Source organism: Allofournierella sp. (genome assembly GCF_048388525.1).
Lineage (GTDB): Bacteria > Bacillota > Clostridia > Oscillospirales > Ruminococcaceae > BQOK01.
The window spans coordinates 1-54,913 of the sequence record NZ_DBGCTQ010000107.1; the positions used below are offsets into that span (position 1 = coordinate 1).

At 62.1% G+C, this 54,913-nt stretch carries 57 protein-coding genes and 1 pseudogene; 42 read left to right on the top strand and 16 right to left on the bottom strand.

What is annotated here, in order from left to right:
- Positions 1-252: pseudogene (locus tag ACMLHZ_RS12765) on the top strand (phosphohydrolase); the annotation flags it as partial.
- A gap of 68 nt (positions 253-320) precedes the next feature.
- On the opposite strand, the gene ACMLHZ_RS12770 reads toward ACMLHZ_RS12765, so the two are convergent.
- Positions 321-536, bottom strand: coding sequence for a DUF378 domain-containing protein (locus tag ACMLHZ_RS12770; RefSeq protein ID WP_177563028.1), 216 nt, complete (start codon positions 534-536; stop codon positions 321-323).
- A 179-nt stretch (positions 537-715) separates the two neighbouring features.
- Between ACMLHZ_RS12770 and ACMLHZ_RS12775 the strand changes: the two genes are divergently transcribed.
- Genes ACMLHZ_RS12775 through ACMLHZ_RS12785 form a run of 3 tightly spaced genes read left to right on the top strand, consistent with a single transcriptional unit; the run spans position 716 to position 2,617 of the window.
- Positions 716-1,489, top strand: a complete 774-nt coding sequence (locus tag ACMLHZ_RS12775) for a nitroreductase family protein (RefSeq protein ID WP_418668072.1) — start codon at positions 716-718, stop codon at positions 1,487-1,489.
- Positions 1,490-1,501: 12 nt separating this feature from the next.
- Positions 1,502-1,852, top strand: a complete 351-nt coding sequence (locus ACMLHZ_RS12780; protein WP_418668073.1) for an ArsR/SmtB family transcription factor — start codon at positions 1,502-1,504, stop codon at positions 1,850-1,852.
- 12 nt (positions 1,853-1,864) lie between these two features.
- Positions 1,865-2,617 carry an EFR1 family ferrodoxin gene (locus ACMLHZ_RS12785; protein WP_418668074.1) on the top strand — a complete coding sequence of 251 codons (753 nt, stop codon included), beginning with the start codon at positions 1,865-1,867 and terminating at the stop codon, positions 2,615-2,617.
- A 72-nt stretch (positions 2,618-2,689) separates the two neighbouring features.
- On the opposite strand, the gene ACMLHZ_RS12790 is transcribed toward ACMLHZ_RS12785, so the two are convergent.
- The 6 genes from ACMLHZ_RS12790 to ACMLHZ_RS12815 form a co-directional block, all read right to left on the bottom strand.
- A complete protein-coding gene (locus ACMLHZ_RS12790; RefSeq protein ID WP_418668075.1) occupies positions 2,690-4,111 on the bottom strand; it encodes a Na+/H+ antiporter NhaC family protein in 1,422 nt (473 codons plus the stop codon).
- 31 nt (positions 4,112-4,142) lie between these two features.
- Complete coding sequence (locus ACMLHZ_RS12795) at positions 4,143-5,366, bottom strand: pyridoxal phosphate-dependent aminotransferase (RefSeq protein WP_418668076.1); 1,224 nt, start codon at positions 5,364-5,366, stop codon at positions 4,143-4,145.
- Positions 5,367-5,401: 35 nt separating this feature from the next.
- Entirely contained in the window at positions 5,402-5,779 is a 378-nt protein-coding gene (locus ACMLHZ_RS12800; protein ID WP_177563023.1) for a Rid family detoxifying hydrolase, read from the bottom strand.
- 281 nt (positions 5,780-6,060) lie between these two features.
- Positions 6,061-6,744, bottom strand: coding sequence for a helix-turn-helix transcriptional regulator (locus ACMLHZ_RS12805; RefSeq protein WP_418668077.1), 684 nt, complete (start codon positions 6,742-6,744; stop codon positions 6,061-6,063).
- An 18-nt stretch (positions 6,745-6,762) separates the two neighbouring features.
- Positions 6,763-8,124 (bottom strand): PFL family protein, encoded by a 1,362-nt coding sequence (locus tag ACMLHZ_RS12810; protein WP_418668145.1) that lies wholly within the window; start codon positions 8,122-8,124, stop codon positions 6,763-6,765.
- A gap of 19 nt (positions 8,125-8,143) precedes the next feature.
- Positions 8,144-8,413 carry an ACT domain-containing protein gene (locus ACMLHZ_RS12815; protein ID WP_177563021.1) on the bottom strand — a complete coding sequence of 90 codons (270 nt, stop codon included), beginning with the start codon at positions 8,411-8,413 and terminating at the stop codon, positions 8,144-8,146.
- Between the two features lie 158 nt (positions 8,414-8,571).
- Here ACMLHZ_RS12815 and ACMLHZ_RS12820 point away from each other — a divergent pair, with 158 nt between their 5' ends.
- The 5 genes from ACMLHZ_RS12820 to ACMLHZ_RS12840 all read left to right on the top strand — a co-directional run bounded on the left by ACMLHZ_RS12820 (position 8,572) and on the right by ACMLHZ_RS12840 (position 12,985).
- Positions 8,572-9,051: an Lrp/AsnC family transcriptional regulator gene (locus ACMLHZ_RS12820; protein WP_177563020.1), complete on the top strand. Its 480-nt coding sequence runs from the start codon at positions 8,572-8,574 to the stop codon at positions 9,049-9,051.
- Entirely contained in the window at positions 9,051-10,238 is a 1,188-nt protein-coding gene (locus ACMLHZ_RS12825; protein WP_418668146.1) for an aminotransferase class I/II-fold pyridoxal phosphate-dependent enzyme, read from the top strand. Before ACMLHZ_RS12820 ends, ACMLHZ_RS12825 begins: the two co-directional genes overlap by 1 nt.
- Entirely contained in the window at positions 10,231-11,382 is a 1,152-nt protein-coding gene (locus tag ACMLHZ_RS12830; RefSeq protein WP_418668078.1) for a DUF362 domain-containing protein, read from the top strand. The genes ACMLHZ_RS12825 and ACMLHZ_RS12830 overlap by 8 nt, the downstream gene beginning before the upstream one ends.
- Positions 11,383-11,392: 10 nt before the next feature.
- Positions 11,393-12,280 carry a 4-(cytidine 5'-diphospho)-2-C-methyl-D-erythritol kinase gene (gene ispE / locus ACMLHZ_RS12835; RefSeq protein ID WP_418668079.1) on the top strand — a complete coding sequence of 296 codons (888 nt, stop codon included), beginning with the start codon at positions 11,393-11,395 and terminating at the stop codon, positions 12,278-12,280.
- 81 nt (positions 12,281-12,361) lie between these two features.
- On the top strand, positions 12,362-12,985 hold the full coding sequence (locus ACMLHZ_RS12840; protein ID WP_418668080.1) for a stage II sporulation protein R: 624 nt from the start codon (positions 12,362-12,364) through the stop codon (positions 12,983-12,985).
- A 31-nt stretch (positions 12,986-13,016) separates the two neighbouring features.
- Here the strand turns inward: ACMLHZ_RS12840 and ACMLHZ_RS12845 are convergent, their stop codons facing one another.
- Together ACMLHZ_RS12845 and ACMLHZ_RS12850 are read right to left on the bottom strand one after the other, a co-directional pair.
- Positions 13,017-13,358 (bottom strand): hypothetical protein, encoded by a 342-nt coding sequence (locus tag ACMLHZ_RS12845; protein WP_418668081.1) that lies wholly within the window; start codon positions 13,356-13,358, stop codon positions 13,017-13,019.
- Positions 13,359-13,464: 106 nt separating this feature from the next.
- The gene (locus ACMLHZ_RS12850; RefSeq protein ID WP_418668082.1) at positions 13,465-14,118 is read right to left on the bottom strand and encodes a hypothetical protein; all 654 of its coding nucleotides are present in this window, start codon (positions 14,116-14,118) and stop codon (positions 13,465-13,467) included.
- A gap of 124 nt (positions 14,119-14,242) precedes the next feature.
- On the opposite strand from ACMLHZ_RS12850, the gene ACMLHZ_RS12855 reads away from it, so the two are divergent.
- Entirely contained in the window at positions 14,243-14,455 is a 213-nt protein-coding gene (locus tag ACMLHZ_RS12855) for a helix-turn-helix domain-containing protein (protein ID WP_418668083.1), read from the top strand.
- Between the two features lie 35 nt (positions 14,456-14,490).
- Here ACMLHZ_RS12855 and ACMLHZ_RS12860 read toward each other — a convergent pair whose 3' ends face one another.
- A complete protein-coding gene (locus ACMLHZ_RS12860) occupies positions 14,491-15,468 on the bottom strand; it encodes a helix-turn-helix domain-containing protein (protein WP_418668084.1) in 978 nt (325 codons plus the stop codon).
- Between the two features lie 212 nt (positions 15,469-15,680).
- Between ACMLHZ_RS12860 and ACMLHZ_RS12865 the strand changes: the two genes are divergently transcribed.
- A complete protein-coding gene (locus ACMLHZ_RS12865) occupies positions 15,681-16,478 on the top strand; it encodes a peptidoglycan-binding domain-containing protein (protein ID WP_418668085.1) in 798 nt (265 codons plus the stop codon).
- Between the two features lie 124 nt (positions 16,479-16,602).
- A complete protein-coding gene (locus ACMLHZ_RS12870) occupies positions 16,603-17,175 on the top strand; it encodes a TetR/AcrR family transcriptional regulator C-terminal domain-containing protein (RefSeq protein WP_418668086.1) in 573 nt (190 codons plus the stop codon).
- 65 nt (positions 17,176-17,240) lie between these two features.
- Here ACMLHZ_RS12870 and ACMLHZ_RS12875 read toward each other — a convergent pair whose 3' ends face one another.
- Both ACMLHZ_RS12875 and ACMLHZ_RS12880 read right to left on the bottom strand, forming a co-directional pair.
- Positions 17,241-17,810, bottom strand: a complete 570-nt coding sequence (locus ACMLHZ_RS12875) for an HDIG domain-containing metalloprotein (RefSeq protein WP_418668087.1) — start codon at positions 17,808-17,810, stop codon at positions 17,241-17,243.
- A 57-nt stretch (positions 17,811-17,867) separates the two neighbouring features.
- The gene (locus ACMLHZ_RS12880; RefSeq protein ID WP_418668088.1) at positions 17,868-18,107 is read right to left on the bottom strand and encodes a hypothetical protein; all 240 of its coding nucleotides are present in this window, start codon (positions 18,105-18,107) and stop codon (positions 17,868-17,870) included.
- A gap of 340 nt (positions 18,108-18,447) precedes the next feature.
- On the opposite strand from ACMLHZ_RS12880, the gene ACMLHZ_RS12885 reads away from it, so the two are divergent.
- The 3 genes from ACMLHZ_RS12885 (at position 18,448) to ACMLHZ_RS12895 (ending at position 26,052) form a co-directional block, all read left to right on the top strand.
- Positions 18,448-21,672 carry a PD-(D/E)XK nuclease family protein gene (locus ACMLHZ_RS12885; protein ID WP_418668089.1) on the top strand — a complete coding sequence of 1,075 codons (3,225 nt, stop codon included), beginning with the start codon at positions 18,448-18,450 and terminating at the stop codon, positions 21,670-21,672.
- A 52-nt stretch (positions 21,673-21,724) separates the two neighbouring features.
- The gene (gene addA / locus ACMLHZ_RS12890) at positions 21,725-25,201 is read left to right on the top strand and encodes a helicase-exonuclease AddAB subunit AddA (RefSeq protein ID WP_418668090.1); all 3,477 of its coding nucleotides are present in this window, start codon (positions 21,725-21,727) and stop codon (positions 25,199-25,201) included.
- Positions 25,202-25,575: 374 nt separating this feature from the next.
- Positions 25,576-26,052 carry a hypothetical protein gene (locus ACMLHZ_RS12895; protein WP_418668091.1) on the top strand — a complete coding sequence of 159 codons (477 nt, stop codon included), beginning with the start codon at positions 25,576-25,578 and terminating at the stop codon, positions 26,050-26,052.
- Between the two features lie 363 nt (positions 26,053-26,415).
- On the opposite strand, the gene ACMLHZ_RS12900 is transcribed toward ACMLHZ_RS12895, so the two are convergent.
- Positions 26,416-27,192 (bottom strand): hypothetical protein, encoded by a 777-nt coding sequence (locus ACMLHZ_RS12900; protein ID WP_418668092.1) that lies wholly within the window; start codon positions 27,190-27,192, stop codon positions 26,416-26,418.
- Positions 27,193-27,307: 115 nt separating this feature from the next.
- Positions 27,308-27,799 carry a hypothetical protein gene (locus ACMLHZ_RS12905; protein WP_418668093.1) on the bottom strand — a complete coding sequence of 164 codons (492 nt, stop codon included), beginning with the start codon at positions 27,797-27,799 and terminating at the stop codon, positions 27,308-27,310.
- A gap of 467 nt (positions 27,800-28,266) precedes the next feature.
- Between ACMLHZ_RS12905 and ACMLHZ_RS12910 the strand changes: the two genes are divergently transcribed.
- Complete coding sequence (locus ACMLHZ_RS12910; RefSeq protein ID WP_418668094.1) at positions 28,267-28,968, top strand: hypothetical protein; 702 nt, start codon at positions 28,267-28,269, stop codon at positions 28,966-28,968.
- A gap of 204 nt (positions 28,969-29,172) precedes the next feature.
- Here ACMLHZ_RS12910 and ACMLHZ_RS12915 read toward each other — a convergent pair whose 3' ends face one another.
- Positions 29,173-29,799: a hypothetical protein gene (locus ACMLHZ_RS12915; protein ID WP_418668095.1), complete on the bottom strand. Its 627-nt coding sequence runs from the start codon at positions 29,797-29,799 to the stop codon at positions 29,173-29,175.
- 293 nt (positions 29,800-30,092) lie between these two features.
- Here ACMLHZ_RS12915 and ACMLHZ_RS12920 point away from each other — a divergent pair, with 293 nt between their 5' ends.
- From ACMLHZ_RS12920 to ACMLHZ_RS13045, 26 genes are all read left to right on the top strand, one after another.
- Positions 30,093-30,494 carry a PadR family transcriptional regulator gene (locus ACMLHZ_RS12920; protein WP_418668096.1) on the top strand — a complete coding sequence of 134 codons (402 nt, stop codon included), beginning with the start codon at positions 30,093-30,095 and terminating at the stop codon, positions 30,492-30,494.
- Positions 30,487-30,921 carry a hypothetical protein gene (locus ACMLHZ_RS12925; RefSeq protein WP_418668097.1) on the top strand — a complete coding sequence of 145 codons (435 nt, stop codon included), beginning with the start codon at positions 30,487-30,489 and terminating at the stop codon, positions 30,919-30,921. The genes ACMLHZ_RS12920 and ACMLHZ_RS12925 overlap by 8 nt, the downstream gene beginning before the upstream one ends.
- Before the next feature lie 273 nt (positions 30,922-31,194).
- Positions 31,195-31,344 (top strand): hypothetical protein, encoded by a 150-nt coding sequence (locus tag ACMLHZ_RS12930; protein WP_418668098.1) that lies wholly within the window; start codon positions 31,195-31,197, stop codon positions 31,342-31,344.
- Between the two features lie 272 nt (positions 31,345-31,616).
- Positions 31,617-32,123 carry a translation initiation factor IF-3 gene (infC, locus tag ACMLHZ_RS12935; RefSeq protein ID WP_418668147.1) on the top strand — a complete coding sequence of 169 codons (507 nt, stop codon included), beginning with the start codon at positions 31,617-31,619 and terminating at the stop codon, positions 32,121-32,123.
- A 28-nt stretch (positions 32,124-32,151) separates the two neighbouring features.
- Entirely contained in the window at positions 32,152-32,355 is a 204-nt protein-coding gene (rpmI, locus tag ACMLHZ_RS12940) for a 50S ribosomal protein L35 (RefSeq protein ID WP_418668099.1), read from the top strand.
- Positions 32,356-32,410: 55 nt separating this feature from the next.
- Complete coding sequence (gene rplT, locus ACMLHZ_RS12945; protein WP_177563007.1) at positions 32,411-32,764, top strand: 50S ribosomal protein L20; 354 nt, start codon at positions 32,411-32,413, stop codon at positions 32,762-32,764.
- A 169-nt stretch (positions 32,765-32,933) separates the two neighbouring features.
- Entirely contained in the window at positions 32,934-33,716 is a 783-nt protein-coding gene (locus ACMLHZ_RS12950; protein ID WP_418668100.1) for a TrmH family RNA methyltransferase, read from the top strand.
- Positions 33,713-34,804 (top strand): DNA-processing protein DprA, encoded by a 1,092-nt coding sequence (gene dprA, locus ACMLHZ_RS12955; protein ID WP_418668101.1) that lies wholly within the window; start codon positions 33,713-33,715, stop codon positions 34,802-34,804. The genes ACMLHZ_RS12950 and dprA overlap by 4 nt, the downstream gene beginning before the upstream one ends.
- Before the next feature lie 17 nt (positions 34,805-34,821).
- A complete protein-coding gene (gene topA, locus ACMLHZ_RS12960; RefSeq protein WP_418668102.1) occupies positions 34,822-36,903 on the top strand; it encodes a type I DNA topoisomerase in 2,082 nt (693 codons plus the stop codon).
- A complete protein-coding gene (trmFO, locus tag ACMLHZ_RS12965; protein WP_418668103.1) occupies positions 36,900-38,210 on the top strand; it encodes a methylenetetrahydrofolate--tRNA-(uracil(54)-C(5))-methyltransferase (FADH(2)-oxidizing) TrmFO in 1,311 nt (436 codons plus the stop codon). Before topA ends, trmFO begins: the two co-directional genes overlap by 4 nt.
- Positions 38,211-38,266: 56 nt before the next feature.
- Positions 38,267-39,283, top strand: coding sequence for a phosphate acyltransferase PlsX (plsX, locus tag ACMLHZ_RS12970; RefSeq protein ID WP_418668104.1), 1,017 nt, complete (start codon positions 38,267-38,269; stop codon positions 39,281-39,283).
- A 61-nt stretch (positions 39,284-39,344) separates the two neighbouring features.
- Complete coding sequence (rnc, locus tag ACMLHZ_RS12975; RefSeq protein ID WP_418668105.1) at positions 39,345-40,010, top strand: ribonuclease III; 666 nt, start codon at positions 39,345-39,347, stop codon at positions 40,008-40,010.
- A 92-nt stretch (positions 40,011-40,102) separates the two neighbouring features.
- Positions 40,103-43,663, top strand: coding sequence for a chromosome segregation protein SMC (gene smc, locus ACMLHZ_RS12980; protein WP_418668106.1), 3,561 nt, complete (start codon positions 40,103-40,105; stop codon positions 43,661-43,663).
- A 51-nt stretch (positions 43,664-43,714) separates the two neighbouring features.
- Positions 43,715-44,632: a signal recognition particle-docking protein FtsY gene (ftsY, locus tag ACMLHZ_RS12985; RefSeq protein WP_418668107.1), complete on the top strand. Its 918-nt coding sequence runs from the start codon at positions 43,715-43,717 to the stop codon at positions 44,630-44,632.
- Positions 44,633-44,669: 37 nt separating this feature from the next.
- The gene (rdgB, locus tag ACMLHZ_RS12990; RefSeq protein ID WP_418668108.1) at positions 44,670-45,428 is read left to right on the top strand and encodes an RdgB/HAM1 family non-canonical purine NTP pyrophosphatase; all 759 of its coding nucleotides are present in this window, start codon (positions 44,670-44,672) and stop codon (positions 45,426-45,428) included.
- Positions 45,429-45,469: 41 nt separating this feature from the next.
- A complete protein-coding gene (locus tag ACMLHZ_RS12995) occupies positions 45,470-45,763 on the top strand; it encodes a YhbY family RNA-binding protein (RefSeq protein ID WP_418668109.1) in 294 nt (97 codons plus the stop codon).
- A 106-nt stretch (positions 45,764-45,869) separates the two neighbouring features.
- Positions 45,870-46,454, top strand: coding sequence for a nicotinate (nicotinamide) nucleotide adenylyltransferase (gene nadD, locus ACMLHZ_RS13000; protein ID WP_418668110.1), 585 nt, complete (start codon positions 45,870-45,872; stop codon positions 46,452-46,454).
- A 4-nt stretch (positions 46,455-46,458) separates the two neighbouring features.
- Entirely contained in the window at positions 46,459-47,046 is a 588-nt protein-coding gene (yqeK, locus tag ACMLHZ_RS13005) for a bis(5'-nucleosyl)-tetraphosphatase (symmetrical) YqeK (RefSeq protein WP_418668111.1), read from the top strand.
- A gap of 3 nt (positions 47,047-47,049) precedes the next feature.
- The gene (locus ACMLHZ_RS13010) at positions 47,050-48,333 is read left to right on the top strand and encodes an LCP family protein (RefSeq protein ID WP_418668112.1); all 1,284 of its coding nucleotides are present in this window, start codon (positions 47,050-47,052) and stop codon (positions 48,331-48,333) included.
- Positions 48,334-48,366: 33 nt separating this feature from the next.
- Positions 48,367-48,741 (top strand): ribosome silencing factor, encoded by a 375-nt coding sequence (gene rsfS / locus ACMLHZ_RS13015; protein WP_418668148.1) that lies wholly within the window; start codon positions 48,367-48,369, stop codon positions 48,739-48,741.
- Between the two features lie 136 nt (positions 48,742-48,877).
- Positions 48,878-51,406: a leucine--tRNA ligase gene (gene leuS, locus ACMLHZ_RS13020; protein WP_418668113.1), complete on the top strand. Its 2,529-nt coding sequence runs from the start codon at positions 48,878-48,880 to the stop codon at positions 51,404-51,406.
- A gap of 156 nt (positions 51,407-51,562) precedes the next feature.
- Positions 51,563-51,739, top strand: a complete 177-nt coding sequence (gene rpsU / locus ACMLHZ_RS13025; RefSeq protein WP_177521317.1) for a 30S ribosomal protein S21 — start codon at positions 51,563-51,565, stop codon at positions 51,737-51,739.
- 116 nt (positions 51,740-51,855) lie between these two features.
- Positions 51,856-52,359, top strand: a complete 504-nt coding sequence (locus ACMLHZ_RS13030) for a YqeG family HAD IIIA-type phosphatase (protein ID WP_418668114.1) — start codon at positions 51,856-51,858, stop codon at positions 52,357-52,359.
- Positions 52,356-53,207: a TIM barrel protein gene (locus tag ACMLHZ_RS13035; protein ID WP_418668115.1), complete on the top strand. Its 852-nt coding sequence runs from the start codon at positions 52,356-52,358 to the stop codon at positions 53,205-53,207. Before ACMLHZ_RS13030 ends, ACMLHZ_RS13035 begins: the two co-directional genes overlap by 4 nt.
- Before the next feature lie 140 nt (positions 53,208-53,347).
- The gene (gene efp, locus ACMLHZ_RS13040) at positions 53,348-53,905 is read left to right on the top strand and encodes an elongation factor P (RefSeq protein ID WP_177562991.1); all 558 of its coding nucleotides are present in this window, start codon (positions 53,348-53,350) and stop codon (positions 53,903-53,905) included.
- Positions 53,906-54,025: 120 nt separating this feature from the next.
- On the top strand, positions 54,026-54,484 hold the full coding sequence (locus ACMLHZ_RS13045; protein WP_418668116.1) for a CD1247 N-terminal domain-containing protein: 459 nt from the start codon (positions 54,026-54,028) through the stop codon (positions 54,482-54,484).
- An 83-nt stretch (positions 54,485-54,567) separates the two neighbouring features.
- On the opposite strand, the gene ACMLHZ_RS13050 is transcribed toward ACMLHZ_RS13045, so the two are convergent.
- Positions 54,568-54,867, bottom strand: a complete 300-nt coding sequence (locus tag ACMLHZ_RS13050; RefSeq protein ID WP_177562989.1) for a hypothetical protein — start codon at positions 54,865-54,867, stop codon at positions 54,568-54,570.
- Between the last annotated feature and the right edge of the window lie 46 nt (positions 54,868-54,913).

Consider the following 54,913-nt stretch of genomic DNA (forward strand, 5'->3'; position numbering starts at 1 on the left):
GATATTGTGAGCGCCCTTGCGGGCACCCGCAGCTACAAAAAAGCCTTTGGGAAGGAGCGCATCTGCGCCATTATTACCGGGATGCGGGAGGATGGGCTGATGGACCCCGCACTGGTGGAGTGCATGCTGGCGCATTACGACGGGATCATGGAAAAAACGCGGGTGCGCTGCCAGCCTGTGCTGGAGATCTATCAAAAATTGCAGGCGGACTACAACGCCATTTACGCGCAGTATGCGCCGGTGCGAGCCTGAATCAAAAGAAGCGTTTCCCATTCCTTGCGGAGCGGGAAACGCTTCTTTTTTGCGGAATTTGCAAAGAGTTACTGCTCGCTGCCGGAGCCAGACGCAGAGGAGAACAGGCTGGGGATGGCGCAGATGGCAGCGACGCCGACAATCACAAAAATGATTCGGCTCAGCACGCTGGCGACGCCGCCGAATAGCCAGCCCACCAGGTTAAAGCTGAACAGGCCCACGAGGCCCCAGTTCAGGCCGCCGATGATGAGCAGGACCAAGCAAATTTTATAAAGAGTCTGCATTTACAAATTCCTCCCTTCCTGGCGATAGTTTTTCCAGGCACGGGCGGGAATATACAGCCCGCCAAAAGGCGGCCCCAAAGGGCGGATTCCGGATGGTAACCAATTTCTTTACCAATGTTGTTTCCTGGGCGGGGGATCGGTATAATGGTTAAAGAACTTTAACGAAAGGGTTGGAGAATATGAAACAGGGCAAGGTAATGGTGGATACGGGCAAGTGTATTGGGTGCGGGCTGTGCGGCAGGATCTGCCCGGCGCACAACCTGGAGATAAAAAACAAAAAAGCAGGCACGGTGCTGGAACGCTGCATCCTGTGCGGGCAATGTTCGGCGGTCTGCCCGAAAAAAGCAATTTCAATCGCCGGCCGTGAGAACGATCAGATCGAGAAACCGGGGGAGGTGCGCCTTGACCCCGGTGCGGTGCTGAATGCGATCCGCTTCCGCAGGAGCATCCGCGATTTCCGGGAAACAGAGGTTCCCCGGGAGGTGATCGAACAGATCCTGGAAGCGGGCAGGCTGACCCACACCGCCAAGAACCTGCAGGATGTATCGTTTGTGGTGCTGCAGAGGGAAAAGGACCGAATTGAGGAAATGGCGGTAAGGGTGTTCAAGGCCGTTAAGCCGGCCGCCGATCTGTTCAGCCCCATGGCAAGGAAAAACAAGATCACCGAGCACTTTTTCTTTTTCAACGCGCCCCTTGCGATCGTTGTTTTGGCCAAGGACAAAACGAACGGGATTCTTGCCGCGCAGAACATGGAATTTGTGGCAGAAGCCAATGGGCTGGGCGTGCTGTACAGCGGCTTTTTCACAATGGCAGCCAACGCCTCGCGCAGGATCAGAAAGGCGCTCGGCGTTGCGAAGGGGAAAAAGGCTGCGATGACGCTGGTGCTGGGGTACCCGAATGTTGAATTCCTGCGCTCTGCGCCCCACAAGGAGCTGAGCGTGCGCTATATGTGAGGAGGCTTTGCAGTGAAACGGGAATGCGAGGAAAGGCTGGCGCAGATCGCCAGCGGTTTTCGGGAGTGCCGAAACGCGTTTACAGCCATTGGCGACGAGACCAGGCAGCTCATTTTGCTTGCGCTGCTGGAGAGCGATCTGGCCGGCATCCGGGTGGGGGAGATCGCGCAGAAAACCCACCTGACGCGGCCCTCCGTATCCCATCATCTTCAGATTTTGAAGGAGGCGGGCATCGTTGCCATGCGCCCGGAAGGAACAAAAAATTACTATTATTTAAGCGCGGACGAAACCCAGTGGAAAGAGATGAAAGAGCTGATCGGGCTTATTTACACAAGCATTCAGCATATGGGCGCGAAAGAATAAAAGGAGGCAGCTATGATCTTGTATTTTTCCGGAACAGGAAACAGCGAATACGCCGCAAAACGGATCGGCAGAGAACTCGGCGATGAGGCCATCGACCTTTTTGAGAAGATCAAAACCGGCGATTGCCGGGAAATGCACTCGGAACGCCCATGGGTCGTGGTGGCGCCCACCTATGCCTGGAGGATCCCGCGCATTGTGCACAAGTGGCTGGAAGCCGTGAAGCTTACGGGAAACAGGGACATGTATTTTGTGATGACCTGCGGCGGGGATATTGGAAACGCGGGAAGCCACCTCAAACCGCTTTGCGCCGGAAAAGGAATGAATTACCGCGGCTGCACCGGGATCAGGATGCCTGAAAATTACATTGCGCTGTTCAAAACGCCAGGAGAAGAAGAGGCCGCCCAGATCATCGGGCAGGCGGAAGGCCTGATCGACCGTGCGGCGGAGATGATCGGAAAGGGGGAACGCTTGCCTGAGCCGGAGCTTTCGCTGGGGGATAAGCTGAACAGCGGGATCGTGAATGCTGTTTTTTACCCGCTGTTTGTGCACGCAAAGAAGTTTTACGCCACCGGGGCCTGTATCTCCTGCGGCAAATGCGCTGCCGTTTGCCCCCTGGACAATGTTCGGCTGAAGGATGGAAGGCCGGTGTGGGGCGACCGATGCACCCACTGCATGGCGTGCATCTGCCGCTGCCCGGCACAGGCGATTGAATACGGCAAGCACAGCCAGGGCCTGCCGCGTTACACCTGCCCGAAAAAGGTATAACAAAGCCCATGAAAAAGGGAGAGGGCGCCGCACCGGCACCCTCTCCCTTTTTTGCTGCTTTTTAAGAAAAAATCATTTTGCCTGGGCGGGTTCCTCTTTTTCGGCTTCGCCCTTGGGGCCCTCGTAGCGGCGGCCCCAGCCGGTGATGATGGACACCAGCAGGGTGGCGAACAGCGCGAAGGCATAGATGGTTCCGCCCGCCACCGCCAGGGGGGACAGGCCGGTGCAGGCCACGCCGATGAACACGAACACGCTCATGAAGGGAACGATGGCCGGCAGGCTGTTGGCAATGCCGTCCAGGATATTGGCGCGGCGGTAGGGGTGGATGCCCTTGGCCGTGCCGATCTTGTTGAGCACCGGGCCAAAGGTGAGGATGGAGGCGCTGGTCACGCCGCCGAAGATGACCGTGGTGGCCGACACGCCCAGCAGGCAGGCAAGCTCGGCCCCGCGGGCGGTGCGGGCCATGCGGCTGCCCAGGATGCGGTCCACCAGGTATTCCAGCATGCCTGCGTCAGCCAATACGCCCATGATGCCGAAGACCGAGATCACCAGGCCCACCGTGCCCAGCATGTTGGCCACGCCCGTGACCAGAAAGCCGGTGGCAACGCTGTTGGCAGCGTCGTTGGAGAACACGTCCGCCGGGGTGAACAGGCCCAGCGCAAGACCGGTGGCCGTGCCCAGCACAAGGCCGACCAGAATGCCCTGGAAGATGTTGCGGGTTTTGGTGGCCACAATGAGCATGACCGCCACGGGGATGAGCATCACAAGGCTCTTGGGGTCCGCCGCGGCCTCGATGGCGCCGCCCTGGTAGACACCGCCCATGCCGCCCAAAACAGCGAACAGCACCAGCGAGATGGCGCCCGCCACGGCCGAGTATTTGAGCCGGCTGCTGACAACGCCGCCGATATCGGCCACGCGGCCGTCGCGGAACTGCTGGGTGGAGGCCGAGGCGATGGTGGTGTCGGAGATGGGAGCCAGGTTATCGCCGAAGATGGCGCCGGACACGATGGCCCCCGCCAGGAACATGGGGCTGCAGCCCAGCAGGAGGCCCGCCGGGTAGAAGATGGGGAAGGCGGTGAACATGGTGCCGATGGAGGAGCCGGTGGCGGTGGACACCACGCAGGTGGCAAAGAACACGAATGCCACAAACGCGCCGCCCTTGAGGCCCACGCTGTTGGCCAGCCACACAAAGCCGCCGGACAGGCCGCTCTGCTTCATCAGGCCGGAAAACATGCCGATGACAAAGAAGATCACAATTACGCTCACCGAGGTGACCGAGGAGATGCCGCGGATGGCGGAATCCCAGAATTTGGAGTAGCTTTTGCAGAACAGGCCGCCGATGAGCAGGGCGATGAAGCCGCCTGCCGCCAGCGCCTCCATATTGAAGGCCTTGAACACGACGAACAGAACGATACAGAAGCCAAAGAAGATGCCCACAGGGATGAGGGACAGGAACATGCTGCCCCGGAAGGTAAGGCGGTTTTTGTCTTCCATGATATTTCTCCTCTCTTATGTTACCAAAGGGTCAAACGATCCCCTTTTGCTTGGCAAGCTCGGTGAGGGCAGCCTTGATGCGCTCGAAACGCAGGGCTGCGTCCTCGTCGCGGGCAAAGCAGGCGGTGACGATGCGGATCCACCCAGCGCCCTGGCTGCCGTAGGGCACGCCCTGGTTTACCATGACGTTGGCGTGCTGCATCAGGTAATCCGCCACCTCTTCCGAGGTGCCGAGGCGGTGCACGTCCAGCCAGGAAAGGATGCCGCTCTCGCTTTTGCGCATGGAAACGCCGGGGGTGGTGCTGAGAATATCGTAGGCGAGGGTGCGCCGGCGGTCCAGCCGCTCGCGGTATTCGGGCAGGATGGTGTCGTCGTTCAAAGCGGCCACCGCGCCCAGGGTGGTGACGGTGCAGGCCGCGCCCAGCACGTTCACCGCGCCGCCGTACAGCACGTCCATGATGTGGTCGTCGGCATAGATGTAGCCGATGCGGAAGCCGCTGAGGCCGTAGCCCTTGGACATGGAGCAAACGGTGAGGGTGCGCTCCCACATGCCGGGCAGGGTGCAGGGGGCCACGAATTCAATGCCGTCGAAGATGTGGTCCTCGAAGGCCTGGTCGCACACCAGGATCAGGTCGTGCTCCACGATAAAGCGGCACAGCGCCTCGAGGCTCTCGCGGCGGAACACGGTGGTGGTGGGGTTGTTGGGGTGGCTGATGAGCACCATTTTGGTGCGGGGGGTAAGCCGCTTTTCAAATTCCTCGATGCGGAACTGCCAGTTGTCCTCGGCATACAGGGGAACGGGCACGGTGACTGCGTCCAGGAGCTTGGGGTTCAAAAAGTTGCTGGGATAGCTGGGATCCGGCACCAGCACCTCGTCGCCCTCGCACAAAAACGGCATCATGGCATAGAGCAGGCCGCTGTCCGACCCGGGGGTGACGATGACGTTGCGGCTGGGGTCCAGCGTGCGGCCGATGCGCCCCGAAACCCGCTTTGCCAGGGCCTCGCGCAGCTCGTAGGCGCCGATGGGCATGCTGTAGTGGGAGGGCAGGCCGCTTTGAACGGCATCCAGCATGGCCTTTTGCACCGAGGCGGGGATGGAGGGGTCCGGGAAGAACGGGTCGGCCCAGGCCATTACGTCGCCGCCGGCCTTTTGAAAGTTGCCCGCGCCCTCGCCCACGTCGGCCTTGGTGACGCTGAGAAACAGGCCGCCCTGGAGATCGCGGAATTTGCGGTTCATTTTTGCCTTGATATCCACAGTGAAAACCTCCTTATGTTAAAAGATGCGGCATATTATTCGGAGAGGGCGGCCACGGCCTCGACCTCCACCAGCAGACCCTTGGGCAGGGTCTTTACGGCTACACAGCTGCGGGCCGGGCAGGGCGCGCGGAAGTATTCCGCATAGACCTGGTTGAAGACAGCGAAATCGCCCATATCGGCCAGAAAGCAGGTGGTCTTGACCACCCGGTCGAGGCCTGCGCCCGCGGCGGCGAGCACCGCGGCCAGGTTTTCCAGCGCCTGGCGGCTCTGCGCCTCGACCCCCTCGGGCGCGGCGCCGGTGGCGGGGTCCAACGGGATCTGGCCGGAGGTATATACCATTCCCCCGGTGCAAATTGCCTGGGAATAAGGTCCGATGGCGGCGGGCGCGCGGTCGGTCTGTATGATCTGCATAGCAAAAACTCCCTTTCATTCAAGCCTTTTCAGGATGTGCGGGGCGTGGCCTGCCGGGGGATCCGGGGGCTGCGCCGATTTTCTGGCTTCATTATAACAATAAAAAAGATTTTATTCTATTCGTAATATTGATGAAATAAATTTTATTATTTAGTCAATTCATCCAAAGCGGGCGGCAAAGGGAACGGTAAAAGCATCCAAACCCAATAAAAGGCAGGGTCCGGGCGGCAAATGCTGCCCGGACCCTGCCGAAGAAGGATAAAAATGGGGCGCTGGATCTTTTACTGGCCCTTACTGTGGCGCAAATGCAGGTAGACCGTGTTGACCGAAATGCCCAGCAGCTCGGCCGTGAGGGGAACCGCGTCCTTCATATTGAAGATACCCTGGGCGTGCAGCAGGGCCACGATCTCCCGGTTGCGCAGGGCGGGGCGGATGGTGGGGTCGCTTTTGACCTGCTGGCCCGCCTGCTCGACCGCCTTGGCCACCAGCTCGCGGGTATTGCCCGCGAAATTTTCGGGCGGGAGGCCCGGGTAAGAGGTGGGGGCCGGAGCCGGGCCCAGCGGCACGCCCAGCGCCTCGAGGCAGTGGGAGAGGGGAGTGTCGAGATAAAAATTGATGCACAGCAGGCCGATGACCTTGCCCCCCTGGCCCTGGATGGAGATGGTGGTGCTGCGCAGCGGCGCGCCGAATTTGTTCTTTGCATTGTAGCACACATAGCCCAGGCTGTCCTTTTCGGTGAGGCGGCTGAGCATGGAGAGGGCGAGGTCGGTGATGGGAGCGCCCTCCCGGCGGCCGGTGTGGTGGCCGTTCGCCACCTTGACGGCCGAGTGCTCCAGGTTTTCGAGGCTGTGGAGCACGATCTCGTACCCGTCGCCCAGATAGCCGGCCAGCCCCTCGACCAGGGTTTTGTACGACTCGAGAACGGCCCGGTCGGCGGGGGTGAAGCTAACCTGTGGGTCATGCATAAAACGCACCTCGCCTTGTTAGTTTTTCAGCGCCTGGAGGGGGGCGGGGATGCGCCCGCCCCGCCGGATGAAGACCGAGGGGCTGTAGGTGCTGATGGGCATGATGGGCGCGTAGCCCAAAAGGCCCCCAAAGTCCAGCTCTTCGCCCGCCTTGCGGCCGATGGCGGGGATGACCCGCACGGCGGTGGTCTTGGAGTTGACCATGCCGATGGCCGCTTCGTCGGCAATGAGGGCGCTGATGACCTGGGCCGGGGTGTCGCCGGGGATGACCACCATGTCGATGCCCACGCTGCACACAGCGGTCATGGCCTCGAGCTTTTCCAGGGTGAGGCTGCCGCAGCGGGCAGCCTGGATCATGCCGTCGTCCTCGCTGACCGGGATGAAGGCGCCGGAGAGGCCGCCCACGTGGTTCGAGGCCATGACGCCGCCCTTTTTGACCGCGTCGTTCAGCAGGGCCAGAGCCGCGGTGGTGCCGCAGCAGCCGCAGCTTTCGAGACCCATTTCTTCCAGGATGTTGGCCACGCTGTCGCCGATGGCGGGGGTGGGCGCAAGCGAGAGGTCCACGATGCCGAAGGGCACGCCCAGCTCTGTGGCGGCCAGGTTGCCCACCAGCTGGCCCATGCGGGTGATTTTGAAGGCGGTGCGTTTGACCAGTTCGGCCACCTGGTCCAGAGGCGCGTCCTTGGGCAGCTTTGCCAGCGCCGCGCGCACCGCGCCCGGGCCGGAAACGCCCACATGCACCACACAGTCCGGTTCGCCGGGGCCGTGGAAAGCGCCCGCCATGAAAGGATTGTCCTCGGGCGCGTTGCAGAACACCACCAGCTTTGCGGCGCCCATGCACTGATTGTGGGCGGTGGCCTCGGCCGCGGCGCGCACCACTTCGCCCATGCGGGCCACGGCGTCCATGTTGATGCCGGTCTTGGTGGAGCCGATGTTCACGCTGCTGCACACCACATCGGTTTCGGCCAAAGCGCGGGGGATGGAGTCGATGAGGCGCTCGTCGCCCGCGGAAAAGCCCTTGTGCACCAGCGCGCCGAAGCCGCCGATGAAATTGACGCCCACGGCCTTGGCCGCAGAGTCGAGCGCCTTGGCGTAATCGACCGGGTCGGCCGAGGGGGCCGAGGCCAGCAGCATGGCGATGGGGGTGACGCTGATGCGCTTGTTGATGATGGGAACCCCGTAATCGGTGCTGATCTTTTCCACCACCGGCACCAGGCGCGCGGCCCGGGAGGTGATCTTGTTATAAATTTTTTCGCAGGCTTTGGCGGGGTCGGGATCCGCGCAGTCCAGCAGGCTGATGCCCATGGTGACGGTGCGCACGTCCAGGCTTTCGCTGTTCATCATGTTGATGGTTTCCATGATGTCGTGGGTGTTGATCATGCTCATGCGGCCTGCCCCCTTAAATATGATGCATCGCGTCGAATACTTCTTCGCGGGTGAGGTGCAGCTCCATCTTCATCTGGGCGGCAATTTCGTCCAGCCTGGTGCGCACGGTTTGGGCAGGTTCGGCACAGCCGGACAGGTCCACCAGCATGATCATGCAGAACATATCCTGCATGATGCTTTGGCTCACATCCTGGATATTGATGTTCAGCTCGGCGCAGACCCGGCTCACGCCGGCCACCACGCCAACGGTGTCCTTCCCGACCACAGTGATGACAGCTCGCATAAAACAGTTCCTCGCTTTCCCATAGTAAACTAGAGCCATTATAACAGATTTTGCCTGTATTTTGTTTACTTTGCCCGCATTTTTTTTTATAATGGATGAAAGCCTTTTACAGCGCCGGGCATGCCCGGCACAAACACACAGATGAAGAGGGATGCTTTATGGAACGTTTGCTCAAGCTGCTGGAAGAGAACGCGCGCCTGCCGGTGGAGGACCTGGCCGCGATGCTGGATATCGCCCCCGCCGAGGCCGCCGCACAGATGGACGCCTATGCCCGGGAGGGCGTGATCCGGGGCTACAGGGCCCTGGTGGACTGGGAGAAGGCCGGGGCTGACCTGGTGCAGGCCGTGATCGAGCTGCGGGTGCGGCCCAAAAAGAGCATGGGGTTTGACGAGATCGCCGCGGCCGTGGCGGGCTTTGAAGAGGTGCAGAGCGTGCTGCTGATGAGCGGCGCGTATGACCTGCAGCTGATCGTGAACGGGCACAGCTTCCAGGAGATCGCGCTGTTTGTGGCAAAGCGCCTTTCGCCGCTGGACGACGTGCTTTCGACAGCGACCCACTTTGTGCTGCGCACCTATAAAAAGGACGGCGTCGTGTATGGCGGCGAGGAGCCGGATGAGAGGGAGTGGGCCACACAGTGATGGAATACGAGCGCATTGTTGCCCCTGCCGCTGCGGCCATGCGGCCCTCGGGCATCCGCAAATTTTTTGACATTGCCGCCGAGCTGGAGGGCTGCATCAGCCTGGGCGTGGGCGAGCCGGACTTCAAAACCCCCTGGCGCATCCGGGACGCGGGCATCCGCAGCCTGGAAAAGGGAAAGACCACCTACACCGCCAACGCGGGCCTGAAAGAGCTGCGGCAGGAGATCGCGGCTTACATGCAGCGCCGGTTTGGCCTTCGCTACGAGCCGCTGAAAGAGGTGCTGGTGACGGTGGGTGGCAGCGAGGCCATTGACATGTGCATCCGCAGCCTGGTGGCCCCCGGCGACGAGGTAATCATTCCCGAGCCCTGTTTTGTGTGCTACCAGCCCATTACCACCCTGACCGGCGGCGTGCCGGTGCCGGTGCCCCTGAAGGCCGAGAACGAGTTCCGGCTGACCGCGGCCGAGCTGAAAGCAGCCATTACCCCCCGCACAAAGCTGCTGGTGCTGCCCTTCCCCTGCAACCCCACCGGCGCGGTGATGGAAAGGGAGCATCTGGAGGAGATCGCAGAGGTTTTGCGGGGCACGGACATCGTGGTGCTTTCGGACGAGATCTACGCCGAGCTGACCTACGGTGACAAGCACCACGTGAGCATTGCCAGCCTGCCGGGCATGGCCGAGCGCACGGTGGTGGTGAACGGCTTCTCCAAGGCGTTTGCCATGACCGGCTGGCGGCTGGGCTATGCCTGCGGCCCGGCGCCCATCATCAGCGTGATGACAAAGCTGCACCAGAACTGCATCATGTGCGCGCCCACCACCAGCCAGTACGCGGCGGTGGTGGCCATGCGGGAGTGCGACGACGAGATTGAGCGCATGCGCCGCGAGTACGACATGCGCCGCCGCCTGCTGGTGAAACGGCTGAACGAAATGGGCCTTGCCTGCTTTGAGCCGAAGGGCGCGTTTTACGTGTTCCCCAGCGTGCAGGCGACCGGCCTTTCCAGCGGGGCGTTCTGCGAGGCGCTGCTGTACGCCCAGAAGGTGGCGGTGGTACCCGGCACCGCGTTCGGCGATTCGGGCGAGGGGTTTGTGCGCATCAGCTACGCCTATTCGGTGAACCATTTGACCGAGGCGCTGGACCGCATCCAGGCGTTTTTGCAGGAGCGGGAGGCAAGCGCCGCCCATGGATGACAAGGTGTATTTTGCCGCCGCCGGCAGCTATGACCCGGCGGCGGTGGAAGCGGCGGTGGAGCGGCTGTTTTGCCAGCTGCCCGCCGCCGCGGCCATTGGGCCGGGCAAAAAGGTGCTGCTGAAGCCGAACCTTTTGGCAAAGCACGGCCCGGGTAAGGCCGTGACCACCCACCCGGAGGTGCTGCGGGCGGTGATCCGGGCGGTGAAGCGCCGGGGGGCGGACGATCTGCTGGTGGCCGACTCGCCCGGGGGGCCTTACACCCCGGCCCTGGTGAAAAGCATTTATAAGGCCAGCGGCCTGGCGGCGGTGTGCCAGGAGGAACAGGTGCCCCTGTACACCGCCTGCGAGAGCGCTGCGGCGCCCGCCGCCGGGGGAGCCGCGGCCAAGGAATTCACCCTGCTGCGCCCGGTGCTGGAGGCGGACCTGCTGATTGACCTGCCCAAGCTAAAGACCCACATGATGACCGGCCTTTCGGCCGCCACAAAAAATTTGTTCGGGTGCATCCCCGGCTTGCAGAAGGCCGAGTGGCACATGCGCCTGCCGGAGAAAGAGCGCTTTGGCGAGATGCTGGTGGATCTGCTGGAAACCGTGAAGCCCGCCTTTGCGGTGCTGGACGCGGTGGTGGCCCACGAGGGCGACGGGCCCAGCGGCGGCACGCCGCGCCCGGTGGGGTTTGTGGCGGCGGCCGGGGACCTTTTGCAGATGGATCTTGCCCTGTGCGCCATGGTGGGGCTGGACCCGGCCCAGGTGCCCTATCTTTCCGCCGCGATGCGGCGGGGCCTGTGCGCGGACCGGTTCGAGGCGGCCAAGGCGGCGGGCGAGACCGGGCTGTTTGCGCCGATCGACGGGTTTAAGCTGCCCTCCAGCTGGGGCAGCGTGGATTTTGCGGACAACGCGCCCCGCCCCATCCGCTGGGCGGTGCCCGCGGTGCAGCGGGCCATCGCGCCCCGCCCGGTGATCGACAAAGAAAGCTGCATCGGCTGCGGCCAGTGTGCCACGATCTGCCCGCAGAAGACCATCCGGCTGGAGGAGGGCAGGGCGCGGATCCTGCCGGGGCGGTGCATCCGGTGCTTTTGCTGCCACGAGATCTGCCCGGTGCAGGCCATCCGCACCAAGCGCTTTTTCATCTTTCAAAAACTGTGAGGTGTTTTGCATGAAGCAGGTCACGGTGCTGGCCCCGGCAAAGCTGAACCTGACCCTGGACGTGACCGGCCTTTTGCCGGGCGGCTACCACGCGCTGGATATGCTAATGCAGACCATCACCCTGCACGAGCGGGTGATCCTGCGCAAAAGCCAGGGGCTCTTGCTGCGGCTGCCGGGCAGCCGCGTGCCCCCGAACGATAAAAACACCGCCATCAAGGCGGCGCTGGCGTTTTTTCATTACACCGGCCTTTTGGCCGGGGCGGATATGGAAGTACATAAGGCGACCCCAGTGCGGGCGGGCATGGCGGGCGGCTCGGCCGACGCCGCGGCCGTGCTGGTGGGGCTGAACGAACTGTACGCGGCGCGGCTTTCCATGAGCGAGCTGTGCGCGCTGGGGGCAGGGATCGGGGCGGATGTGCCCTTTGCGCTGCTGGGCGGCACCTGCCGTGTGCAGGGCAAGGGGGATATGCTGAAGCCCCTGCCCCCCTGCCCGGACTGCTGGTTCACAGTGGCGATGCCCAGCGTGGGGGTTTCGACCCCGGAGGCTTTTGCCGCTTACGATGAGGTGGGCAGCACGGCGCACCCCAGCGCGGACGCCGCCGAGGCGGCGGTGGAGGCGGGCGATCTGCGCGCCCTGTGCGGGGCGATGGGCAACGCGCTGGAGGAGTGCAGCGGCGCCGCCGAAACGCCCCACATCAAAAGACTGCTCAACGAACACGGCGCCCTGGCCAGCCTGATGACCGGCAGCGGCGCGGCGGTGTTCGGGGTGTTTGACCGGCAGCAGGCCGCCGCTGCCGCCGCCTCGGCGCTGCGGCGGGAGTACCGCCAGGTATACCTGGCGCAGCCGGACCGGGGCGGCGCGCGGGTGATCCATCCACCCCGAAAATCAAAAGCCTGAATAAAACAAAACAAGCACGCCTATACTTTTGGCAGATGTTACCATTGGCAACGGATGACCAAAAGAGAGGACGTGCTTTTTATGTTTTTGAAAAAATTTGCCCCATCGCGCCGGGCGGTGCTGGAGGCCAGCGTGGGCCTGGGGCTTTTGCTTGCCGTGTTACTTACCTGCCGCTTTTCCAGCTTTGCCGCCGTGGCCGCCAGCGTGCGGGCCAACACCCTGCGCCTGCACGTGCAGGCGAACTCGAACGGGCCGGATGATCAGCTGCTGAAATTCCGGGTGCGGGACGCGGTATTGGAAACGGCGGGGCGCCTGTTCGGCGGCGAGGCGGACAAGGCAGCCGCACTGGAAGTGGCCCGGGCCAGCCTGCCCCAGATTCAGATGGCAGCGGAAAAAGCGGTGGCCGAGGCGGGCAGCCGGCTGCCGGTGCGGGTATACATCACCAACATGTACTTTGACACCACGGGCTACGCGGACTTTACCCTGCCGGCGGGGCGGTACGACGCGGTGCGGGTGGAGCTGGGCGCGCACGCGGGCAAAAACTGGTTCTGCGTGCTGTACCCCGGCCTGTGCCTGCCCGCCGCCGGGGGCGAGGCGGCCTACCCCACCCCGGCCGAGCAGCAGCTTATAAAAGAGGGCAGCCCCTATGAGATCCGCTTTGCGGCGCTGGAGTGGTGGGAACGGGTGAGCGGCCGGGCGGAGTGAAAAGGGTGTGATGGAATGCGGCGGGAGATTTTTATTTTTTCTGTAATTCTATGAGGATGCGTGTGGAATTACTGGTAAGGCGCATCAGGTTTTTGGCAGCATCCAGCAGGATCATGGACACGGAAACAGAAAAAAGAGCCGTCAACGGAAATACGACAAGCCCAAACAGGAAAAAGGGCATGATGCTGCCTTCCTGTGAGCTGAGCATACCGCCCAGTACCAGGCCCAGCAGAATGATCGCAAAGAACATAACCCAGGCAACCACGCGCAAAAGTGCGATCCAGAAGCCGCCTTTTTCGGAAACGCGGCAAGAGGGCGAGGGAGCAGAGGGCTCGTTTGTTTGGGACAGGCCGAGAGGATCGGTATACTCCATCACGTACACTCCTTTAAAATGATTGAAATTGGGCAACGCCCATATGCACAGGCTACGGCTACGAGCTTAAAACAGTAAAATGCCTGTAGGGTGAAGACATCCCACATTAGATGCCTCGATTTTGGCGCAGCAGTGAGACAGATAAGGCAACCCAAAAGACAAGCTGCAAAAGGCTAAAAAGCATAGAGAAGCAATAGTTGTAAAAAGGAATATAAAAGGGAGAGAGGATATTTCTTAGGATAGGCAAAGCCAACGTGTTTACAATGACGGAGACAAATGACAGGCAATAGCCTGCCAGAGAGCACATGGCGCCGACACGCACACTTTTTTTTGGATGCTTTATAAATGCCAAAAGGAAGAAAGCGATACTGCAAGCGATCAAAAATGAAAACAGAAGAGAAACGGCGGGGCTTGTGAAGAAAGCGGCGGAAACATCCTTCTTTACAGTCAGCACCAAAGAGCAGATAGATCGTATACCGGAAAGAAGCCGCATAACAAGATAAAACAGGAGCGGCACGAAAAGCCTTTTATTACCACGCAAAAGCCGACTTAACATTCCGAAGGTCACAATGTCCAAAGTTATAAACAAAGCGTCCACGACCGCTGTGATAACATAATAGGTCTCGCCATAAATCTTGAATGCCTTCACAATAGAGGGAAAAAAGAGTGGATACAAAATACGCAGTACAAGCACGATGCCAATGGAGATAACCGTGTAGGCCATAGGGACCAATCTCTTTTTTTGCGGATCTTGCGGCATACCGTTGCCACCTTTCACAGAAGAACTGATAGAGCGATGTCATTCAAGTTTATTCTATGCGAAAAATGCATAAATGTCAATATGCGATTTTCGTATAATTTACAATGGCTTACGGTGAGTAACAATGTATGAAAGACTGCGCGATCTGCGGGAAGATAAAGACTTGAGCCAGACGGCTCTGGCTCAGATACTGCATGTAAGCCAGGCGACTTACTCCCGCTATGAAAGCGGAGCGCTGGATATTCCTTCACAGACGCTGATTCGTTTGGCGTCGTTTTATGGCACAAGCATCGATTATCTGGTGGGGCTTACAAACACGCAAAAGCCTTACAGATAAAAAGGCACGGCCCGCGGGGGCCGTGCCTTCCCTGTTTATTTGCGGCGGTTTTGAAAAAAGGCGTCGATCACCAGCACCGCCGCGCCGCAGGCGATGCCGCCCACCGCGAACAGCCACCAGAGCTGCCGCCAGGCGTAGGGGCTGCCGTCGATGGCGGCGAGGCCCACGTAGAGCGCGGTGGCCAGCAGCATGATGCTGCCGCAGACCGCGCCGGTGAGCGCTTCCTTCTTTTTTTCGGCGGGGGTGGGGGAGTTTTCGCGGTTGTAGGCCTCGAGATCGTATTTGGACTTTTGGATGCCCGCCCAGGCCAGCACCGCGGCGCAGCCGCCCACAATGAGCAAAAACAGGGCGACCAGCCAGCAGAGGTAGCTAAGGCCCAGGCCCCGGCTTTCGAACAGGGAGCCGACCACCACCAGCAGGACCACGCCCGCCAGAATGAGCGCCACCGGCCCGGCGATGAGCCAGACGAATTTTTGATTGTAGCGCTCGATCTGCGCGGGGGTGTAAAAGGGCTCGAGACGGGGGTGCTTTTTGCAGAAGTCCGCGTGCTGGATGCCGTGGACGATGAAGAGCACGGCCGCCAGCAGCACGAACAGCAGAAAGCCGCCCACGCCGAGCCCCTCAAGGGAGCTGTCCCACACGAAGTAGAGCCGCAGGCCCTCGAAGGCCATCAGGAACGCGGCGCCGCCCAGTACAAGAGCAATGCCCAGCGCGATAGCCCTTGCAAAGGCGTTCATGTGGGCGTCGTAGCCGGCGGTGTCGGCGGCGAAAGAGCGCTCGGCACTGCCCCGCAGCAGGGTGTCGAGGCTGACGCCAAACACCTCGCAGAGGGTGAGCAGGGTATTCATTTCGGGCCAGGCGGCGCCGCTTTCCCACTTGCTGATGCTCTGGCGGCTGACGCCCAGCTGTTCGGCAAGGGCCTCCTGGCTGAGGTCTTTTTGTTTGCGCAGAAATTGAAGATTGCGGGCGAGCGCGCCGCCCATGTTTTGATTTGCCATTGCAGTTTCATCCATTTTCAGTTCCTCCCCGGTAGTTTGTGCCTTTATTTTACCGAAGCACGCCGCCGCCTGCTACCGATTTGAGGTTGCTTTTTGAGAGAAACGCCGCCCGTTTGGGTTGCGGAGCGGCAATTTGGGCGGCTTTATTGGTATTATACCACAGAGGGGCGGGTTTTCACTCCCTCTGCCGGCAGCGCATACATTGGGGGCAAGGAGGGATGCTGTTTATGGCAACCATTGATGTAATCGCAGCCGCCTTGCCCCCTTATTACGGCACGGCGCTTAGAAGCGGCAGCAGCGGCCCGGACGTGGCGCAGCTGCAAACCTGGCTGAACGGGGTGCGCAGCCGCTGGCCCCAGCTGCCGCTGCTCACGGTAGACGGTAAATACGGCAGCGCCACGGCCAAGGCGGTGGCCGAGTTCCAGACCCTGACCGGCCTCTCGGTGGATGGTGTTGCCGGCGCCAATACCTGGAACATGGCTTACAACCAGTACGCGGCCCTGCACGGCGCGGGCGAGATCTACCCGGGCATGGTGACCCGCCAGGGCACACGGGGCGCGGTGGTGAAAAGCCTGCAGCAAAAACTGAATCTGCTGCGGCAGCTTTACCCCGCGATCCAATCCATTTCCAACGACGGCATTTTCGGTTCCGGCACGGCGGAGGCGCTGCGCCGCTTCCAGGCGCAGTTCGGCCTTTCCGCCGACGCGGCCATGGGCCCCGCGACGTATGAAAAGCTGAGAGATGTGATCGTGGGGATCGGCTCGAGGCAGCCCGTGCACGTGGACCCGCGCTACCCGGGCTATGTGCTGCAGCGGGGGTCTTCGGGTGACCCGGTGCGCTTTGTGCAGAGCTACCTTTCGGCCCTGGGCGGAAGCATCCCCAAGCTCACCATCGACGGCAAGTTCGGCGCGGCCACCCAGAACGCGGTGAGCGTGTTCCAGGCACAGCATGGCCTGAAGGTGGACGGCAAGGTGGGCCCCGCCACCTGGAGCGCCCTGGTGGTCGCCTTCAACGCGACCCTGTAACAGACCCAGCCCCTGCAGAGGGGGCGCGGCGGGTGTTTTGCCCGCCGCGCCCTTTTGTTTTGCTTGAAGGACCCGGCAAAATACAGTATAATGGGGGCAGAAAAGCGGCGGGGAGGCGAAGCGCTTGGCGGATTCGCAGATCACCAAAAAGGCGTTGGGCGACGGGCTCAAGGAATTGGTGCGGAAAAAGGGTTTTGACAAGGTTTCGATCGGGGACATCACGGGCGCCTGCGGAATGGGCCGCCAGAGCTTTTATTACCACTTTCAGGACAAGTTCGAGCTGCTGGAATGGGTGTATTATCAGGACGCCTTCGCGCCCCTGTGCGAGGGCATTACCCTGCAGAACTGGCCCATGAAGCTGCGGGCTATGCTGGACCGGATGTACGACGAGCGCAAATTTTATGTGGCGGCCATCAAGGCGCAGCCGGGGCATTTTTCCGAGAGCCTGTCCCGCATTTTGGAGGCGCTGTTTTTGCAGGTGACCGAGCGGCTGGACGAGGAAAACGACGTGGGCGAGGAGCGCAGAAAATTCGGCGCCTCGTTTTATGCGCTGGGCTGCTGCGCCGTGGTGGTGCGCTGGGCGCAGGGAGGCATGCGCGTTGCGCCCGATACCCTTGCGCGGGACATTTACTGCCTTGCAAAGGACAGCGAACGGGCGGCCATCCGGCTGGCCGAGGAGGCCGGGCCGCAAAAATGAACATGCAAAAACGCCCGCCGCCGGAATACTTCCGGCGGCGGGCGTTTTTGCGTTTTGGCGGCGCGTCAGGCCTTGGGGCCGAGGCCCAGGGCAGCCATTTCTTCGCGCATGCCCTCGATGCACAGAGCGATGACCTGGGTGAGGTCGAGCCCCAGCAGGTCGCAGCCCTTTTGGATGACCGACCGGTCGATCTTGGCGGCGAACTTTTTATCCTTGAACTTTTTCTTGACGCTGGAGGGCTCCAGATCCGACAGGCCGCCCGGCCGCATGCGGGCGTTGGCGGCGATGAGGCCGGTGAGCTCGTCCACCGTGAAAAGGCTTTTTTCCAGATTGGTTTGAGGCTCCACCTCGCTGCACAGGCCCCACCCGTGGGACAGGATGGCGCGGATGCTCTCTTCGTCGACCCCGGCCTCGCGCAAGGGGGCCTCGGTGTGGTGCAGATGCTCCTCGGGGAACTGCTGGTAATCGTAGTCGTGCAGGTAGCCCACGGCTTTCCAGTAGGCTTCGTCGGCGCCGAAGTGGCGGGCCATGGCGCCCATGGCGGCGCTCACGCCCAGGGCGTGTTCAAACAGATGGGGCTCGGTGGTGGTGGTGTGCAGCAGCTCGCTGGCACGTTCAAAGGTAAGGCCGGGCATGGAAAAAACCTCTTTTCTGGCGTTTTTCCTTATTATAGCGCGCCCGGCGCAAAAAAGCTATCGCCAGAACTCAGCTTTGAGCAGAATGAGCGCGCCGTCCTCGTCTTTGCCGGTGAGCGCGGCGGCGAGCTGCTGCAAAAAAGGGGAGTCTTTGGGCGGGGGCGGAGCGTGCTGCAGCGCGGCGGCAAGGTCCGCCAGGTTGCGGGCCGCGCGGGCGGGGTTGCGGCGCTCGCGCCGCAGGCTGTGGGCGACGGCCGCTTCCAGTGCGGCCTGTTTGGCGAGATCTTCAAGCTTCATGGGGCGCGCCTCCTTTGGGGAAGGTTGTTCTTCCCCTTTAGCATACCCCAGCGCGGGGCCCGGGCCAATAGACGATTTGGGGCAGCTGTCGCAATTGGGGGCGGCGAAGCGCGGCAAAAGGGGGGCGGCCATTTTTGTTTGGGGGAGGGCCGGCTGAAAAGGAGAAGCCCACAAAGGGCCCCGCTGCGTTTTTTGAAGGTTTTATGATATAATAGCAATGTTACGATTCGGATGTTTTTTGCAGCCGCCGCCGCGCGCGGCCCCGCCAAACGCGGGGCACCCGGACGCAGGGGGCGATGCTGCCACAGGGAAAGCAGAAAGCAGAAAGGGGAGCGGGGCTATGCTGCAGCTGGTGTTGGGGCCTTCGGGCACGGGGAAGTCGAGCTGGCTGTTCGAGCGGGTGCGCGAGCGGGCCGTGCGGGGCGAAAAGAGCCTGGTGCTGGTGCCGGAGCAATTTACCTCGTCTACCGAGAGCCGCATTTACAACACGCTGGGGGATGAACTGTCCGGCTTTGCGGCCAGCTACAGCTTTTCCAGCCTGGCGGAAAAGATTTTGGCCACCTATGGCGGCGCAGCGGTGCGCACCCTGACCGACGCAGGCCGGGCGGTGCTGGTGCGCCGCGCGCTGGAGGCCATGGGGGACAGGCTGGTGTATTACAGCCGCCACCGGCGCAGCACCGCCTTTTGCGAAAAGTGCGCCGAGACCCTGGACGAGTTGAAAAGCGCGGGCCTGACCGCGGCCGAGCTGGAGCGGCTGGCCCGCGCCGCCGGGCCGGGCCGGGAAAAGCTGGCCGAGCTGGCGGGGGTGTTCGCCGCTTACGAGGCACTGTTGGAGGGCGCGGCCATGGACCCCTCGGACCGGGTGCTGAGCGCCGCCGAGGTGTTGGAGCCGGGCTTTTTGGAGGGCCGGGCCGTGTTCATTGACGAGTTTGACACCTTTAACGCGCCCAAGCGCCGTTTGCTAGAGCGCATTCTGCAGTTTGCCCCCGAGACCACCGTGGCGCTTTGCTGCGACGGGCTGGACGACGCAGAGGGGGGGCTGGGGCTTTTCAGCGGCGCAAAAAAGATGGCGCTGGCCCTGCGGCAGAGCGCCCGCAAGAACGGGGTGGCCGTGGCTTCGCCCGTGGTGCTGACCACCGACTGGCGGCACAGCGGCGCGCCGGACCTTGCCCGCCTGGCGCTGCTGCTGGAGGGCGGCAGCCCCGCACCAGGCGCGGCCAGCCCGGCCCAGCTGACCCTGAGCCAGGCCGAGACCCGCGCGGGCGAGGCAAAGCGGGTGGCCGCGGCCATTGACCGGCTGGCGCGGCAGGGGGTTGCCTATGGGAAAATGGCGGTGATCTGCCGCGAGAGCGAGGCGTACCTTACGCCGCTGCGGTATGAGTTCCGGCTGGCGGGCATCCCGTTTTTCTTCGACGAGCCCACCACCGCCGAGCACGCGGCCCCCATCCGGCTGGTACGGGCGCTGCTGGACCTGGTGCGCCGTGGGCTTTCCAGCGAGAGGCTGCTTGCGGTGGCCAAGACCGGCCTGACACAGCTGCCGGAGGAGCAGCTGTGCGCACTGGAAAACTACGCCTACACCTGGCAGCTTTCGGCCGCCCAGTGGCGCGAGCCCTTTACCCTTTCGCCCGCGGGCTTTGGGGCGGAGATGCGCCCGGAGGACGCCCGGCAGCTGGAGCTGGCCGAAGAGGCGAGGGCGTGGCTGGTGCCGATTCTGGACCGGTACGCGAAGGCGGGGCGTGAAAAGCCCGCCGAGGCGCTGTGCGCGCTGACCTACCGCACCATGCAGGCGCTGGGCGGGGAAGACCAGGTGGGCGCGGCGGCCGAGCGGCTGAAGCAGGCCGAGGGCATCCCCGCGGCCGAGGAGGCCATTCGGGTGTGGAACCTGGCCAGCGAGCTGCTGGATCAGATGGCCCTGTTGCTGGGGGAAGAAACGCTGCCCGCCGCCGAGTGCGGCGAGCTGTTCGAGCTGCTGGCCCGCACCACCGACCTGGGGCACATCCCCCAGAGCCTGGACGCGGTGATCCTGACCACGGCGGGCCGGATGCGGCTGGACAACCCCGAGTGGTGCTTTGTGCTGGGGCTGGGCGAGGGCGAGTTCCCCAAGGCGCCCGGCGAGAGCGGCCTGCTGACCCACACCGAGCGGGACAGCCTGATCCGCCAGGGGGTGGACATGCCCGACTGCTTTGAAAACCGGACGGTGCGCGAGCAGGTGTGCTTTTACAAAGCGCTCACCGCGCCCTCGAAAGGGCTGTGGCTGAGCTGGGCGGCCGGACCGGGGGCCCTGCCGGTGACCAGCGCGCTGGCGCCGGTGGTGGAGCTGCTGGCCCCTGGGCGCCCCGACCTGAGCATTGCCGATTTGACCGGCACCCCCGCCGCGGCGCTGGATGTGCTGGGCCAGACCTGGGACCCGGAGAGCCCCGCCACGGCGGCGCTGTACGGTGCGGTGGAGGCCGCGCCCGGCGGCCCGGAACAGCTTGCGCCGGTGCGCCGCGCGGCCAGCGCCGAGCCCTACAAGGTGCGGGACAAGGCAGCCATGCGCCGCCTGCTGGGGCGGGACCTGTGGCTTTCGCCCAGCAAGATGGAGCGGTATTATTCCTGCCCGTTCTCGTATTTTATGGAGTATGTGCTGAACGCCCGGCCCCGCAGGCAGGCGGCCCTGACCGCCGACCAGAGCGGCAACCTGGTGCACTATGTGCTGGAACAGGCCCTGGCCCGGGCGGGCGAAGGCTTTGTGGATATGACCGAGGACGAGCTGGCCCGGCTGGCGGCCGGGGTGGCCGAGGAATACGTGAAGGAGAACATGCCCGGCGGCGCGGCGCGCTTTGGCTACCTGGTGCGGCGGCTGGAACGGAGCGCGGCAAGCCTGCTTTGCTACATCCAGGCCGAGCAGCGGCAGGGCAGCTTTGTGCCGGTGGCCTTTGAGCTGGGCATCGGCGGCAAAGAGGGCGAGGTGCCGCCGGTCACCCTGACCACGGCGGGCGGCGAAACCGTGCGGATGGTGGGCAAGATCGACCGGGTGGACGCTTATAAGGAAGGCGGAAAAACCTGGCTGCGGGTGGTGGACTACAAGACCGGCAGCAAGGAGTTTTTGCTGGAGGACGTGCGCAACGGCCTGAACTGCCAGATGCTGATTTACCTGTTCACCCTGACCCGCAACGGGAACGTGCGGTTTGAGAACCCGGCCCCGGCGGGCGTGTTATACCTGATGGCCGACCCCGCCCCGGCGCGGGAGAGCCGGGAAAAGGCAGCCAAGGGCCTGGAATACCAGGTGGAGGGCATGGTGGTGCAGGACGAGGCAGTGCTGCGGGCGATGGACCGGGACGCTACCGGCCTGTACGTGCCCCTGAAGTTCGACAAGGCGGGCCACCCCAAGCTGACCGAGGCGCTGGCCAGCCTTTCGGGCCTGGCGGAGCTGCAAAACGAGATGGACAGCCTGGTGCTGCGCATGGCCCAGAACCTGTACGAGGGCGAGATCGCGGTGGAGCCGCTGGCCCGGGGCAAGCGGGGCGAGACCCACTGTGAGTGGTGCGACTACCGCAGCGTGTGCCGCCGCCAGGACGACTGACCGCCGCGTTTGCAGCGGAGATAAAACAAAAAGGAAAAGGAGGCGGGGAGCCGTGGAGTTTACGCCGGAACAGGCAAGGGCCATACAGCACGGGCAGGGGGCGCTGCTGGTGAGCGCCGCCGCGGGCAGCGGCAAGACCGCCGTGCTGGTGGAGCGGGCGGTGCGGCTTTTGTGCCGGGAAGAGGACCCGGTGCCCGCCGACCAGCTGCTGATCGTGACCTTTACGCGGGCTGCGGCGGCCAGCCTGCGGGGCAAGCTGGCGCAGCGGCTGGCGGGCGAGCTGGCCAAAAAACCGGGCAGCGCGCACCTGCGCCGCCAGCGCATGCTTTTGCAGCGCGCGCCCATCTGCACCATCGACGCTTACTGTTTGCAGCTGGTGCAGGCCCATTTCAGCCGGCTGGACATTCCGCCGGACTTTTCCACCGCGGACGGGCCGCAGCTGGCCGCCCTGCGGGCGCAGAGTCTGGCGGACGCGCTGGAAACCGCTTACACCGACCCGGATTTCTGCGCTTTTGCCGATCTGTACGGCAAGGGGCGCAGCGACTGGCAGGCGGCACGGGTGCTGGAGGCGCTGCACGACTTTTTGAGCAGCATGCCCGACCCGGCCCGCACGCTGGAGGACTTTTGCGCGGCGTGGGAGCAGGCGGGCCCCCTGGACGATACCGCCTGGGGCAAGGCGCTGCGGGCCGAGGGGCGGCGGGGGGCCGAGTGCGCCCTGGCCCTGGCCCAGCAAAACCTGCGGGAAGCCGAGGCGGACGGGGGGCTTGCCCCCTACCTGCCCGCCCTGCGGGCGGACCTGGCGGCGGCGGAGCACCTGCTGAGCCAGATCTCCACCGCGCCCTGGGACGAGATCCTGGCGGCGCTGCGCGCGCTTTGCTACGAGCGGCTGGGGGCGGTGCGCGGGTACGAGGGCTGCCACATGGAGCCGGTGAAGGCCCGGCGGGAGCTGCTGAAAAAAACGCTGGCGCGCCTGCAGGAGAACGTGTTCGTGTGCAGCGCGGCGGAATTTGAGGCGGACCGGGCCGCCGCCGCGCCCTTGGTGCGGGCCCTGGCGCGGGCCGAGCGGGATTTCGGGGACCGGTTCTTTGCCGCCAAGCAGGAGGAAAAGACCCTGGAGTTCAGCGACGTGGAGCACCTTGCCCTGCGCCTTTTGCAGACCCCAGAGGGCGAGCCCACCGAGCTGGCGCGCCAGGTGAGCGGAGGCTTTTTTGCCGTGATGGTGGACGAATACCAGGACACGAACGCTTTGCAGGACGCGCTGTACGCCTGCCTTGCCAGGGCGGGGGGCGAGGATCTGTTCTTCGTGGGGGACTTGAAACAGAGCATTTACCGCTTCCGCCAGGCGGACCCCAGTATTTTTCAGGCAAAGCTGGAGCGCTTTGCCCCCTACGGGCAGGGCGGGGCGCAGAAGCTGTTTTTGGACGCGAACTTCCGCAGTGCGCCGGGGGTGATCGCGGGAGTGAACGCGGTGTTCGGCCCGCTGATGAGCCGGGCGCTGGGCGGGGTGGAGTACGGCCCCGGCGAGCAGCTGGCGCCGGGCTTTGGCGGGGCCGAGGGCTACGGCGGGTATATGGGAGGCTGCGAGGTGCGCCTGGTGGAGAACACCCGCCCCGAGGCGGAGGCCGAATATGCGGCCCGCCGCATTGCGGAGCTGACCGACCCGGCCGGCGGCTTTGCCGTGCGGGACGGCGCAGGGGGCACGCGGCCCGCGCGCTACGAGGATTGTTGCATTTTGCTGCGCAGCCGGGGCAGCTTTGAAGTGTTTGCAGACGCGCTGGAGGCGCGGGGAATCCCGGCGTATGTGGACCGGGCGGAAAACCTGCTGGACGCGCCGGAGGTGCGCCCGGTGGCGAGCCTTTTGCGGGTGCTGGACAACCCCGCCCAGGATGTGCACCTGGCGGCGGTAATGCTGGGCCTTTCCGGCTTTGAGCCGGACGATCTGGTGCGGCTGCGGGCCGAGCGCCCCAAAGGCAGCTTTTACGGCGCAGTGATGGCGGCCGAGGATGAAAAGACCCAGGCCTTTGCCGAGCGGCTGCGGGGGCTGCGGCAGCTGGCGCAGACTGTTTCGGTGGACCGGCTGATGGAGGAGATCTTCATCCGCACCGGCTGCCTTGCCGCGGCGGGCGCCATGCCCGAGGGGCCGGCCCGGCGGGAAAACCTGCGCCAGTTCGCCCAATTTGCGGCGGGCTGCGGCAAAAACGGCCTGGCCGGAGTGGTGCGCGCCATGGACGCGGCCATGGCCACCGGCGGCGTGCCTGGCCCCGAACAGGGGCAGAGCAGGCCCGGCTGCGTGACCATTATGACGGTGCACCGCTCGAAGGGGCTGGAATTCCCGGTGGTGCTGGCCTGCGGGCTGGCGAAGACCTTTAATAAAGAGGACCTGCGGGCGGCCGCGGTGTTCCACCCCGCGCTGGGCGTTGGCCTGACGCTGCGGGCGGGGCAGGGGGGCACTTACCCCACCGCGCCCTACCGGGCGGTGCAGGCGGCCATTGGGGCTGAGGGCCTGAGCGAGGAGATGCGGGTGCTGTATGTGGCGCTGACCCGCGCCAAGGACCGGCTGATCCTGACCGCCGCCGCCAAGGATCCGGCGCGGCTTTTGGAACGGCTGGCGGCGCAGCTGCCCGAGGAGGGCCGCCCACGGGAATACCTGCTGCAGCGCTGCCAGAGCCCGGCGGAATGGGTGCTGCTGGCCGCGCTGCGCCACCCGGCGGCGGGCGCGCTGCGGGCGGCGGTGACCGCCCCGGTGCGGCCCGAAGAGGGCGAAGCGCCGGAGTGGCTGGAGGTAACGGTGGAGGGGGACGTGCCCGCCGCAGAGCGGGCGGCGGCCCGCACGGGCCTGCCCGAGGCCCCGCCCGACCGGATGCTGGCGCGGCAGGTGGAGGAGCGGCTGGCCTGGGTGTACCCCCGGGCGGCGCTGACAAGGGTGCCGGCCAAGGTGAGCGTGACCGCGCTGGTGCACTCGGCCGAGGAGGCGACGCTGCAGCGGCCCTCGTTCCTTTATAAAGAGGGGCTGACCGCCGCCGAGAAGGGCACGGCGCTGCACGCCTTTTTGCAGTACGCGGATTTTGAGGCCGCCAGCGCCGATGTGCGGGCTGAGGCCCGGCGGCAGGTGGAAAAGCGGTTGCTTTTGCCCGAGCTGTATGACAAGATGGATTTTGAAAAGCTGGAGGAGTTTTTTGAGAGCCCCGCCTACGCCCGCATAAAGGCGGCCCACCGGGTGCTGCGGGAGTATGATTTCATCACGTCGATCCCCGCGGAACAGGCCGCACCAGAGGCGGAGGGCGAGCTTTTGTGCGCGCGCACACTGGTGCAGGGCGTGGCGGACCTGGTGCTGGAATTCGACGACCATTTGGAGATCCTGGACTACAAGACCGACCGGGGCAAGACCCACGAGCAGTTTGTGGCGGCGTACCGGCCGCAGCTGCTGATGTATGCCGAGGCAATTGACAGGCGCTTCAAAAAGCCGGTGACAAGGCTTTCGCTGTACAGCTTTGACTTGGGCGTGGAGATCGCGGTGGATCTGGCGTAAATCCCGGCAACAAAACGCGCCCCCGAACGCAAACGCGCCCCCGAACGCAAACGCGTTCGGGGGCGGCGAAGCCTTTTGGAGAATGTGTGTGCTGGGCGCGGGGCGCAGGGGAAGGCTGCAAAAGCGGGAAGAAAAATGGTTTTGCGTATTTGTTCTGGCTTGACCATATCTTGACCATTTTTAATTATAGGCCAACCCCAGTATATCCTTATAGGTGACAAGCGTCGCGTTCCCCATTTGTGCCGCACGGTCTTGCCAATCTTTTTTCGAGGGGCGATACATTTTTTGAGATTTAGTAATTTACAATTTACTAATTTAACGGCCAGTTTTTTGGCGGCGACAGGAGCTTTCGCAATTTCCCCGGCTCTTATACCGTGGACTTAAAAAGCGGCGAGGTGGTGGCCCACGAATTGATCGGGGTCAACCCCGGCGGGCTGTATGGGCTGGAGCGCGGCGGCGACAAGTACCGCTTCGGCGACTGCCTGGTGGAGGACGGCAGCGTGGTGTTTGCCTTCGAGTTCACCCAGGAGCCGACGATGGGCGGCGAGCCGGGGACGGAAATTTATATCTTTACCCCGGAAATGCTGCAGGACCAAAAGGGCCGCCGCGCCGCGCGCATCTTTTTTAACAAAACCGAGGCGAACCTGAACGAGGAGCTTCTTTTGGGGCTAAAAGCGCTGCCGGGCATTACGGATGTGACGGTGGAATTTGCAGAAGGGGATTTTTTCAGAGGGACCACCCTGACGCTGGAATATGAGGAAGACTATGTGCTGAACTATTCATTTAACCATAAGGGATATTCGACAGGGTTTGAGGATTTTGTGATCTCCAGTGAAAAGCTTGCCTCGTGACCGGATGTGAAGAGGAGAAAACACACGGCGCCCCCCGAACGCAGATGCGTTCGGGGGGCGCCGTGTATTAAGTAAGGAGGAAGACGATTTTGTGTCATCTTTCAATATATGGCAGTTCTTCCAGTGACACAGAAGAACCGCCCCCTTGTACTCATTATTTCTCTTTGCTTTTAGTCAGTTTTAAATACCCTACAATAGACGCAACCACAATGCAGAGAATACGTGCCCCATAGTACAGCAGATATGCCTCCGCCATTAGCCCCGGTTGAGTCGTGGGAAGACAAAAGGCGATATCCGCAGCGAACACCATGATTAGGAAAAACAGAAAGAAAAAGACAAGGTTTCTTTTCATTGCAGTACCTTTCAGCGAAGATAATAAGGCTCTAATGCGGAAGATTTATACCGTCCGTTTTGGTGTACATAGCGAAAATGATTAAACGTGCTACTTACAGAAAAACTTGCGGTGGAGAACCCCCCAACACCAATGCTCGCTCCAGCGGTGAAAGTGGTCGTTGTTACTTCAAAAAGCGAGACGCTTTTTGCCACCGCGGCGAGCTGGCGTTCTGAAAGCCGCGAACCATCGATCTCAAACGCGATGTATACGGGCGCGGTCTTGCTGTAGGCCAAGATTCCCCGGTTTGTTATTTCCTGTTTGCCCAAACCGTTCGCACCGGCAGCGGCAGCAGAATAAAGAACTTCCGTGGTGGCAACGCACGCCTGCGGGCCATCAACAACGGTTTTATACGAGAGCTCCGTATCCCAAAAATACTGCGCTCCATATACAAGCTGCGCATAAATGGCCCAGTTGGGGGAATCCGGCTCTGCTTCATATTGGTCGCACATCAGGCTGCCCACATAGGTTTCGCCGCAAAAAAAGCGGTAGCCGCGCGCATAGGTCAAAACACTTTCCACTGCAAAAACGCTGCTTGCTGGAACCTGTGGGTCGATCTCTTGCGCCGACCAGTCTTTTGGCAGCTCGAGCGACAGATCAAACGACGTTCCCCCCGCCGAGAGGGGAAGGGTTATGGGGGAAAACGACAGTTCCTTTTTTAACCTGGCATAATACAGGCCGCCCAAAATTGCAACCAAAAGAATGCAAGCGGATAACCCGATCAGAATTCGTTTTGTCAGAGGTTTCATTTGCTGCCTTTCACCCGCTTTTTCGGAACACAAAGAGACGGTTCTTCCGCTATGTACGGCATTTCTTTAGCGACACAAAAGAGCCGTCCTCTTATGCACTTGCGCAAGTTTAGCCTTATGTTTTTTTTGAATTTTTTTTTGCAACCAGCTCTGAAACCGCATAAATAAAAAGTGTTGCGGCAAGTAATGTCTGAAACCAAGAATGGCGCAATACCAAAACTACCCTTGCCAGAGAACTGGATTTTGCCATGCCGACAACGGCAAAATCCAGGCATTTCAAGTAAAGAAAGGGAACCAAAATGAACACCAGCAGGAGGAATGCATAATTTTTAAACGATATTAAACGAAAGAGCAAAAAAATGCCGAGAAAAAGAAGGAATACCAGTGCTGCAATTAACACAGCTCCATTTGCCTTTTCTACAAACTTGAAGTATTTATAAGCTTTATCGTTTAAAAGGGCCTGCTCATTGCCCTGTGCGGTTTGGGCCTGGGGGGCGTAGAAGTTCCCCACATAATAAATACCGCGAAAGACAACATAAATGAGCGGTACAATAAAGGCCGCCGCAGTTGCTATAGTGAAAGGGATTTTGTGCTTCTTCACGACCATACGACTCCCCCAATTTTAGGTTTATGTATAAAATTCGATTCTTCATACCACCAGACATTTTCAACTGTTATACCTAACTTCATAGTAAAAGACCGTACTATGATTGTCAATGATAAATATTGACAAAAAATAAATAAATGATATGTTTAAAGTGCACGAATGGAACAGGGTGAAACAACGAAAAACCACGTTCAGCGGGAAAAGCGGTGTTGCTGCTGAAAAAGAACCCGGCCTTTCTTTCATTTGAGGGTGGATAGGAGGTCCATATGAAAAAACGGATGTTCGGACTGCTGCCTCTTTTTTTGACACTGGCTTTGTGCTTTACCGCATGCGGGGCAGAGCAAGGGGCTTTTGGGGCGCCTTCCACGCCCGTGCCCTCTAATGCTTCGCCCCAAAGTGAGCTGGAGCGACTGGTGGAAAAAAGCGGCCTAAAAATGGAGCAGACTTCGTTTTCGAGGGGGTATCAGGTGGCATTTTTCGAGGGAGGAACGGCCTATATCGCCTCGAACAACGACGGGGGGAACTGGATCGTATTGGAGCTTGAGGACGGATCCTGTTATTCCATCGGGTGCCCCTATTCATTCGTGGACAGCGTGCGCGCCGCCGAGCAAGAGGGGTGCGTGCGCATTTTTACCGACGGGAAGGTTTTTTGCGGCGACAGGAGCTTTCACAATTTCCCCGGCTCTTACACCGTGGACTTAAAAAGCGGTGAGGTGGTGGCCCACGAATTTACTGGGGTCAACCCCCGCGGACTGTATGGGCTGGAGCGCAGCGGCGACAAATATCGCTTCGGTGACTGCCTGGTGGAGGACGGCAGCGCGGTGTTTGCCTTCGAGTTCACCCAGGAGCCTACGATGGGCGGCGAGCCGGGGACGGAAATTTATATCTTTACCCCGGAAATGCTGCAGGACCAAAAGGGCCGCCGCGCCGCGCGGATCTTTTTTAACGAGACCGAGGCGAACCTGAGCGAGAAGTTTCTTTTGGGGCTAAAGGCGCTGCCGGGCATTGCGGATGTGACGGTGGAATTTGCAGAAGGGGATTATTTCAGGGGAACCACCCTGACGCTGGAATATGAGGAAGACTATGTGCTGAACTATTCGTTTAACCATGAGGGATATTCGACAGGGTTTGAGGATTTTGTGATCTCCAGTGAAAAGCTTGCCTCGTGACCGGATGTGAATTGTAAAAACAAGAGTGCCCCCCGAACGCAGATGCGTTCGGGGGGCGTATAGTTCATTTTGAGCTTTTTTTGATGTATAGCCATAAAGCCCACACAAGGAAAATGAGCAAAACAATCAAAAGAACGAGAAGCAGCAAATTCAGCAGGGAAAATAAAACTTCTAAAATAATTTGCATCTTTTCAGTGTATCCAATTACCTTACGACTGCGGCCATGCCAGACAAAGTAATTGGCTCACGATATATTTCAATAAACCCATCAACTAGGATGTTAAACGTAAGTTCCCCGGCCGCATAGGCATAGATATCGATTCCGCTGGCGGCAATTTCGGAATAGCAGCTGCTCTCATCCCAACCGAAGCCTAAAGTAAACCCGGTATAACTTGTATAGGCGCTGTGACTTGTAATTACGCCGGTATGCCCATCCCCAGAAGTTGTGTAAGTTATATGAAGCTTAATACTACCGGTTCCGGCAACAGACCGAGTGGCAACTACGGCATCACCATGAGTGCTTTTTAAATTCAAATTGATTGGCGGTACAGCAAGAGAATTGGGTTCATTAAAAACTGAAAGCAAATCTTTAACGAATGCATCAGCCTCTTGCTGAGTATCAAAACTTAACAATCCAGAAACTGGGATTATGTTTCCGTTTTGGTCTTTTATATATTCTGCATCTCCGATAGGAACCAGTAGACGATCGCCCACGCCACATCTTGGTAATGAAACGATATTGTCGTCTGCAAATGTAATACCGCTAAAGCAAATCGTTATAACAAAAACCAATAAAATAGAAACAAGCGGCTTCACCTTTTTAACGAGCATAGTAAACACTCCTTTGTTGAATAAAACGGAATTCGAAACAGTTTCCCCTGTGCCTCCAGTAAAGAAAGTACAATTACTGAAAACGCCTCACACATTACTGGAAAATACAGCGGCTATACATAAAGATCTTGAAAGATTTGTGCATCGGCAACACCTTCTTTTGGATTAGCAAATTTTTAATTTGATAATAATATACTAATTTAAATTTTTATATTTGTCAATAATAAATATTGACAAATATAAACTGCATGCTATAGTTAAAATGTTCTAGTACAGTGGATTGGGGAAACGATATGGCACAAAAACCGGCGGCACAGCCGGGAAAAAGCGGCACTGCCGCCGGGATGCGGGACGCAATGAAAAAGGCCACCACCGAGATGTTGGTCTTGTTTTTGCTGCGCCAAAAAAACATGTACGTTTACGAGATGATCCAGGAGGCGGCGAGGCTTACAGAGGGCGTGCTGACTTTCAACACCCTGTATCTTGCCATTTACCGGCTGCAGGAGCGGGAGTTCATCCGCGAGGCGGAAAAATGCATTGCCGAAAACCGCACCCGGGTGTACTTTGCCATCACCGAGAAGGGGCAGGCGTATCTGCAAGAACTGATCGGCGAATACACCGCCGCCACCCGGGCCATCGACGGGCTGCTGGCCCGGGACGGCAAGCTGTACACGGAGGAGGAAGGCCATGTATGAGCCTGAGCTGAAGGAGTATTGCAGAAAGGCCTGCCGGGAGCTGCAATGCGGCCGGACGCGGCGGCAAAAGTTCCGGGACTTTGTTGCCGCCAGCGCGCGGGACTACCTGGAGCAGCGGCCCGAGGCCGCTTTTGCGGAACTGGAGGCCGCGCTGGGGCAGCCCGAAGAGGCGGCCCGGGAATTTATGGCCTCGCTGCCGGAGGGCACGGCCCAGAGCTGGCGGCGGGCCCGCAGCCGGAGAAACGCGGTGTTGATCGGGGCGGCGGGGGCGCTGATCGCGGTGTTGGCCGGGCTGGTGATCTGGTATTACTGCGTGAGGGGCGTGTACACCAAAACGGTGACCATTACCTATTATGAAATGGATGAAAGCATGACACCGGAAGAGATGCTTGCAGCAATGCCTACTGCGCGCCCCATTGAAGACTGAAGAAGACTGAAGCAAATGGATATAAAAAGGGAGAAGAAAGCTATGAGAAAAATGTTAGCGGTTGTACTTAGCGTATTATTGTTGACCGGCTTTTCCTTGCCGTGCTTTGCCGAAGGCGTTCCCTCACAAAGGGTGGTCAGCACTAGTATCCGCCAAACCGAGGATGGATTTACGATAGTAACAACAATTGAGGCTGGTTTATTGAGCGCACGCTCGGTAAGGGGCGGATCAATAACAGAGCAGTACTATTACGATGGCCAAGAGATTGGCACGATGATTTTGATGGGCACATTCTATTACGACGGCAGCACCGCCCGGGCCACCGGGGCCAGCGTTTCGGTGAGCGGCAGCTTTGTGAGCGGCGCGAAGCGCTGCGCGGTGGACATGAGCCTGACCTGCTCGCCCAGCGGCGCGCTCTCGTGAAAACCGCCAAAAATATTTTTTGCGCGCGGCTTGACGGCGGCGGCGGGGCATGCTATACTAGACCGGTAAAGAAAGCAGCAACCGGCTAGCCGCCGTGCTCACCTTGCGGCCCACAGGGCCCGGGTCATACTGAAAGGCCGCCCGTTTTGGGGCGTCTTTGCGTGTGTTTTGTTGAACGCGGCTGCCAGACGGCGGCCGCGTTCGTTTTTTAAACTTGAAGTTTTAGATGGAGGTGTGTCCCAATCGCTACGAACGGCAAAAAAGACCTGGAGCTGAATGAAGGCATTCGCGACAGAGAGATCCGACTGATCGGCGCTGACGGCAGCCAGCTGGGTATTGTGAATACCCGCGACGCGCTGCGCATGGCGGAGGAGCAGGAGCTGGACCTGGTGAAGATCGCGCCGCAGGCGACCCCGCCTGTGTGCAAGCTGATGGACTATGGCAAGTTCCGCTTTGAACAGCAGAAGAAAGACAAGGAAGCCAAGAAAAATCAGAAGGTCATCGACGTCAAGGAGATCCGGCTTTCGCTGAACATCGACACGAACGACTTCAACACCAAGGTCAGCCAGGCGATGAAGTTCGTGAAGGCCGGCCACAAGCTCAAGGTGTCCATCCGGTTCCGCGGGCGCGAGATGGCGCACACCAACCTGGGCCTCGAGGTGGAAAAACGGTTTGCCGAGGTGATGAGCGAGATAGCGGTGGTGGATAAGGCCCCCAAGCTGGAAGGGCGCAGCATGCAGATGTATATGAGCCCGAAGCCCAGCCAGCAGCAAAAGTAAGCAAACAAAATCTTAGGAGGAACATAAAATGCCTAAAATCAAAACTCATTCCGGTGCGAAAAAGCGCTTTAAGCTGACCAAGACCGGCAAGGTGAAACGCGGCCACGCTTACCGCAGCCACTTGCTGAACGGCCACGGCAAGACCACCAAGATCAAGCGCGGCTACCGCAAGAACGCCTACGCCGACAAGACCAATGCAGCCGCTGTCAAGAGCATGCTGCCCTACGCCTAAGGGTCTTTTAAGGCAAGATGAAAAATTGACAGTGACGGTAAAGGAGAAATAAACAATGGCACGTATTAAAGGCGCGATGATGACCCGCAAACGGAGAAAGAAGACCCTCAAGCTGGCCAAGGGCTACTATGGCAGCAAATCCAAGCATTTTAAGATGGCGAAACAGCAGGTGATGAAGAGCGGCAACTACGCTTTCGTTGGCCGCAAGCTGAAAAAGCGCCAGTTCCGCAATTTGTGGATCACCCGCATCAACAACGCCGTTCGCCCCCTGGGGATGAACTACTCCTCCTTCATGAACGGGCTGAAGAAGGCCGGCATCGAGCTGAACCGCAAGATGCTGAGCGAGATGGCCATTCACGACGAGGCCGGTTTTGCCGCCCTGGTGGAGACTGCCAAGAAGGCGCTGTAATACCTAAAAAAGCAACGCCCGCGCACGTGCACGGGCGTCGCTTTGTATCTTGCCGCAATTTTTGGCCGCCCAGCGGCCAGGAACATATTCGGCCGCGCGTTTTGCCCTGTGGGGGCGGGGCGCAGGGCCTGCAAAAGGGCCGCGGGCTGTTTTTCAAAGGGGCTTTGCCATGCCGGAACGCATCACCAGCCGCGAAAACGCAAAAATCAAATACGCCTGCAAGTTGGGCCAGTCGGCAGCCTTCCGCGCCGGGGAAAACGCTTTCCTCGCGGAGGGCTATAAGCTTTGCCTGGAGCTTGCAAAGGGCTGCCCCTTAAAGGTAATATATTATACCCGCCGCGCCCAGGATAAGTGGTCTGCATTACAGGCGCTGCCCTGTGAACAATACCTGGTGGAGGATCACGTGGCCGAAAAACTGGCCGGGGTGGAGAGCCCGCAGGGGGTGTTCGGAGTGTTCGGGCGGCCGGCGGCCCGGTTTGCGGACCTGCCGCGCGGCGGGCGCTTTTTGGCACTGGAGCGGGTGCAGGATCCCGGCAATGTGGGGGCGCTGATCCGCAGCGCCGCCGCCTTTGATTTTGACGGGGTGCTGCTTTCGCCCGGATGCGCCGACCCCTTTGCCCCCAAGGTGCTGCGGGCCAGCATGGGCGCTGTGGGGCGCATGCCGCTGGCGGCTGTGCCCAGCCTTGCGGACGCGCTGGCCGAGCTTGCGGGCCGCGGGGTGCTGTGCCTGGCGGCGGCGCTGGAAAACAGCCTGCCCCTGGGCGAGGTGGACCCGGCCTGCCCGGGCGGCGTGTGCCTGGTGATCGGCAGCGAGGGGCAGGGGCTTTCGGCCGCGGTCATGGCGGCCTGCCAGAAGGCGGTGCGCATCCCCATTACCGACCGGGTGGAGAGCCTGAACGCGGGCGTTGCGGGCGGGGTGCTGCTGTGGCACTTCCGGGGTGCGGGCCGATGACGGGGCAGACGCTGGAATGGCTGTGGCTGGCCCACGTGCTGGGCCCCGGGGCGCGGGGATGCGGCGGGGTGCTGGCCCTTTACCCCACGCCCGGCGAGCTGCTGGAGGCGGTGGGGCGCGAGGATCTTTCGGGCCTTTTGGCCCCGGCGCAGGCTGAGCGGCTGGAGGCAAAACCCGAAAATTTTGAGAAGCTGGCCCGCAGTTGTGAAAAAAAGGGCGTGCAGATCGTTACAATGGCAGAGGCCGCATATCCCGCGCGGCTGCGGAGCGTGCCGGACGCGCCGCCGGTGCTGTTCTGCACCGGGGATACGGCGGCGCTGAACCGCACGCCCGCGGTGGGCATGATCGGAAGCCGCCGCCCCAGCGCCTACGGGGTGGAGGCCGCGGCGTGCATCGGCGGGCAGCTGGCTGAAGCCGGCGTATGCCTTGTGAGCGGCCTGGCCGACGGGCTGGACAGCGAGGCCCACCGGGCCGCGGTGCGCTGCGGCGCGCCCACGGTGGGGGTGCTGGGCACCGCCATTGACAAGACCTACCCGGCCGCCAACACGGCGCTGCGCCGCCAAGTGGAGGGCGTGGGGACGGTGATCAGCGAGTTTGCCCCGGGCGATGTGACCCGCTCGGCCGCGTTTTTGCTGCGCAACCGGCTGATCGCCGCGCTGGCGGACGCGGTGTGTGTGGTGGAGGCGCGGGAAAAAAGCGGCACCATGAACACGGTGGGCCACGCAGAGCGGTACGGCAGACCGGTGTACGCGGTGCCGGGAGGTATTTTCAGCGAGCTGTGCGGCGGCACCAACCGCCTGCTGGCCGAGGGACGCGCCCGGGCCGCCAGCGGCGCCGGAGTGATTTTGGAGGGGCTGGGCCTTGCCGCGCCCGCCCCGGCGCACACCCAAAAGCGGCAGACACAAACAGAGCCTCTCGGCCCGGCTGCGAAAGAGATGCTGCGGCACCTTGGCCAGCAGCCAAAGGGCCTGGAAATATTGGCCGGCGAGGCCCGCTGCGAGGCGGGCGAGGCGCTGGCCGCCCTGCTGGAGCTTGAGCTGGCAGGCCTTGCGCAGAGCTGCGCCGGCGGGCAGTACCGCCGCAAATGAACCCAAAGGAGAAACGCATGTCAAAACTTGTGATCGTGGAGTCGCCTGCCAAGGCGAAGACCATCCGGAAATACCTGGGCGACGGCTACGAGGTGACCGCCAGCATGGGGCATATCCGCGATTTGCCCGCCAGCCAGCTGGGCATCGATGTGGAGCATGAATACGCCCCCCAATACATCAACATCAAGGGCAAGGAAAAAATCATCAAGGAGCTGAAAAGCGAGGCTAAAAAAGCCGACCAGGTGTACCTTGCCACCGACCCGGACCGGGAGGGCGAGGCCATCAGCTGGCACCTGGCCCACATCCTGGGCCTGGATGTGGACCAGGCCAACCGGGTGACCTTTGGCGAGATCACCAAAAAGGGCGTGACCGAGGGCATGGCCCACCCCCGCACCATCGACATGGACCTGTTCAACGCGCAGCAGGCCCGCCGGGTGCTGGACCGGCTGGTGGGCTATAAGCTGTCGCCGTTTTTGTGGCGCAAGGTGCGCCGGGGGCTTTCGGCCGGGCGGGTGCAGAGCGTGGCCGTGCGGCTGATCGTGGACCGGGAAAAGGAGATCGAGGCCTTTAAGCCCCAGGAGTACTGGAACCTGGACGCGCTTCTCTCGCCCCCGGCCAGCCAGAAGAAGTTCAGCGCCCGGCTGTACGGCACCGCCGCGGGCAAAAAGCTGGAGGTCAAGACCGAGGCCGAGGCCAGGGCCATTGAGGCGGCCCTGGAGGGCAGGGACTACCAGGTGACCAAGCTCACCCGGGGCAGCCGCAAAAAGGTGCCCGCGCCCCCCTTCATCACCTCCACGCTGCAGCAGGAGGCCAGCCGCCGGCTGGGCTTTACCGCCACCCGCACCATGCGGGCGGCCCAGACCCTGTATGAAGGCGTGGATATTGCGGGCCGGGGCACCCTGGGCCTGATCACCTACATGCGGACCGACAGCCTGCGGGTGTCGGACGAGGCGGTGGCCGGCGCGAAGGACTACATTGCCGGCCAGTACGGCGAAAAGTACGTGTGCAATTACAAGCGCACCTACAAAAGCCGCAACGCCACCGCCGCACAGGACGCACACGAGGCCATTCGGCCCAGCGTGCCCGGCCTGACGCCCGAGGAGGCGGAAAAGAGCCTTTCGGGGGATATTGCAAAGCTGTACCGCCTGATCTGGAGCCGGTTCATTGCCAGCCAGATGAGCGACTGCGAACAGGACACGGTGGCCGTGCAGGTGACCGCGGGCGATTACCAGTTCCGGGCCAGCGGCTATGTGGTGACCTTTGAGGGCTTTACCGCCCTGTACGAGGAGGCCACCGACGAGAAGGAGAAAAAAGAGACCTCGCTGCCGCCGCTGGAGGAGGGGCAGGTGCTCAAGCTGCGGGAACTGACCAGCGAGCAGAAATTCACCCAGCCGCCCCCCCGCTACACCGAGGCGACCCTGATCCGCGGCCTGGAGGAAAACGGCATCGGCCGACCCTCGACCTATGCGCCCATCATTACCACCATCATCGACCGGGGCTATGTGGAGCGGGAGCAGAAAAAACTGAAGCCGACCCTGCTGGGCCGCACCATCAACGACCTGATGCTGCAGGAGTTCCCGGACATTGTGGACGTGACTTTTTCGGCCGACATGGAAAAAAACCTGGACCAGGTGGAGAGCGGCAGGGTGGACTGGCGCAGCACCATCGACACCTTTTACAAGGGGTTTGACGCGGCCCTGCAGAAGGCCGAGAAGGACATGGAGGGCAAAAAGGTCAAGGTGCCGGACGAGGAGACCGACGAGGTCTGCGAGAAGTGCGGCCGCAAAATGGTGATCAAGACCGGCCGGTACGGAAAGTTTTTGGCCTGCCCGGGTTTCCCCGAGTGCACCAACACCAAGCGCCTGGTAAAGGACACCGGAGGCAAATGCCCCAAATGCGGCAGCCGGATGCTGCTGCGCCGCAGCGCCAAGGGCCGGGTGTATTACGGGTGCGAGGGCTACCCCCAGTGCGATTTTATGACCTGGGACGAGCCGGTGCCCCAGCAGTGCGAAAAGTGCGGGGCGACCCTGTTCAAAAAGGGCAGCCGCCTGTACTGCGCCAAAGAGGGCTGCGATTTTGAGACGCAGGTGACCAAATGAGCGGGGTGACCATTCTGGGCGCGGGCCTTGCGGGGTGCGAGGCCGCCCTGTGGCTGGCGCGGCGCGGGGTGCAGGTGGAGCTGTGGGAGCAAAAGCCCGCGGTGTTCAGCCCGGCCCACAAGAGCGAAAATTTTGCCGAGCTGGTGTGCTCGAACAGCCTGAAGGCGGAGCGGCTGGATTCTGCCAGCGGCCTGCTGAAGGCCGAGATGAAACTGCTGGGCAGCCACCTGCTGCCCGCCGCGGAGGCCACAAGGGTGGCGGCCGGCGGGGCGCTGGCGGTGGACCGGGACGCATTCAGCGCCGCCGTGACGGGCCTGGTGGAGGCCGAGCCCAACATCCGGGTGGTGCGCGGCGAGGCCGCGGCCATTGACGAAGGGCAGCCCACACTGGTGGCCACAGGCCCCCTGACCGAGGGGGCCCTGGCCGATGAGATCGGACGGCTGACCGGAGGGAAGCGGCTGGCGTTTTACGATGCGGCGGCGCCCATTGTGACCGCGGCGAGCCTGGACATGGAAAAGGTATTCGCCGCCAGCCGGTACGGCAGAGGAGAGGCGGACTACCTGAACTGCCCTTTCAACAAGGCCGAGTACGAGGCGTTCCACGCCGCGCTGGCCGGCGCCGAGCGGGCCCGGGTGCACGAATTCGACGGGGAGCTGACCGTGTATGAGGGCTGCATGCCCATTGAGGTGATGGCCGGCCGCGGGGCCGACACCATGCGCTTTGGGCCGCTGCGCCCGGTGGGCCTGACCGACCCGCGCACCGGCCACCGGCCCTGGGCCAACGTGCAGCTGCGCCGCGAGAACGCAGAGGGCACGCTGTACAACCTTGTGGGCTTTCAGACAAATTTGAAGTTCGGGGAGCAAAAGCGCGTGTTCTCCATGATCCCGGGCCTGGAGGGGGCGGAGTTTGCCCGCTATGGGGTGATGCACCGCAACACCTTTTTGAACAGCCCCGAGCTGCTGGGCGCGGGCCTGGCCCTGAAGGAGCACCCGAACGTGTGGTTTGCGGGGCAGATCACCGGGTTTGAGGGATATATGGAGTCGGCCGCCTGCGGCCTGCTGGCGGCGCGCAGTATTTACGCCGCACTGCAGGGCGGGGCGCTGGGCGCGCCGCCGCCCGAGACCATGCTGGGCCAGTTGGTGCGCTACATCACCAGCGAGAACAAAAACTTCCAGCCCATGGGCGCCAACATGGGGCTGCTGCCCCCGCTGGAGGCGCCCGTGCGGGACAAGCGGCTGCGCTACCTGGCCCTGGCCGAGCGGGCGATGGGAGCCATGGAGCGCTGGGCGGCCCAGACAGAAAAGTGAGCATTCCTGCCCGGCCAAAGGGGCACGGGCGGCAGAAAAAAGGAGCAGGTGAACGAATGAAGATCATCCTTGACGCCATGGGGGGCGACAACGCCCCCGCTGAGATCCTGAAAGGGGCCGCCGCGGCCGTGGCCGCGAACTGGCCGGAGCTCGCCATCATTGCCGTGGGCGACGAGGCCAGGATCCGGGCCTGCGCCGCCGAGAACAACCTGAAGCTGGACCCGGAGCACTTTGAGATCGTGCATGCCGGCGAGGTCATTGAGATGTGCGACGAGCCCGCAAAGGCGATCCGCCAGAAAAAGGATTCCAGCATGGTGGTGGGCCTGCGGCTTTTGGCCGAGGGCAGGGGCGACGCCTTTGTTTCGGCCGGGTCCACCGGCGCGCTGCACGTGGGCGCCAGCCTTTTGGTGCGCACGGTGAAGGGGGTCAAGCGGCCCGCGCTGGCCACGGTGATCCCCGGGCGGAAGCCCTTTTTGCTGCTGGACTGCGGCGCCAACGTGGAGTGCCGCCCCGCTATGCTGGAGGCCTTCGGCGTGATGGGCAGCGTGTACATGAACAAGGTGATGGGCGTGGCCGAGCCGAAGGTGGCCCTGGTGAACAACGGGGCCGAGGAGTCGAAGGGGACGCCCACCTATGTGGAGGCCCACGGGCTGCTCAAGGCAAACCCCCGCATCCGGTTCATCGGCAACATCGAGCCGCGGGACATTCCCTCCGGCGCGGCGGATGTGGTGGTGGCGGACGGCTTTACCGGCAATGTGGTGCTGAAGCTGACCGAGGGGCTGGCGAAGTTCTTTTCGGGCAAGCTGAAGGATATGTTCAAAAAGAGCATGGGTACCAAGCTGGGCTACCTGCTGGTGAAGGGCGGCGTGGCGGACTTTAAAAAGAGCATGGACGCCGACGAGTACGGCGGCGCGCCCTTTTTGGGGGCGGCAAAGCCGGTGATCAAGGCCCACGGCTCCTCGAACGCGCGGGCCATTCAGAACGCCATCCGGCAGGCGGTGCTGTGCGCGGAGAGCGATCTGTGCGGCGTGATGGCCGAAAACCTGGCGGCAGTGCCGGAGAACGAAGACTGACACCCGCGCCGCCGCGCCCGATGCAGGGCGCGGCGGGGGCGGCTTTTACGGGAGGTACCCCATGCATCAGCTTGAGACCGTGATCGGTTACACCTTTAAGGAGCCGAAGCTGCTGGAGACGGCGCTCACCCACACCAGCTATGCCAACGAGTCGAAAACGCCCATCCACCATAACGAGCGGCTGGAGTTTTTGGGCGACAGCGTGCTTTCCATTGTGGTGGCGGATCATCTGTTCCACCAGTGGAAGGATCGCCCGGAGGGCGAGCTGACCCGCGCGCGGGCCAGCCTGGTGTGCGAGAGCGCCCTGTTCGAGTTTGCCAAGGAGATCGACCTGGGGCGCTTTCTGCGCCTGGGCCGGGGAGAGGAGCGGGGCGGCGGCCGCACGCGGCCGAGCGTTGTGTCGGACGCGTTTGAGGCGCTGATCGCCGCCTTGTACCTGGACGGCGGCATAGAAACGGCGCGGGCGTTCATTCTGCCCTTTATCACCGAGGGCAAGACCGCCGAGGCGGACTACAAAACGCAGCTGCAGGAGGTCATTCAGCAGAACCCCGAGGAGCGCCTGCGCTATGAAGTGGAGGGCGAGGAAGGGCCGGATCACGACAAGCACTTCAAAATGGCCGTGTACCTGAACTCGAACCTGATGGGCCGGGGCGAGGGCCACAGCAAAAAGGCCGCCGAGCAGGCCGCCGCCAAGGAGGCGCTGCGCCTGATGGGCCTGGTGGAGTGAGGGGCGGGCGCCCGGGCGGCATGGCACCGGAGGCCCCGGCGGCATGCCGCCTGCGCACACGCCACAGGGAGAAGTTTGATGGGAGTTAGGCAATGGTATTAAAGGAACTGGAAATACAGGGCTTCAAGAGCTTCCCGGACCGCACCAAGGTCAGGATCGGCCAGGGCATCACCGCGGTGGTGGGGCCCAACGGTTCGGGCAAGAGCAATATTTCCGACGCCATCCGCTGGGTGCTGGGCGAGACAAGCTCCAAGCAGCTGCGGGGCGCGGGCAAGATGGAGGACGTGATCTTCGGCGGGACCCAGCAGCGGGGCGCCATGGGCTTTGCCGCGGTGAACCTGACGGTGGACAACTCGGACCGGCGCATCGACGTGGACGCGGACGAGGTGGTGATCGGCCGCAAATACTACCGCTCGGGGGAGAGCGAATACTCGATCAACGGCCAGAACGTGCGGCTGAAGGACATTTACGAGCTGTTTTTGGACACGGGCCTCGGGAGGGACGGCTACTCGATCATCGGACAGGGCCGCATTGCGGAGATCGTGGGCGCAAAGAGCAATGAGCGCCGGGAAATTTTTGAGGAGGCCAGCGGCATTGCCAAATACCGCTACCGCAAAAATGAAGCGGAACGGCGCCTGGCCTCGGCCGAGGACAACCTGGCCCGGCTGCGGGACATCCTGGATGAGCTGGAGGCCCGGGTGGGGCCGCTGGAAAAGGAGAGCAAAAAGGCAGAGCAGTTTTTGGAGCTTTCGGCCCGGCGCAAGGAGCTGGAGGTGACCCTTTGGGTGGACGGCGTGCGCCGCGCCAAGGACACGGTGCGCGAGCAGCAGCGCCGCTATGAGACCGCCCAGGCGGATTACGACAGCCTGACCGCCGAGATCGAGGGCATCGACGCAGAGACCGAGGACATCCGCGCCCAGATGCAGCGCCTGACCGTAGAGGTGGAGCGCTGCAATGCCGAGATCCGCGCCATCACGGAAGAGATGGCGGGCGCCGACAGCCAGATCGCGGTGCTGCAGAATGACATTGCCCACAATGAGGCGACCGCGGCGGACCTGAGCGGCCAGATCGAGCAGGCGAGCCTGGGGCGCAAAGAGCTGCACCAGGAGATCGCCCAGCACAAGGAGGCCATTGCCGGGCTGGAAGGGGAGATCGCCCGGCTGGACGCCCGGCTGGCGGAGCTGGACGGGCTTTTGCAGAAGATCCAGGCGGAGAGCGAAGCCACCGGCGAGCGCCGGGGGGCGGTGACCGGCGCGCTGGCCGGCCTGACCGAGCGGCAGACCGCCGCCAAGGTGAAAGCGGCCGGCTGCAAGAGCGCCGCCGACACCGCAGCCGAGCGGCTGACGGCGGTGAAAGCCGAGCAGGAAAAGAGCGGCGAAACCCTTGCGGGCCTTGCGGCGGAGCAGGCGGATACCCGCACTTATCTGACCGGGGTGGAAGAAAATGTGACCCGGCTGGAAAACATTAAAAACGGCCTGGAAATGAAGCTGGCCAGCCGTAAAAAACAGCTGGACGAGGCGGACGCCGCCGAGCAGCAGGCCAGCCGGCAGCTGGAAGCGGCACAGCAGCGCCTGCAGGTGCTGGGAGACCTGGAACGCAACATGGACGGGTACCAGCAGAGCGTGAAGACCGTGATGCGCGCGGCGCAGAACCGGAGGCTGCGGGGCATCATCGGCCCGGTGAGCAGCATCCTGACCGTGGAGCCCGGGTACGAGATGGCCATTGAGACCGCGCTGGGCTTTGCGCTGCAGAACATCGTGGTGGAGGGTGAGACGGCGGCCAAGGCGGCCATCGCCTTTTTGCGGGACGAAAAGGCCGGCCGGGCCACCTTCTTGCCGCTGGACACGGTGAAGGGCACCCACTTTGACGCCGCGCGCCTTTCGGGCAGCGCACGGGTGGCCTCGGGCCTTGTGAAGTACGACAAAAAGTACGACAACATTGTGGCGAATCTGCTGGGGCGCATCGTTGTGGTGGACGACATCAACGAGGCCTCGCGGGTGGCGCGGGCGCTGGACTACCGCAACCGGGTGGTCACGGCGGACGGGCAGGTGATCAATGCGGGCGGCTCGTTCACCGGCGGCAGCGTTTCCCGCTCGGCGGGGCTGTTCAGCCGCAAGCAGGAGATGGAGGAGCTGCGCGCAAAGCTTGAAATCCTGGCAAAAAAACAGGCCGCCGCCCAGGAGAACACCGACAGGTGGAAGGCGGAGGTGGACACCCTTTCGGCGCAGCTGACCGCCACAAACAGCGAGGCGATCACCGCCGGGGGCGACAAGATCCGCGCTGAGATGGAGCTGCGCCGCATTGAGACCGCCCTGAGCCAGGCCCGGGCGGCCGCCCAGCTGCAGGAGGCCGAGGCGGAGAGCCTGTACGCGCAGATTGAGCAGAACATGAACGAAGGAGCTGCCGCGGCCGCCGAGGAAAAGCGCCTGGCCGCCGAGATCGGGCGGCTGGAAGCGGAACTGACCGATCTTTCCGGCAGCGACGACAGCTTTTTGGCGACCCGCAGCCGCCTTTCGGGCGAGTTGAGCGAGGCGCGCATGCAGCGCCTTTCGGCCGAGAAGGACCGGGATATGCATCTGGCAGGCATCGGGAGCCTGGAGAGCCGCCATGGCGAGGCGGGCGAGCGCCGCCGCCAGCTGGAAGAGAACATTGCAAGGCTTGCGGCGCTGAACGCCGGAAGCGCGGCAAAGATCGAGGAGGTGCGCGCCCGCAAGGAGGGCAGCGCCCAGCGCATCCGGGACAAGGAGGCCGAAATCGCGGCGGCCGCCGGGCGCCGCATGGAGATGGAGGGGTCCATCAGCCAGCAGACCCAGAGGGTGCGGGCCATCACCGACCAGCGGGAGAAGATGAGCCAGGAGATGGCCCGGCTGGCCGAGCGCAAGGCAAACGCCGAGGTGGAATACGACCAGACCATTGCAAAGCTGTGGGAGGAATACCAGCTGACCATGAGCGACGCCCAGCCCCTTTGCGTGGAGTTTGAGAGCGTGACCGAGCTGCGCCGCCAGGTGGGCGAGGTGCGCGGCAAAATCCGGAGCCTTGGAAACGTGAACGTGGGCTCCATCGAGGAGTACAAAGAGGTGAGCGAGCGGTACGGGTTCCTGGCCGCCCAGGTGCGGGACGTGGAAAAGAGCAAGGCCGAGCTGACCCGCATGATCAATGAGCTGTCGGGTGAGATGAAGAGCATCTTCGGCGAGAGCTTCAAGCAGATCAACGGCCATTTCGGCCGGATCTTCCACGAGCTGTTCGGCGGGGGCACCGCAAGCCTGTCACTTTCGGACCCGGACAATGTGCTGGAGAGCGGCATCGACATTCAGGTGGCGCCCCCGGGCAAGGTGATCAAGAACCTGTCCGCCCTTTCGGGCGGGGAACAGGCGCTGGTGGCCATCAGCATTTACTTTGCCATTCTGGCCGTGAACCCGGCGCCCTTCTGCATCCTGGACGAGATCGAGGCGGCGCTGGACGACGTGAACGTGGTGCGCTATGCCCAGTACCTGCGCCGCATTACCGGCGACACCCAGTTCATTGTGATCACCCACCGCCGGGGCACCATGGAAGCGGCGGACGTATTGTACGGCGTGACCATGCAGCAGGACGGCGTGTCGAAGCTGCTGCGCCTTGATTTGGATCAGGTGGACGCTTCGCTGGTATCGTGAGCGGGCGCGAAAAACGACCGAGATAGATTGAGATACATGAGGTAACAAGCCATGGGACTTTTCAGCCGCAAAGAGAAGATGGACGAGGGACTGGCCAAGACCCGCAAGGGCTTTTTTGCCGGAATCCTGGATATGATGAACGCGGGCGAGATCGACGATTCTTTTTACGATGATCTGGAGGAACAGCTGATCCTGGCCGACACCGGCGCCGATGAAGCCGCGCGCCTGGTGGAGGCCCTGCGGGAGGCGGTGCGCCGCCGGCACATCAAAACAGCCGACGACGCGATCGCCGCGCTGAAGGAGATCATCTGCGCCGAGCTGGAGCCGGAGGGGGAATTGGACCTTGCGGGCCGGCCGGCGGTGATCCTGGTGATCGGCGTGAACGGCGTGGGCAAGACCACCAGCATTGCAAAGCTGGCAAAGCTGTATAAAGAGCAGGGCAAACGGGTGCTGCTGGCCGCGGGGGACACCTTCCGGGCGGCGGCGGCGGAGCAGCTTTCCATCTGGGCGGAGCGGGTGGAGGTGCCCATTGTGAAGCACAGCGAGGGGGCCGACCCCGCGGCGGTGGTGTTTGACGCCGTGCAGTCCGCCGCGGCGCGGGGATACGATCTTGTGATTTGCGACACCGCGGGCCGCCTGCACAACAAGCAGAACCTGATGAACGAGCTGACCAAGATCAGCCGCAGCGTGACCAAGGCCTGCCCCGCCGCCAGCGTGGAAACCCTGCTGGTGCTGGACGCTATTACCGGGCAGAACGCCATCAGCCAGGCCGCGCAGTTTATCAGCGCGGCGGGGGCCACCGGGATCATCCTGACAAAGCTGGACGGGACCGCCAAGGGCGGCGCGGTGATCAGCGTGAAGCAGAAGCTGGGCCTGCCTGTGCGCTTTGTGGGCGTGGGCGAGGGGATGGACGACCTGATGGAGTTCAGCGCCGAGGATTTTGCAAACGCGCTGTTTGCCGAGGCCTGACCGGACGACACGTTTTGAGACAAAAAGGAGATACGCGATGCTGATCTGTGCCGCCACCGGCAATGCCGGCAAGCTGAAGGAGATCCGGCGCATTTTGGAGGCCCAGGGCCATACGGTCAAAAGCCAGAAGGAGCTGGGCATTACCCTGGAGCCGGAGGAAACCGGCGCGACCTTTGCCGAAAACGCCCTGATCAAGGCAAGAGCCATCTGCGAGGCATGCGGCCTGCCCACCCTGGCCGACGACTCGGGCCTGGCGGTGGAGGCGCTGGACGGCGCACCGGGCGTTTACAGCGCCCGCTACTGCGGAGTGCACGGCGACGACGAGGCCAACAACGACAAGCTGCTGGCGGCGCTGGAAAAAGTGCCCGCAGAGCGGCGGGACGCCAAATTTGTGAGCGCCGTGTGCTTTTACCTGCCCGGCGGCAGGCATATCACCTTTCACGGCGAGTGCCCGGGCCGGGTGGGCTTTGTGCGCCGGGGAGAAAACGGTTTTGGTTACGACCCGCTGTTTGTGCCCCGGTTTGTGGGCCTTGCGGGGAATGGTGCGCGCCCGAACACCGAGGGCCGCACCTATGCCGAGCTGGAAGCGTGGGAAAAGGACGCCATCAGCCACAGGGGCGCCGCCATGCGCCTTTTGGACGAGCGCCTGGCCGATTTTTTGGCCGGGCCGGGGGAGCCCGAAGCCTGTGTGTTGGCGCGGAGCGTGGGCGCTACCATTGTGGAGATCGATGACAGCCTGGGCTTTGAACGGGACGAAAAATTCGACGGGGACAAACTCACCCGGAGCCTGCGCTGAAAAGCGCGGGGTTTGAGGGGATAAAAAGGAGAAACAAGTTTATGCTTACAAGCAAACAGCGCGCCGCGCTGCGCAGGGCCGCCAACGGCCTGGATCCCGTGTTCCAGGTGGGCAAGGGCGAGATCGACGAGGGGCTGATAAAATCCACCGCTGACTGCCTGGCCGCCCGGGAGCTGATTAAAATGAAAGTTCTGGAAACCAGCCTATACACCGCCAGAGAGGCAGCCGCCCTGCTGGCGGAAAAAACAGGCGCCGACGTGGTGCAGGTGATCGGCTCGAAGTTTGTGCTTTTTTTGAAAAAGCGCAAGGATTCGGCCTTTGACGGGCTGTTGTGACAGCTCTGAAACAAAAAATTTGCAGTTTGCTGCTTGAAAAATTGTAACTTTTTTGAAATAATTGAAAAGGGAAAGTCGTTTACACTAGCGTGGAGGGGGGAAAAGGATGAAGCTGCTGCTGTTCGGCGGCACGTTCGACCCGCCCCACAACGGCCATGTGCACCTTTTGCAGAATGCCATTGCCGCAGTGCGGCCCGACCGGGTGGTGGTGATGCCTGCCGGCACGCCGCCCCACAAGGCGGCCAGCGCAACGCCGGCCCGGTGGCGGCTGGAGATGTGCCGCTGCTTTTTGCCGCTGCATGAGAACCTTGTGGTGAGTGACTGGGAGATAAAAAGGGCGGGCAAGAGCTACACGGTGGACACCCTGGCCATGCTGCGGCGGGAATACCCGGATGCAGAGCTGTTTTTGTGCCTGGGCAGCGACATGCTGACCAGCTTTACCGAGTGGCGGGATTGGCAGACGATTTTAAAAAGCGCCGCGCTGGTGGTGCAGAGCCGCACAGAGGGGGACGACCCGGAGCTGCAGGCGGCGGCCCGCGCACTGGAGCCCTACGGGGGGCGGGTAATCTTTACCCGCGCGCCCGCGGTGGAGCTGGCCTCCAGCGACGTGCGGGCCGGCCGCCTGCCGGACGGGGCGCTGCCGCCCCTGGTGGCCGAAGCTGCCCGCAAGCATCACTTATATGGAAGGTGAACCGATGGAGTATTCCGAGGCAGAGCGCATGGTGCGCGCCGCGCTTTCCAAAAAGCGCTACGCCCACACCTGCAATGTGAAGGAGGCCGCCGTGAAGCTGGCCCGAAGCTATGGGGCGGACCCGGAAAAGGCGGCCCTGGCGGCTATGCTGCACGATGCGGTGAAAGAGCGGCCCAAGGCCGAGCTGTTGCAGATCCTGCGCGGGAATGCTATAATAGCGGGGAATGCCGCAGGGAGCCCCGCGCCGGTGTGGCATGGGCCCTGTGCGGCTATTCTGGCAAAGACGCAGTGGGGAGTGGACGACCCGGAGGTACTGGACGCGATCCGGTACCACACCACCGGCCGCGCCGGGATGACGAAAATGGACAAGATCCTGTATCTGGCCGACATGATCAGCGCCGAGCGGGATTACCCGGAGGTGGGCGAATTGCGCGCGCTTGCCGTGGAGAATCTGGACGCCGCGGTGCTGCAGGCCGTGCGATACAATATACGCTGGATGGAGGAGTGCGGCAAGACCATTGACCCGCTCTCCCGCGAGGCGCTGGAAGACCTGGAGCGCAGCGCCCAGGCCCAAAAGAATACGGAGGATTGACCCATGAATGAACCCAAACAGCCCAGAAGGCTGAATACCTCGGCCGCGAATCACAGCGGCAGCGCCCCGCGGCCCGCGGCCCCTGCCGGCCAGCGCAAGATCAACCGGAGCGGGGCCGCGCCCGCGCCCCAGCGACCGGCCCAGAGCCAGCGAACCGCGCCGAGGGGGGCCTACCGGGCGCCCGCGGCCGGGAGCGGGGTGCAGAGCGGCAGCCACACGGCGCCCCGCCGCAAAAAAAAGAACCACACCCTGCGCAATGTGCTGGTGTCGCTTTTGTGCCTGTTCGCGGTAGTGGCGGTGGGCCTGTTCGGCCTGTACAGGTGGGTGGTGAACAGCATCAGCCCGGAGGGCGGCGCGCCCACCATTAATCAGCTGATCAACACGCCGAACGAATTCAAGGGCGACGTGGTGAACATCCTTGTCTGCGGCATCGATTACGAGGAGGGCCGCGCCTACTCCAACGACGTGTCCTCGAACGACGGCATGACCGATATGATCATGTACGTGAGCTTTGACGTGAAGAATAAAAAGATGAACATGCTGCAGATCCCGCGAGATGTCTACGTGGGTACCGATTACAATACCGGCGGTACCGGCAAGATCAACGCGGTGGCTCTGAAAAACAACGGCATGGAAAGCCTGACCCAGCTCATCTACGACCAGTACAAGCTGCCTGTGGACTATTATGTGACCATCGACATGCAGAGCCTGAAGGAGATCGTGGACCTGTTCGGCGGCATTGAGGTCTATATTCCCCAGACCATCGAGTACAACGGCAGCAAGCTGGAGCAGGGCCTGCGCAACCTGGACGGCGCTTCCGCCGAGTTCTTTGTGCGCAACCGCAAGAGCTACGCCCAGGGAGATATTGCCCGGCTGGACATGCAGCGCTATTTCTACCAGGGCCTGTTCAAGCGCATCCGCACCGCCACCGTGTGGGATCTGGCAAAGCTTGCGCCTGTGGCCTTAAACTACGTGACCACCGATATCCCCATCGATGAGCTGATCAGCATCGGCGTGAGCTTTTTGAAGGTGGACAGCGCGGACATTATGCTGTGTAAGGTGCCCACCTTCGGCGCTGCCCAGAAGTACAATGATCAGTACTCGATCCTGGTGTGCGATGTGGGCAAGACCACCACCCTGCTGAACGATTATTTCCGCACCTACGGCGGCCCGGTGGAGAGCCTGGATGTGCCGACCCTGACCACCGTGGGCGCCTCGACCGACCCGAATGTGCAGTATATGGGCCAGCTTGACACCGAGACCGAGGGCAGCCAGCCGGAGGGGTGAGGGCCCGGGATTGAAAGGAGAAACGATTTTTTGATGGAGAGTTTGCAGCTTGCGACCCGCCTTGCCCAGGCGCTGGACAAGAAGAAAGCCACAGAGGTGAAGGTGCTGAAGGTGCGGGATCTGACCGTGCTGACCGATTACTTTGTGATCGCCAGCGGCTCCTCCTCGACCCAGGTGAAAGCCCTGGCAGAGGAGGCGGAGTTCCAGCTGGAGCAGCAGGGGGTAAAGCCCCTGCGCACCGAGGGCTATGACTCCAAAAGCTGGATTTTGCTGGACTACGGCACGGTGATCGTGCATGTGTTTTACCCCGAGGCCCGGGATTTTTATGATTTGGAGCATCTGTGGGCCGACGCCGAGGAGTGCCAGGTGGACCTGGAAGCGGGCGGGGACGAAGCGGCGCAGCAGTGAAGTGAAACGCGAGGAGCCAGCCCGGCAGCCCGGGCTGGCCGCTGCTGTTTTTTTGCCCGCGCGGGCGCTTTGCCCAAAAGGATGGACAGGCCGGGAATACCCGGCCCGGAAGATAAAAAAGTTGGAGTGATACCAGGTGAAATACGATTTCAAGGCCATTGAACACAAGTGGCAGAAGGTCTGGGCAGACGAAAAGACCTTTGCGGCAAAGATCGACCACACCAAGCCGAAATTCTACGCGCTGGTAGAGTTTCCATACCCCAGCGCCGCGGGGCTGCACGTGGGGCACCCCCGCAGCTATACCGCGCTGGACATTGTGGCGCGCAAAAAGCGCATGGCAGGGTACAATGTGCTGTACCCCATGGGCTGGGACGCCTTTGGCCTGCCCACCGAGAACTATGCGCTGAAAAACCACATCAACCCCGAGATCGTGACCAAAAACAACGTGGCCCGGTTCAAAAGCCAGTTGCAGGCCCTGGGCCTCTCGTTCGACTGGGACCGGGAGGTAAACACCACCGATCCCGCTTACTACAAGTGGACCCAGTGGATCTTTTTGCAGCTCTACAAGCATGGCCTTGCCTATAAAAAGGAAATGAATGTGAACTGGTGCACCAGCTGCAAGGTGGTGCTGGCCAACGAGGAGGTTGTGAACGGCTGCTGCGAGCGCTGCGGCGGCGAGGTGGTGCACAAGGTCAAGAGCCAGTGGATGCTGAAGATCACCGCCTATGCCGACCGGCTGATCGACGATCTGGACGGGCTGGATTTTATTGACCGGGTGGTGACCCAGCAGAAGAACTGGATCGGGCGCAGCCACGGTGCCGAGGTGACCTTTAAGGCCACCACCGGCGACGACCTGGTGGTTTATACCACCCGGCCCGACACCCTGTTTGGGGCTACTTACATGGTGCTGGCCCCGGAGCACCCCATTTTGAAACACTGGGAGGGACGGCTGGAAAACCTGGCCGAGGTGCGCGCTTACCAGGAGGCCGCGGCCCGCAAGTCCGATTTTGAGCGCACCGAGCTGGCCAAGGAAAAGACCGGCGTGAAGCTGGAGGGCGTGCGCGCCGTGAACCCGGTGAACGGCGCGGAGATCCCCATCTTCCTCTCGGACTATGTGCTGGCCAGCTACGGCACCGGCGCCATTATGGCGGTGCCCGCCCACGACACCCGGGACTACGAGTTTGCCAAGGTGTTCGGCCTGCCCATCGTGGAGGTGGTGGCCGGCGGCGATGTGGAAAAAGAGGCCTATACCGACTGCGCCGCCGGCGTGATGGTGAACAGCGGCTTTTTGACCGGCATGACCGTGGAGGAGGCGAAAAAGGCCATTACCCAGTGGCTGGAGCAGGAGGGCAAGGGCCACGCCCAGGTAAACTTCAAGCTGCGGGACTGGGTGTTCAGCCGCCAGCGGTACTGGGGCGAACCCATTCCCATGGTGCACTGCGAGGCCTGTGGCTGGCAGCCCCTGCCTGAGAGCGAATTGCCCCTGGTGCTGCCCGAGATCACCGACTTTGAGCCCGGCCCGGACGGGGAAAGCCCCCTGGCCCGCCATGCCGAGTGGGTAAACACCACCTGCCCGTGCTGCGGCGGCCCGGCAAAGCGCGAAACCGACACCATGCCCCAGTGGGCGGGCTCCAGCTGGTACTTTTTGCGCTATATGGACCCCCACTGCGACACAGCCCCCGTGAGCAGGGAGGCGGTGGAATACTGGGGCCCGGTGGACTGGTACAACGGCGGCATGGAGCACACCACCCTGCATTTGCTGTACAGCCGGTTCTGGCACAAGTTCCTTTATGACATCGGGCTGGTGCCCACCGCGGAGCCCTATAAAAAGCGCACCTCCCACGGGATGATCCTGGGGCTGAACCCCCATGCTTTTGAGAACCTGCCTGCGGCCCAGCAGAAAAAGCTGGTGGACGAAGAGGGCAGCGAAAAGGCCGCCCGCGCCGCGCTGGTGGAAAAGTACGGCGAGATGGCAGAGCACCCGGTGGTGAAAATGTCCAAGAGCCTGGGCAATGTGATCAACCCGGATGACGTGATTGCCGAGTACGGCGCCGACACCCTGCGCCTGTATGAGATGTTCATCGGCGATTTTGAAAAGGCCGCGCCCTGGTCCACCCAGTCCATCAAGGGCTGCAAGCGCTTTTTGGAACGGGTGTGGGGCCTTTCCGAGATGCTGCTGCCCGGCGAGGGGTACCGCCCGGAGCTTGAGACCGCGATGCACCGCACCATCAAAAAGGTGGGGGAAGACATCGATGTGCTGAAGAACAACACCGCCATTGCCGCCCTGATGAGCCTGGTGAACGAGCTTTACGCGGCGGGCGGCGCCACCCGGGACGAATTTGCGGATCTGCTGCTGCTGCTGAACCCCTTTGCACCTCACATCACCGAAGAGCTGTGGCAGCTGATGGGCGGCGAAGGGCAGATCGCCCACGCCCGCTGGCCGGAATACGATGAGGCGAAGTGCACCGAGAGCACCGTGGAGGTGCTGGTGCAGGTGAACGGCAAGCCCAAGGCCCGCCTGAACCTGCCGGTGGACGCGCCGAAGGAAGAGGCCCTGGCGGCCGCCAAGGCCGACCCCGCGGTGGCGGCGGCGCTGGAAGGGAAGACCCTGGTGAAGGAGATTGCCGTGCCGAACAAGCTGATCAACCTGGTGGTGAAAGGTTAAAAGTTTGTGAATACGGTGGTGAAAACTGCCGGCCGGCTGTTTTTTCAGTTGACAGAATGCCCTGAGGCATAGTATAATCGATATGTTGGGTACCCTTCTTCTTTTAGAGGGGGGAACAATGAGACTCCTGCCTCAGGTCCAAGGGAGGGAAGTAAGATGTCGGAAGTTCGCGTTAAAGACGGCGAGTCGCTGGAAAGCGCTCTGCGCCGCTTCAAGCGGTCCACCGCCCGCAGCGGCGTGTTGGCGGAAGTTCGCAAGCGTGAGGCTTATGAAAAGCCCTCTGTGCGCCGCAAGAAGAAGTCCGAGGCCGCTCGCAAGCGCAAGTACAAGTAAACTGCGGCGCCGGAACAAAGGCGAAAAGCGTGCATGCGTTTGGGCGGGTCCGAAAGGGCCCGCCCAATTTTCATTCTACGGCCGATGGCCGCATCCCGGAAGGAGAGACCAGCCCCATGCTGTTGACCCCCGAATATCTGTTTTCCAGCGTTGCGGCGATCACCCCGGCGTTTTTGGCACAGCGGGGCATCGCCGCCCTGGTGCTGGATGTGGACAATACCCTGACCGCCCACGGCAGCCAGGAGCTGCCCGCCGAGGTGGCCGGCTGGCTGGAGGCCATGCGGGCGGCGGGCGTGGGCCTGATGATCGCCAGCAACAACAGCGAAGAGCGGGTGGCGCCGTTTGCCGCCCGGCTGGGCCTGGATTTTGTGGCGGGCAGCGCAAAGCCGCTGCCCGGAGGCCTTGCCCGTGCGCAAAAAAAATTCGGGGTCGAAAAGGCACGCATGGCCATTGTGGGCGACCAGCTGTTCACCGACCGGCTGGCGGGGGCGTTATATGGCATTCCGGCACTGGTGGTGACGCCCCGCGCGCCGGACACCCACCGGGGCATTTTGTTCAAGCGCAGGCTGGAACAGCCGTTTTTGCGGCGCTATTATAAAAAAGGGGGAAAGCTGCTGTGAGCGTTTTTTTCGGCACGGCCGGGGAGAGCGAGAGCTTTCGGGCCGCGGGGCACAAGACCAGCCTGGAGGTGCCGGCGTATACCGCGGGCATGGGGCTGGACGCCTTTGAATACCAGTGCGGCCGGGGCGTGCGGCTGAAGGAAGAAAAGGCGCAGGCCATTGCGGCCGAGGCGAAAAAGCACGGTGTTTATTTCAGCCTGCACGCGCCCTATTATATCTCCATGAGCAGCATGGAAGAGGAAAAGCGCCTGAACAGCCTGAACTACATCCTGCAAAGCGCGGCCGCGGTGCGCGCGCTGGGGGGCACGCGGGTTATTTTTCATTCCGGCAGCTGCGGCAAGCAGAGCCGGGAACAGGCGCTTGCCAAGGCGCTGGACACCATGCGGCGCATGGTGGCGGCGGTGGACGAGGCCGGGTTCAGCGAGGTTACCCTTTGCCCCGAGACCATGGGGAAGGTGGGGCAGCTGGGGACTCTGGACGAGGTGCTGGCGCTGTGCCGGGTGGACAAACGCATCACCCCCTGCATCGACTTTGGGCACCTGAACGCGCGGGATCAGGGGTGCATCCGCACAAAGGCGGATTACGCGGCCATTCTGGACCGGATCGGCGAGGCGCTGGGCGACGGGCGGGCGCGCCGGTTTCATGTGCATTTCAGCAAGATCGAATACACCGCCGGCGGGGAGAAACAGCACCTGACCTTTGCGGACACGGTGTATGGCCCCGCCTTTGAGCCCCTGATGGAGCTGTTTTTCGAGCGGGGGCTGGAGCCGGTGGTGATCTGCGAGTCTGCGGGGACGCAGGCGGAGGACGCCGCCGCCATGAAGCGGTATTACCGGGAGCTGGGCTGAACGGCCGGAAATGGCGCAAAACAGCCGGTTTTAGCCTTCTTTTCACCCAAAACCCCTTGAAAAACAGGCCGCGTTACGGTAAAATAACATACGGATATGTCAAGAATTTCTTGAGACAATAAAAACATGGAGGATCCTTTATGATTTCAGCAGGCGAGTTCCGCAACGGCGTTACCTTTGAAGAGGACGGCAAAGTTCTCCAGGTGGTGGAGTTCCAGCACGTGAAGCCCGGCAAGGGCGCCGCGTTCGTGCGCACCAAGACCAAGAATGTGATCACGGGCGCAGTGACCGAGACCAGCTACAACCCCAGCGCCAAGTTCCCCTCGGCCTACATTGAGCGGCGCGAGATGCAGTACAGCTACAGCGACGGCGACCTGTACTACTTCATGGACAACGAGACCTACGAGCAGGTGCCCATCAACGAGAAGGACCTGGGCGACGCGTTCCGCTTTGTGAAGGAGAACGAGATCGTGAAGGTGCTGAGCTACAAGGGCAGCGTGTTCGGCATTGAAGCCCCGAACTTTGTGGTGCTGGAGGTGGTGGAGACCGAGCCCGGCGTGAAGGGCAACACCGCCACCAACACCCTGAAGCCCGCCAAGCTGGAGACCGGCGCCGAGATCCGCGTGCCCCTGTTTATCAACGAGGGGGACAAGATCCGCATCGACACCCGCACCGGCGAGTATATGGAGCGCGCCTGAGCTTTTTGGCCGCCCGGTAGAACTGCTACCCGCTGGGCGGCGGCACAGCCGCCGCCCATTTATCATATCCCACAATTCGGGGCCAGGGCGCACGCCCGCCCCCAAAAGGAGGAAAACACAATGGAGTTGAACGAGAGAGCTGCATACCTGAAGGGCCTGATGGACGGGCTGGAGATCGACGAGGGCAAGAAAGAAGGCAAGGTTCTGAAGGCCATGTACGAGCTGCTGGCCCAGCTGTGCGACACCGTGACCGACCTGGACGCTGATCTGGACCAGGCCTATGACGAGCTGGACGCCATGGACGAGGATATGGACGAGCTGGAAGAGTATGTTTACGGCGACGACCTTGAAGAGGACGAGGAAGAAGACGAAGAGGACGAGGACGCCGAGGTGGAGTACGAGCTGACCTGCCCCAACTGCGGCGCTGTGACCGTGGTGGACGAGGACACCCTGCTGAACGAGCAGGTGTGCTGCGGCAACTGCGGCGCCGAGTTTGAAATCGAATTTACCGAGTGCGACGACGAGGACTGCGAGGGCTGTGCCGGCTGCGCCGGGCCCGAGAGCGAGGACAAAGAGTAAGACTTCCGCCTGCAAAGAGAGGCGCGCAAAAGCCCCCGGGACCAGGGTCCCGGGGGCTTTTGGTTCTTTTCAGGGGAATTGCCTTACTTTGCGGGGGCTGTTTCCCGCAGCGCGCGCTCCAGCCACATGCTGCCGATCTCCAGCGCGGTGTACAGGCCGGATTTGCTGCTTTGTTTGACCACGCGCTCCGGCAAAGGCCTGGAGGCGTCGGTGCTCATGAGCATTACATGCAGTTTGTCGGCCACCTGGGCGCCGCCCTCTTCTTTTGTGGTGAGCACCTGCATGAAAATTACGAACGGGTCGGCCAGGTCGCCATAGTAGATCTCGCGGCCACAGCGCACCAGCGGCTTGCCCTTGTAGGTCAGTTTTGGGGTGAATGCCATGGTTATGAACCCTCCCATCTAAATCAATACATAATTTATTATAGCA

Coding starts and splice junctions, on each gene's coding strand:
- ACMLHZ_RS12930 (WP_418668098.1), top strand. CDS start 31,195: ATGATTTTGATGGGCACATTCTATTACGACGGCAGCACCGCCCGGGCC.
- nadD (WP_418668110.1), top strand. CDS start 45,870: ATGAAGCTGCTGCTGTTCGGCGGCACGTTCGACCCGCCCCACAACGGC.
- ACMLHZ_RS12875 (WP_418668087.1), bottom strand. CDS start 17,810: ATGCCCGGCCTTACCTTTGAACGTGCCAGCGAGCTGCTGCACACCACC.
- ACMLHZ_RS12785 (WP_418668074.1), top strand. CDS start 1,865: ATGATCTTGTATTTTTCCGGAACAGGAAACAGCGAATACGCCGCAAAA.
- ACMLHZ_RS13030 (WP_418668114.1), top strand. CDS start 51,856: ATGCTGTTGACCCCCGAATATCTGTTTTCCAGCGTTGCGGCGATCACC.
- ACMLHZ_RS12790 (WP_418668075.1), bottom strand. CDS start 4,111: ATGGAAGACAAAAACCGCCTTACCTTCCGGGGCAGCATGTTCCTGTCC.
- ACMLHZ_RS12770 (WP_177563028.1), bottom strand. CDS start 536: ATGCAGACTCTTTATAAAATTTGCTTGGTCCTGCTCATCATCGGCGGC.
- dprA (WP_418668101.1), top strand. CDS start 33,713: ATGACGGGGCAGACGCTGGAATGGCTGTGGCTGGCCCACGTGCTGGGC.
- rpmI (WP_418668099.1), top strand. CDS start 32,152: ATGCCTAAAATCAAAACTCATTCCGGTGCGAAAAAGCGCTTTAAGCTG.
- ACMLHZ_RS12850 (WP_418668082.1), bottom strand. CDS start 14,118: ATGCCGCAAGATCCGCAAAAAAAGAGATTGGTCCCTATGGCCTACACG.
- ACMLHZ_RS12950 (WP_418668100.1), top strand. CDS start 32,934: ATGCCGGAACGCATCACCAGCCGCGAAAACGCAAAAATCAAATACGCC.
- ACMLHZ_RS13050 (WP_177562989.1), bottom strand. CDS start 54,867: ATGGCATTCACCCCAAAACTGACCTACAAGGGCAAGCCGCTGGTGCGC.
- rsfS (WP_418668148.1), top strand. CDS start 48,367: ATGGAGAGTTTGCAGCTTGCGACCCGCCTTGCCCAGGCGCTGGACAAG.
- ACMLHZ_RS12920 (WP_418668096.1), top strand. CDS start 30,093: ATGGCACAAAAACCGGCGGCACAGCCGGGAAAAAGCGGCACTGCCGCC.
- ACMLHZ_RS12845 (WP_418668081.1), bottom strand. CDS start 13,358: ATGGAGTATACCGATCCTCTCGGCCTGTCCCAAACAAACGAGCCCTCT.
- yqeK (WP_418668111.1), top strand. CDS start 46,459: ATGGAGTATTCCGAGGCAGAGCGCATGGTGCGCGCCGCGCTTTCCAAA.
- ACMLHZ_RS12885 (WP_418668089.1), top strand. CDS start 18,448: ATGCTGCAGCTGGTGTTGGGGCCTTCGGGCACGGGGAAGTCGAGCTGG.
- ACMLHZ_RS12995 (WP_418668109.1), top strand. CDS start 45,470: ATGCTTACAAGCAAACAGCGCGCCGCGCTGCGCAGGGCCGCCAACGGC.
- plsX (WP_418668104.1), top strand. CDS start 38,267: ATGAAGATCATCCTTGACGCCATGGGGGGCGACAACGCCCCCGCTGAG.
- ACMLHZ_RS12915 (WP_418668095.1), bottom strand. CDS start 29,799: ATGCTCGTTAAAAAGGTGAAGCCGCTTGTTTCTATTTTATTGGTTTTT.
- topA (WP_418668102.1), top strand. CDS start 34,822: ATGTCAAAACTTGTGATCGTGGAGTCGCCTGCCAAGGCGAAGACCATC.
- rpsU (WP_177521317.1), top strand. CDS start 51,563: ATGTCGGAAGTTCGCGTTAAAGACGGCGAGTCGCTGGAAAGCGCTCTG.
- ACMLHZ_RS12840 (WP_418668080.1), top strand. CDS start 12,362: ATGTTTTTGAAAAAATTTGCCCCATCGCGCCGGGCGGTGCTGGAGGCC.
- ACMLHZ_RS12860 (WP_418668084.1), bottom strand. CDS start 15,468: ATGGATGAAACTGCAATGGCAAATCAAAACATGGGCGGCGCGCTCGCC.
- rplT (WP_177563007.1), top strand. CDS start 32,411: ATGGCACGTATTAAAGGCGCGATGATGACCCGCAAACGGAGAAAGAAG.
- ACMLHZ_RS12830 (WP_418668078.1), top strand. CDS start 10,231: ATGGATGACAAGGTGTATTTTGCCGCCGCCGGCAGCTATGACCCGGCG.
- trmFO (WP_418668103.1), top strand. CDS start 36,900: ATGAGCGGGGTGACCATTCTGGGCGCGGGCCTTGCGGGGTGCGAGGCC.
- ACMLHZ_RS12880 (WP_418668088.1), bottom strand. CDS start 18,107: ATGAAGCTTGAAGATCTCGCCAAACAGGCCGCACTGGAAGCGGCCGTC.
- ACMLHZ_RS12855 (WP_418668083.1), top strand. CDS start 14,243: ATGTATGAAAGACTGCGCGATCTGCGGGAAGATAAAGACTTGAGCCAG.
- ACMLHZ_RS12800 (WP_177563023.1), bottom strand. CDS start 5,779: ATGCAGATCATACAGACCGACCGCGCGCCCGCCGCCATCGGACCTTAT.
- smc (WP_418668106.1), top strand. CDS start 40,103: ATGGTATTAAAGGAACTGGAAATACAGGGCTTCAAGAGCTTCCCGGAC.
- ACMLHZ_RS12810 (WP_418668145.1), bottom strand. CDS start 8,124: ATGATCAACACCCACGACATCATGGAAACCATCAACATGATGAACAGC.
- rdgB (WP_418668108.1), top strand. CDS start 44,670: ATGCTGATCTGTGCCGCCACCGGCAATGCCGGCAAGCTGAAGGAGATC.
- ACMLHZ_RS13010 (WP_418668112.1), top strand. CDS start 47,050: ATGAATGAACCCAAACAGCCCAGAAGGCTGAATACCTCGGCCGCGAAT.
- ACMLHZ_RS12905 (WP_418668093.1), bottom strand. CDS start 27,799: ATGGTCGTGAAGAAGCACAAAATCCCTTTCACTATAGCAACTGCGGCG.
- efp (WP_177562991.1), top strand. CDS start 53,348: ATGATTTCAGCAGGCGAGTTCCGCAACGGCGTTACCTTTGAAGAGGAC.
- ACMLHZ_RS12825 (WP_418668146.1), top strand. CDS start 9,051: ATGGAATACGAGCGCATTGTTGCCCCTGCCGCTGCGGCCATGCGGCCC.
- ACMLHZ_RS13045 (WP_418668116.1), top strand. CDS start 54,026: ATGGAGTTGAACGAGAGAGCTGCATACCTGAAGGGCCTGATGGACGGG.
- ACMLHZ_RS12865 (WP_418668085.1), top strand. CDS start 15,681: ATGGCAACCATTGATGTAATCGCAGCCGCCTTGCCCCCTTATTACGGC.
- ACMLHZ_RS12775 (WP_418668072.1), top strand. CDS start 716: ATGAAACAGGGCAAGGTAATGGTGGATACGGGCAAGTGTATTGGGTGC.
- ispE (WP_418668079.1), top strand. CDS start 11,393: ATGAAGCAGGTCACGGTGCTGGCCCCGGCAAAGCTGAACCTGACCCTG.
- ACMLHZ_RS12805 (WP_418668077.1), bottom strand. CDS start 6,744: ATGCATGACCCACAGGTTAGCTTCACCCCCGCCGACCGGGCCGTTCTC.
- ACMLHZ_RS12900 (WP_418668092.1), bottom strand. CDS start 27,192: ATGAAACCTCTGACAAAACGAATTCTGATCGGGTTATCCGCTTGCATT.
- rnc (WP_418668105.1), top strand. CDS start 39,345: ATGCATCAGCTTGAGACCGTGATCGGTTACACCTTTAAGGAGCCGAAG.
- ACMLHZ_RS12820 (WP_177563020.1), top strand. CDS start 8,572: ATGGAACGTTTGCTCAAGCTGCTGGAAGAGAACGCGCGCCTGCCGGTG.
- ACMLHZ_RS12815 (WP_177563021.1), bottom strand. CDS start 8,413: ATGCGAGCTGTCATCACTGTGGTCGGGAAGGACACCGTTGGCGTGGTG.
- ACMLHZ_RS12925 (WP_418668097.1), top strand. CDS start 30,487: ATGTATGAGCCTGAGCTGAAGGAGTATTGCAGAAAGGCCTGCCGGGAG.
- ftsY (WP_418668107.1), top strand. CDS start 43,715: ATGGGACTTTTCAGCCGCAAAGAGAAGATGGACGAGGGACTGGCCAAG.